51 protein-coding genes and 2 pseudogenes (2 of these 53 only partly in view) are annotated in these 57,671 nt (G+C 46.3%); 14 read left to right on the top strand and 39 right to left on the bottom strand.

Going from position 1 to position 57,671, the window contains the following annotated elements; all coding sequences use genetic code 11:
- From Q1A40_RS15185 to Q1A40_RS15150, 8 genes are all read right to left on the bottom strand, one after another.
- On the bottom strand, window positions 1–1,454 hold the 5' portion of the coding sequence (locus tag Q1A40_RS15185; protein ID WP_300001472.1) for a tripartite tricarboxylate transporter permease. Its footprint begins 61 nt before the window's first position; the window shows 1,454 of its 1,515 coding nt (coding positions 1–1,454); its start codon is at window positions 1,452–1,454; its stop codon lies off the left edge, out of view.
- Window positions 1,455–1,469: 15 nt separating this feature from the next.
- Window positions 1,470–1,907, bottom strand: coding sequence for a tripartite tricarboxylate transporter TctB family protein (locus Q1A40_RS15180; RefSeq protein ID WP_300001470.1), 438 nt, complete (start codon window positions 1,905–1,907; stop codon window positions 1,470–1,472).
- Between the two features lie 31 nt (window positions 1,908–1,938).
- Window positions 1,939–2,883: a tripartite tricarboxylate transporter substrate binding protein gene (locus Q1A40_RS15175; RefSeq protein ID WP_300001468.1), complete on the bottom strand. Its 945-nt coding sequence runs from the start codon at window positions 2,881–2,883 to the stop codon at window positions 1,939–1,941.
- The gene (locus Q1A40_RS15170) at window positions 2,883–4,127 is read right to left on the bottom strand and encodes a PfkB family carbohydrate kinase (RefSeq protein ID WP_300001466.1); all 1,245 of its coding nucleotides are present in this window, start codon (window positions 4,125–4,127) and stop codon (window positions 2,883–2,885) included. Before Q1A40_RS15170 ends, Q1A40_RS15175 begins: the two co-directional genes overlap by 1 nt.
- A gap of 386 nt (window positions 4,128–4,513) precedes the next feature.
- Window positions 4,514–5,287: an FCD domain-containing protein gene (locus Q1A40_RS15165; protein ID WP_300001465.1), complete on the bottom strand. Its 774-nt coding sequence runs from the start codon at window positions 5,285–5,287 to the stop codon at window positions 4,514–4,516.
- Between the two features lie 77 nt (window positions 5,288–5,364).
- Window positions 5,365–5,682 (bottom strand): PTS sugar transporter subunit IIB, encoded by a 318-nt coding sequence (locus tag Q1A40_RS15160; protein WP_300001463.1) that lies wholly within the window; start codon window positions 5,680–5,682, stop codon window positions 5,365–5,367.
- 10 nt (window positions 5,683–5,692) lie between these two features.
- Window positions 5,693–7,120 (bottom strand): glycoside hydrolase family 1 protein, encoded by a 1,428-nt coding sequence (locus Q1A40_RS15155; RefSeq protein WP_300001462.1) that lies wholly within the window; start codon window positions 7,118–7,120, stop codon window positions 5,693–5,695.
- A 9-nt stretch (window positions 7,121–7,129) separates the two neighbouring features.
- Window positions 7,130–8,464 (bottom strand): PTS transporter subunit EIIC, encoded by a 1,335-nt coding sequence (locus Q1A40_RS15150; RefSeq protein WP_300001461.1) that lies wholly within the window; start codon window positions 8,462–8,464, stop codon window positions 7,130–7,132.
- Window positions 8,465–8,712: 248 nt separating this feature from the next.
- On the opposite strand from Q1A40_RS15150, the gene Q1A40_RS15145 reads away from it, so the two are divergent.
- From Q1A40_RS15145 to uxuR, 4 genes and pseudogenes are all read left to right on the top strand, one after another.
- The gene (locus tag Q1A40_RS15145) at window positions 8,713–9,030 is read left to right on the top strand and encodes a PTS lactose/cellobiose transporter subunit IIA (RefSeq protein ID WP_300001460.1); all 318 of its coding nucleotides are present in this window, start codon (window positions 8,713–8,715) and stop codon (window positions 9,028–9,030) included.
- A 154-nt stretch (window positions 9,031–9,184) separates the two neighbouring features.
- Window positions 9,185–9,781, top strand: a pseudogene (locus Q1A40_RS15140) (mannonate dehydratase); the annotation flags it as partial.
- Between the two features lie 78 nt (window positions 9,782–9,859).
- Complete coding sequence (locus tag Q1A40_RS15135) at window positions 9,860–11,332, top strand: fructuronate reductase (RefSeq protein ID WP_300001458.1); 1,473 nt, start codon at window positions 9,860–9,862, stop codon at window positions 11,330–11,332.
- A 149-nt stretch (window positions 11,333–11,481) separates the two neighbouring features.
- Window positions 11,482–12,255, top strand: coding sequence for a Uxu operon transcriptional regulator (gene uxuR, locus Q1A40_RS15130; protein WP_300001456.1), 774 nt, complete (start codon window positions 11,482–11,484; stop codon window positions 12,253–12,255).
- A 156-nt stretch (window positions 12,256–12,411) separates the two neighbouring features.
- On the opposite strand, the gene Q1A40_RS15125 is transcribed toward uxuR, so the two are convergent.
- Window positions 12,412–13,305, bottom strand: a complete 894-nt coding sequence (locus tag Q1A40_RS15125) for an ABC transporter six-transmembrane domain-containing protein (protein ID WP_300001455.1) — start codon at window positions 13,303–13,305, stop codon at window positions 12,412–12,414.
- 91 nt (window positions 13,306–13,396) lie between these two features.
- Here Q1A40_RS15125 and Q1A40_RS15120 point away from each other — a divergent pair, with 91 nt between their 5' ends.
- Window positions 13,397–13,969 carry a TetR/AcrR family transcriptional regulator gene (locus Q1A40_RS15120; RefSeq protein ID WP_300001454.1) on the top strand — a complete coding sequence of 191 codons (573 nt, stop codon included), beginning with the start codon at window positions 13,397–13,399 and terminating at the stop codon, window positions 13,967–13,969.
- Between the two features lie 56 nt (window positions 13,970–14,025).
- Here the strand turns inward: Q1A40_RS15120 and Q1A40_RS15115 are convergent, their stop codons facing one another.
- The 3 genes from Q1A40_RS15115 to Q1A40_RS15105 all read right to left on the bottom strand — a co-directional run bounded on the left by Q1A40_RS15115 (window position 14,026) and on the right by Q1A40_RS15105 (window position 17,445).
- On the bottom strand, window positions 14,026–15,684 hold the full coding sequence (locus Q1A40_RS15115; RefSeq protein ID WP_300001452.1) for an iron ABC transporter permease: 1,659 nt from the start codon (window positions 15,682–15,684) through the stop codon (window positions 14,026–14,028).
- A gap of 100 nt (window positions 15,685–15,784) precedes the next feature.
- Window positions 15,785–16,768 carry an ABC transporter substrate-binding protein gene (locus Q1A40_RS15110; RefSeq protein ID WP_300001450.1) on the bottom strand — a complete coding sequence of 328 codons (984 nt, stop codon included), beginning with the start codon at window positions 16,766–16,768 and terminating at the stop codon, window positions 15,785–15,787.
- Between the two features lie 14 nt (window positions 16,769–16,782).
- Entirely contained in the window at window positions 16,783–17,445 is a 663-nt protein-coding gene (locus Q1A40_RS15105; protein WP_300001504.1) for an ABC transporter ATP-binding protein, read from the bottom strand.
- A 154-nt stretch (window positions 17,446–17,599) separates the two neighbouring features.
- Here Q1A40_RS15105 and Q1A40_RS15100 point away from each other — a divergent pair.
- Window positions 17,600–17,698 (top strand): annotated as a pseudogene (locus Q1A40_RS15100) (GntR family transcriptional regulator); the annotation flags it as partial.
- Window positions 17,699–17,837: 139 nt separating this feature from the next.
- On the opposite strand, the gene Q1A40_RS15095 reads toward Q1A40_RS15100, so the two are convergent.
- The 8 genes from Q1A40_RS15095 to Q1A40_RS15060 form a co-directional block, all read right to left on the bottom strand.
- Complete coding sequence (locus Q1A40_RS15095; RefSeq protein WP_300001448.1) at window positions 17,838–18,632, bottom strand: transporter substrate-binding domain-containing protein; 795 nt, start codon at window positions 18,630–18,632, stop codon at window positions 17,838–17,840.
- Between the two features lie 42 nt (window positions 18,633–18,674).
- On the bottom strand, window positions 18,675–19,400 hold the full coding sequence (locus tag Q1A40_RS15090) for an amino acid ABC transporter ATP-binding protein (protein WP_300001446.1): 726 nt from the start codon (window positions 19,398–19,400) through the stop codon (window positions 18,675–18,677).
- Window positions 19,401–19,418: 18 nt separating this feature from the next.
- On the bottom strand, window positions 19,419–20,108 hold the full coding sequence (locus Q1A40_RS15085; protein ID WP_300001444.1) for an amino acid ABC transporter permease: 690 nt from the start codon (window positions 20,106–20,108) through the stop codon (window positions 19,419–19,421).
- Between the two features lie 13 nt (window positions 20,109–20,121).
- The gene (locus Q1A40_RS15080; protein WP_300001443.1) at window positions 20,122–20,799 is read right to left on the bottom strand and encodes an amino acid ABC transporter permease; all 678 of its coding nucleotides are present in this window, start codon (window positions 20,797–20,799) and stop codon (window positions 20,122–20,124) included.
- 19 nt (window positions 20,800–20,818) lie between these two features.
- Complete coding sequence (locus Q1A40_RS15075; RefSeq protein WP_300001442.1) at window positions 20,819–21,721, bottom strand: NAD(P)-dependent oxidoreductase; 903 nt, start codon at window positions 21,719–21,721, stop codon at window positions 20,819–20,821.
- Window positions 21,722–21,748: 27 nt separating this feature from the next.
- Complete coding sequence (rpiB, locus tag Q1A40_RS15070) at window positions 21,749–22,195, bottom strand: ribose 5-phosphate isomerase B (protein ID WP_300001441.1); 447 nt, start codon at window positions 22,193–22,195, stop codon at window positions 21,749–21,751.
- Window positions 22,196–22,215: 20 nt separating this feature from the next.
- A complete protein-coding gene (locus Q1A40_RS15065) occupies window positions 22,216–22,959 on the bottom strand; it encodes a FadR/GntR family transcriptional regulator (protein ID WP_300001440.1) in 744 nt (247 codons plus the stop codon).
- 287 nt (window positions 22,960–23,246) lie between these two features.
- Window positions 23,247–23,768, bottom strand: a complete 522-nt coding sequence (locus tag Q1A40_RS15060; protein ID WP_300001439.1) for a phosphoribosyltransferase — start codon at window positions 23,766–23,768, stop codon at window positions 23,247–23,249.
- 324 nt (window positions 23,769–24,092) lie between these two features.
- Between Q1A40_RS15060 and Q1A40_RS15055 the strand changes: the two genes are divergently transcribed.
- Window positions 24,093–24,542 carry a hypothetical protein gene (locus Q1A40_RS15055; protein ID WP_300001436.1) on the top strand — a complete coding sequence of 150 codons (450 nt, stop codon included), beginning with the start codon at window positions 24,093–24,095 and terminating at the stop codon, window positions 24,540–24,542.
- A gap of 60 nt (window positions 24,543–24,602) precedes the next feature.
- Here Q1A40_RS15055 and bcsC read toward each other — a convergent pair whose 3' ends face one another.
- The 5 genes from bcsC to bcsR form a co-directional block, all read right to left on the bottom strand.
- Window positions 24,603–28,070, bottom strand: a complete 3,468-nt coding sequence (bcsC, locus tag Q1A40_RS15050; protein WP_300001434.1) for a cellulose synthase complex outer membrane protein BcsC — start codon at window positions 28,068–28,070, stop codon at window positions 24,603–24,605.
- 111 nt (window positions 28,071–28,181) lie between these two features.
- A complete protein-coding gene (bcsB, locus tag Q1A40_RS15045) occupies window positions 28,182–30,500 on the bottom strand; it encodes a cellulose biosynthesis cyclic di-GMP-binding regulatory protein BcsB (RefSeq protein ID WP_300001432.1) in 2,319 nt (772 codons plus the stop codon).
- A gap of 10 nt (window positions 30,501–30,510) precedes the next feature.
- The gene (gene bcsA, locus Q1A40_RS15040; RefSeq protein WP_300001430.1) at window positions 30,511–33,126 is read right to left on the bottom strand and encodes a UDP-forming cellulose synthase catalytic subunit; all 2,616 of its coding nucleotides are present in this window, start codon (window positions 33,124–33,126) and stop codon (window positions 30,511–30,513) included.
- The gene (gene bcsQ, locus Q1A40_RS15035) at window positions 33,123–33,857 is read right to left on the bottom strand and encodes a cellulose biosynthesis protein BcsQ (RefSeq protein ID WP_300001428.1); all 735 of its coding nucleotides are present in this window, start codon (window positions 33,855–33,857) and stop codon (window positions 33,123–33,125) included. Before bcsQ ends, bcsA begins: the two co-directional genes overlap by 4 nt.
- Before the next feature lie 3 nt (window positions 33,858–33,860).
- Window positions 33,861–34,055 (bottom strand): cellulose biosynthesis protein BcsR, encoded by a 195-nt coding sequence (bcsR, locus tag Q1A40_RS15030; RefSeq protein WP_300001426.1) that lies wholly within the window; start codon window positions 34,053–34,055, stop codon window positions 33,861–33,863.
- A gap of 468 nt (window positions 34,056–34,523) precedes the next feature.
- Here bcsR and bcsE point away from each other — a divergent pair, with 468 nt between their 5' ends.
- The 3 genes from bcsE to bcsG are packed head-to-tail and all read left to right on the top strand — an operon-like array spanning window position 34,524 to window position 37,958.
- Window positions 34,524–36,134, top strand: a complete 1,611-nt coding sequence (gene bcsE / locus Q1A40_RS15025) for a cellulose biosynthesis protein BcsE (protein WP_300001424.1) — start codon at window positions 34,524–34,526, stop codon at window positions 36,132–36,134.
- Window positions 36,131–36,328 (top strand): cellulose biosynthesis protein BcsF, encoded by a 198-nt coding sequence (gene bcsF, locus Q1A40_RS15020; protein WP_367275751.1) that lies wholly within the window; start codon window positions 36,131–36,133, stop codon window positions 36,326–36,328. Before bcsE ends, bcsF begins: the two co-directional genes overlap by 4 nt.
- Window positions 36,318–37,958: a cellulose biosynthesis protein BcsG gene (bcsG, locus tag Q1A40_RS15015; protein ID WP_300001422.1), complete on the top strand. Its 1,641-nt coding sequence runs from the start codon at window positions 36,318–36,320 to the stop codon at window positions 37,956–37,958. The genes bcsF and bcsG overlap by 11 nt, the downstream gene beginning before the upstream one ends.
- Window positions 37,959–38,154: 196 nt before the next feature.
- Here bcsG and Q1A40_RS15010 read toward each other — a convergent pair whose 3' ends face one another.
- The gene (locus tag Q1A40_RS15010; RefSeq protein WP_300001420.1) at window positions 38,155–39,801 is read right to left on the bottom strand and encodes an alkaline phosphatase; all 1,647 of its coding nucleotides are present in this window, start codon (window positions 39,799–39,801) and stop codon (window positions 38,155–38,157) included.
- 501 nt (window positions 39,802–40,302) lie between these two features.
- Here Q1A40_RS15010 and Q1A40_RS15005 point away from each other — a divergent pair.
- Window positions 40,303–41,811, top strand: coding sequence for a rhamnogalacturonan acetylesterase (locus Q1A40_RS15005; RefSeq protein ID WP_300001419.1), 1,509 nt, complete (start codon window positions 40,303–40,305; stop codon window positions 41,809–41,811).
- Between the two features lie 58 nt (window positions 41,812–41,869).
- Here the strand turns inward: Q1A40_RS15005 and Q1A40_RS15000 are convergent, their stop codons facing one another.
- The gene (locus Q1A40_RS15000; RefSeq protein WP_300001418.1) at window positions 41,870–42,346 is read right to left on the bottom strand and encodes a GNAT family N-acetyltransferase; all 477 of its coding nucleotides are present in this window, start codon (window positions 42,344–42,346) and stop codon (window positions 41,870–41,872) included.
- Window positions 42,347–42,439: 93 nt separating this feature from the next.
- Between Q1A40_RS15000 and Q1A40_RS14995 the strand changes: the two genes are divergently transcribed.
- From Q1A40_RS14995 to Q1A40_RS14985, 3 genes are all read left to right on the top strand, one after another.
- Window positions 42,440–43,363, top strand: a complete 924-nt coding sequence (locus tag Q1A40_RS14995) for a LysR substrate-binding domain-containing protein (RefSeq protein ID WP_300001416.1) — start codon at window positions 42,440–42,442, stop codon at window positions 43,361–43,363.
- A 196-nt stretch (window positions 43,364–43,559) separates the two neighbouring features.
- The gene (locus tag Q1A40_RS14990) at window positions 43,560–44,270 is read left to right on the top strand and encodes a DUF3592 domain-containing protein (RefSeq protein WP_300001414.1); all 711 of its coding nucleotides are present in this window, start codon (window positions 43,560–43,562) and stop codon (window positions 44,268–44,270) included.
- Window positions 44,271–44,823: 553 nt separating this feature from the next.
- Window positions 44,824–45,942 carry an NADH:flavin oxidoreductase/NADH oxidase gene (locus Q1A40_RS14985; RefSeq protein WP_300001412.1) on the top strand — a complete coding sequence of 373 codons (1,119 nt, stop codon included), beginning with the start codon at window positions 44,824–44,826 and terminating at the stop codon, window positions 45,940–45,942.
- Window positions 45,943–46,151: 209 nt separating this feature from the next.
- On the opposite strand, the gene Q1A40_RS14980 is transcribed toward Q1A40_RS14985, so the two are convergent.
- From Q1A40_RS14980 to Q1A40_RS14925, 12 genes are all read right to left on the bottom strand, one after another.
- Window positions 46,152–47,795, bottom strand: a complete 1,644-nt coding sequence (locus Q1A40_RS14980; protein WP_300001410.1) for a thiamine pyrophosphate-binding protein — start codon at window positions 47,793–47,795, stop codon at window positions 46,152–46,154.
- A 187-nt stretch (window positions 47,796–47,982) separates the two neighbouring features.
- On the bottom strand, window positions 47,983–49,452 hold the full coding sequence (locus tag Q1A40_RS14975) for an aldehyde dehydrogenase (RefSeq protein ID WP_300001408.1): 1,470 nt from the start codon (window positions 49,450–49,452) through the stop codon (window positions 47,983–47,985).
- A 12-nt stretch (window positions 49,453–49,464) separates the two neighbouring features.
- Complete coding sequence (locus Q1A40_RS14970) at window positions 49,465–50,256, bottom strand: aspartate dehydrogenase (protein WP_300001406.1); 792 nt, start codon at window positions 50,254–50,256, stop codon at window positions 49,465–49,467.
- Window positions 50,257–50,267: 11 nt separating this feature from the next.
- Window positions 50,268–51,062, bottom strand: coding sequence for an SDR family oxidoreductase (locus Q1A40_RS14965; RefSeq protein ID WP_300001404.1), 795 nt, complete (start codon window positions 51,060–51,062; stop codon window positions 50,268–50,270).
- Window positions 51,059–51,901, bottom strand: coding sequence for an alpha/beta hydrolase (locus Q1A40_RS14960; RefSeq protein WP_300001402.1), 843 nt, complete (start codon window positions 51,899–51,901; stop codon window positions 51,059–51,061). Before Q1A40_RS14960 ends, Q1A40_RS14965 begins: the two co-directional genes overlap by 4 nt.
- A 15-nt stretch (window positions 51,902–51,916) precedes the next feature.
- Window positions 51,917–52,429 (bottom strand): cupin domain-containing protein, encoded by a 513-nt coding sequence (locus tag Q1A40_RS14955; protein WP_300001400.1) that lies wholly within the window; start codon window positions 52,427–52,429, stop codon window positions 51,917–51,919.
- Window positions 52,430–52,454: 25 nt separating this feature from the next.
- Entirely contained in the window at window positions 52,455–53,735 is a 1,281-nt protein-coding gene (locus Q1A40_RS14950; RefSeq protein WP_300001398.1) for an MFS transporter, read from the bottom strand.
- An 18-nt stretch (window positions 53,736–53,753) separates the two neighbouring features.
- Window positions 53,754–54,968, bottom strand: coding sequence for an FAD-dependent oxidoreductase (locus tag Q1A40_RS14945; RefSeq protein ID WP_300001396.1), 1,215 nt, complete (start codon window positions 54,966–54,968; stop codon window positions 53,754–53,756).
- A gap of 4 nt (window positions 54,969–54,972) precedes the next feature.
- A complete protein-coding gene (locus Q1A40_RS14940; RefSeq protein ID WP_300001394.1) occupies window positions 54,973–55,899 on the bottom strand; it encodes a VOC family protein in 927 nt (308 codons plus the stop codon).
- Between the two features lie 109 nt (window positions 55,900–56,008).
- Window positions 56,009–56,785 (bottom strand): IclR family transcriptional regulator, encoded by a 777-nt coding sequence (locus tag Q1A40_RS14935; protein ID WP_300001392.1) that lies wholly within the window; start codon window positions 56,783–56,785, stop codon window positions 56,009–56,011.
- A 33-nt stretch (window positions 56,786–56,818) separates the two neighbouring features.
- Window positions 56,819–57,574 carry an SDR family oxidoreductase gene (locus Q1A40_RS14930; protein ID WP_300001390.1) on the bottom strand — a complete coding sequence of 252 codons (756 nt, stop codon included), beginning with the start codon at window positions 57,572–57,574 and terminating at the stop codon, window positions 56,819–56,821.
- Window positions 57,567–57,671 carry the final stretch of an aromatic ring-hydroxylating dioxygenase subunit alpha gene (locus Q1A40_RS14925; protein ID WP_300001500.1) on the bottom strand. It continues 936 nt past the right edge of the window, so only the last 105 of its 1,041 coding nucleotides appear in the window; its start codon lies off the right edge, out of view — the gene reads right to left on this strand; its stop codon occupies window positions 57,567–57,569. The genes Q1A40_RS14930 and Q1A40_RS14925 overlap by 8 nt, the downstream gene beginning before the upstream one ends.

Below are 57,671 nucleotides of genomic sequence, written 5' to 3'. Positions count from 1 at the left end.
ACAATAAACAGGAAGGCGGTTGCCAGTACCATGGAAACCGGGCGGTTGACAAAATTAAGATAGTCGCCATCAGATTTCATCAGTGATGATAATAAATTCTTTTCTAGCATAGGTCCTAAAATCAGGCCGAGTATTATCGGTGATATTGGGAATTTTCGTTCTTGTAAGAAATAACCAATCACACCCATGACCAGCATTACGACAACAGAAGAGATGGTGTTGGTAATCGCATAGGAGCCAACAATACTGAATAAAATAACCACTGGATAGATAACTGCATTATCGATAGCAACGATTTTTTTCAGTAAATTAACAACCAGGAAAGCTATGGGTAATAAAATAATGTTAGCAATAAAGAAGATGATAAAGACGGCATACAGTTTATCCGGATTGAATAAAAACAGCGTCGGCCCTGGCTGCATGTCTTTCATATACAGCACGCCAATAATAATGGCTGCGGCAGAATCACCCGGAATACCAAATACCAGAGTGGGGATCCAGCTTCCTGCCAGGCTGGCATTGTTACTGGTCGAGGCACTGACGATCCCTTCTTCCGATCCTTTGCCGTATTCTTGAGGTTTTTTCGAAAATTTCTTTGAAACAGCGTAGGAGATCCAGGCGGCAATATCAGCACCTGCACCGGGTAAAGTACCAATCAATGTCCCTATTGTTCCGCCTCGTAACATACTGAGTTTACGTTTACGTAGCACCCCTCCAACACCTTTAAACAGATTATAAGAACGCTCGTCACCTTCGATAATCTCCAGGGGCTGATCTTTCTCTTTACGCAGATCAACATAATATTTAATCGCACCAGAGATAGCGAACAGACCAATCATCGCTGGAATAAAATTGACCCCTTGCATCAAAGATACTTGATCAAAGGTAAAACGTGCCTGACCGGTGAACTCATCAAAACCGATGGTGGCTAAAGCAATACCAAACAACATGGCCAGAATGCTTTTGCTGATATTCGTACCAGAAACAATGGTGGCGCAGCTCAGACCAATTAATGACAGCCACATGTATTCATAAGAGCTGAAGTTTAAGGCAAAATCAGCCAGAACCGGGGCAGTGAATGCCAGAACAATGGTACCAATCACACCACCAATCACGGAGGTTGTCAGCGAAAGGCCCAGCACTCGGTTGGTTTTCCCCTGCTTTACCATGGCATGAGCATCATTGGTATAGGCCGCTGATGCAGGTGTTCCGGGAATATTCAGCAACGCTCCTGGAATATCACCGGCAAAAATAGACGATGCACCGAGCGATATCATCAGTGCCAGAGCCGGGATAGGGTCAAGAAAAAAGGTAAATGGCACCATTAAGGCAATGGCCATTGTTGATGTTAACCCTGGGATAGCACCAACAAACAGGCCGAATAAGCACGCTCCGATAATCACCAGAAATGTTGTGTAATCAAGGTAAGCGAGGGCACTTATTAATATGTCCATACTATTTTTCCTGCTCTATGAGAAAAACTGCGGTAACGGGACTAAAAGCACAGCGGTAAATAAGTAATACACACCTACTACAACCCCTAATGAAGTCATGAAGCTATATACTGGTCTGGCTCTGGCATATTTCATCATTAATGGCGCAGTGATAATCAGCCCTGTCAAAATAAACCCTAAGTAATCGACACAGAAGATATAGAAAATAATTAATCCACTAACGATTAAAACAAATTTAATTTCATGCCAGGTGACTAAAGGAACCTCATCTTCATTCTTATGCGACAGCATATCGGTGAGTGCAAAAATAATGATCCCGGCACCGACTACTGATGGCATAAAGGCGGCACCATACTCACTAAAATCGCCTAATGAGTAGGTACTGTAGCCAATAAGAAAGATGCCGAAAAAAAACATAACTAAAGAAACAATATGACGATTTAGCATAGGCATTAAACGGCCGGATTAACGGCCGTCTCCTTCATTATTTCTTCAGGATTTCACCGAACTTTTTATCTTCACTGGCCATAAAGTTATGAGCGTCGTCACCGTATAATTCAATGACCTCAAAACCTTGCTTATTCGCAAATGAAGCTAACTCACCTTTGGCATACACTTTTTTCATTGCATCTATTAGCTTCTCCTGGACATTTTTATCCAGTCCGGCTGGAGCAACCAGCATATTCCATGCCTGCAGTTCCCAGTCATTTGGCGTGGCTTCTTTAAATGTCGGGACATCAGCATAGAAAGGCGATCTCTCAGCTGACATGATAGCAAGGTTATTGACCAGGCCTGCTTTTACCATACTGTCAGCTTCGCCAGGTGATGAAGTGACAATATCAATCCCGCCTGATGCCAGTTCTTGTAAGGCTGCGCTGGCTCCCTGAGTGGGGATAAAGCGGATGGCGTCGTCACTTAAGCCAGCAGAACGCAGCATACCAATATTATTAAGATGCCAGATGGAGTTAAGGCCGCTTCCTGATGCTTTCAGTTTTCCTGGATTCGCTTTCGCAAACTCAATCACTTCCTGAGCATTTTTAAACTGTGAGGACTTACTTACTTGTAATCCACCGTAGATAACTGCCAGACGGGTAATCGGGGTATAATCTTCATAGGTGAGTTTCGTCATGCCCTGGTGATGCATTAAGGCAATTTCTACCGTTGCGATACCCAGCGTATAGCCATCGGCTTTGGCACTTTTGACTGCATCATGACCAACAACGCCGCTACCGCCCGTTTTATTGACGACGTTAACATTGACGCCCAGTTCTTCTTGCAAACCTTTTGCGGCCAGCCGGGCTACAGTATCGGTATTACCACCGGCAGCCCATGGAACGATAATAGTGATGGGTTTTTCAGGCCATTCAGCTAACGCTACGCCTGGAATTAATGTGCCACACAGGGTGAATGCGAGGAGGGCTTTTTTCATTATAGGTACCTTTTCTCATTACTGATGACTTGGGGTCTTGAGTGTTTTATATAGGAATCTAAACGTGCCTGTACTTGGGTTAAATCAGGCATAGCGGTAACGCCTTTCTTTTCAATAAAGGCAGATAAAAACGCATTGGCAAATTGAACGCTGTCATGCAAGTTACAGCCTGCAGCTATTTTAGAAACAAATGCACCGTTAAATGCATCGGCTGCTGCCATAGTATCAACGCGCATTGATGGCATCGGTGGCAGATGAAATGATGAGTGACCATCATGGTAAACCACACCGAGTAAATCTAAATAAATGATGACTTTTTTATTTTCATCACCGGAAATTATCCTCAATGCTTGTTGAGCATCGTTAATATCGTGAATGGTCATTTCTGCCCAGCTTGAAGCCTGGTGTAAGTTCAGCGTAATAATATCAACATAAGGGTAAAGCGATTTAAGTGACGGATGGTAAGGTGCAACATTTAAGATAACGGTCTTTTTAATTTCGTGGGCAAACTGTGCCGCGCGTAAATTAGCATCAATATTAATTTCACCTTGCAGCAGTAATACATCAGCTTCTGCAACATAGGGTAAAGAGATACCAATCTCTTGTTCACCAAAGGTATTATTGGCACCCAGATAGGTGGCGGTAATATTGTTATGTGTTTCGTTAGCTAAATAGCTGATGGAGCTTCCGGTCGGTTCCGCTTCAGTCTGGAAGACAGTAAATGATTCAATGCCGCTGGCTTGTAAGTATTTATAGGCATATTTACTGAAATGGTCCTCACCAACTTTGGTCAGTAAGTGAACTTTTGCGGAACAGCAGGCTGCGGCTGTTGCCTGATTGGTTCCTTTTCCACCGGGGCTAAAACTGTTGCTGGTGGAATAGATAAGTTCGCCGACTTGGGGAAATGATTCCACATTCGCAATGATATCGACGACAAAAGAACCCAGAACGCAAACCTTGCCCATCATGGTTTTTTTCTGTGGTTTTTGCATAACCAAAAAGTCATGTAATAAACATGAAATATCAAAGTTATCACTAAACTTACTGAGCTTTTTGATCTCTTGCTGGCCCAGAATGGCGCCGCCATGACAACGCTGAATCAGACCTTCACCTTCAAGATATTTTAAATCACTGCGGATAGTTTCCAGCGTAACACTAAATTTTTCAGACAGTTGCGCCACTTTTACTTTTTTCTGTTCCCGGATAACCGAGTAAATTGCTTGTCGACGCTCTTCTGAAAACATGGATAAGTTCCTCCGCAGTGATGTGGGCTAGAATAGAGAGTGTCGGGGGCTGAATCTGCGATTACATTCAAAACAAAAATCAAAAAACAAAAACAAAACCAAATCAGGGCTACTTAAATCACACTTTTTAACATGGACACAACATATTGATGTCGGAAGTGTGAAATGTCGGGCACAAATGGCGGATTTCAATGCCTTAATATTACTTAAGTCACTGAATTTATGAGGGGCTGATTGTTAGTGAAGTCAGGGGCGGTTTTTAGTTACACGGATAATTTCATAGCGCAGGACAAATTTATCTGCTGCGCCAGAATGAGTTAAAGCGGGGCTGGAGTGGAGATAAGACATTACCTGGTCATTGTCGCCATGATTCAATTGAATCATTGCTACATGAGTTTTCCTTTAAAAATAGTAACCGATTCAAAAAGATATCCATCAAAATTGGGATCGTTAGCATCAGACAGCTCAAGAAGCGTATTTTTAACATTTTCTAAATGATGCCATGTCGCTTGCCAGGCGCCAATGGTATCTCTACGGCGAAGCGCGGCAAGAATAGTTTGATGGTCACCCAGCCACTTAAGACGATAGGCCCGGGTTTCAAACTGGGCGCGTAACTGTTGCCATACCGGGCTGGCATCATGATGGTGCCAGATACTTGTTACGGTATTCAGTAGCATCTGATTATGTGTCGCGCGGGCCAGAAACAAATGGAACAACTTATCGTTGTCCTGGCTATTATCGTTGAGTGCAATAGCACGTTGTTCTTGTTCCAGAGTGAGACGTAAATTTTCAATATCCGCTTTTGTTGCCATTTTGGCAGCAAAGGCGGCGATATTACTTTCCAATAGCTGACGAGCTTGTAGCATTTCGAAAGGGCCGACATCACTGTGAAAATATGTCTCCTCTGCATCATCGCTTTTGGTCGGTATTTGTAATACATAAACACCTGAACTTTGGCGGATATCGACCGTTCCTTCCAGTTCCAGCATCAGTAAAGCTTCACGTACAATCGTTCGACTGACGCCCCAGGCTTCCGCCAGTTGACGCTCTGGAGGCAGGCGTGAACCAATGGGATAATGGCCGTCGATAATCTGTTGCCGTAGATTATGACCAATCTCCTGATACTGTTTTTTTTCTTGTGATATATCGGCCTTTTCCACACTCTAATCCTTTCATATCATGGCGCAAAGGTTTCAGCCTCTTGGTAGCAAGCTGAAACCTATCGGTAATCTGTTTACTAGTTTACCAAAGCCAGCGCCTGATCGAGTACCTTTCCGCCATTCAATGTTCCATATGCCAGGGTATCAATAACTGCAATGGGTAATTGATAGCTGTCGGTCAGTTTTTTATTTTCTTCCAATTTAAAGCGAACTTGCGGGCCGAGCAGCACTACAGCAATCTCGTTGCCATAATTCTGTAATTCTTCACGCAGATTTTGTTCTGGAATGGCGTAAATCTTATATTCCAGACCACGCGATGCCGCTTCCTTTTCCATTCGAGTCACGACCATCGAAGTCGACATCCCAGCTGCACAAGCGAGTACGATCCGTTTCATTTCAACCACCTTATTTCATTTCATCATCAATGTTGATTGTGAGTTGTTGACTGTCACGTAATTGACGAAACCAGTGCGCAGACTTCTTCATGCGGCGGTTACGTTGATTTTCAAGATCAATTTCAATTAGCCCATAGCGATTTTTAAATGCATTCATCGGGGAAACGTTATCGGTAAAAGCCCATAACATATAGCCCTGACAGTGACAGCCAGCTTGGCTGGCGAGCAGGGTCTGGTGGAGATGCTCGGCAATAAAAGCAATACGATAATCATCCTGAATCTCACCTTGGTCATTTTTAAAGCGAGCTTCGTTCTCAATACCCATGCCGCTTTCAGCGACAAACCATGGCAAATTGCCATATTCATTTTTCATTCGTTGAGCCATATCAAAGATGATACGGGGCTGAATTTCCCAGCCGCGTGAGGTATTCATGCGACGTCCCGGAAGATCGAAATGTTCATAATAATAAGCTGGATGAAATGGTGTATCGGGATGCCAGGCGCGGGTTGGTGCTTTTACCCGGTGTGGATAGTAAAGATTAAGTCCCACTTCATCGACAGTATTCGCGGCGATAATCTCCAGCTCTTCGGGGGTGACTGACCATTGAATCTGATGCTTATCGAGCAGCTGCAGCAGTTCTGCGGGATACTCACCTTTAATCGCCGGATCGAGAAATACGCGGTTATAAAAGAGATCGTAAATCCTGGCGGCATTAACGTCATATATCGCCGTGGATCGAGGATAAGTGACCTCTGGATTAAGAATAGTGCCGACGGTTCCCGAATAACCCTGTTGACGGAATAACTGAACAACTTTAGCGGTGGCAAGATTTTTATGGTGGTTCCACTGCATCCATTTATGGGTATTTTGCTCATACGGCCAGCGTAATGCATCCAAATAAACGCGGGTCTGCACGACAACCGGTTCATTGAAAACAAACCAACGTTTAACTTTGCCTGCATAACGCGCAAAGACCTGGGCTGCATAACGGGTAAACAGCTCTACCACATGCTTTGACTGCCATCCACCATACTGCTCCAGTAATTGAGCGGGCAACTCGTAATGTTCCAGGCACAGCATCAGTTCAATGCCGTTGCTGTGCAATTCATCAATTAACTCATCGTAATAGCGGGCATATTCTTCATCGACGGTTGCATTTTCATAGTCAGTCAGGAAACGTGACCAGTTAATCGAGGTACGATAATGCGTCAGACCTGCCGCTTTCATTAACGCGACATCTTCACGGAAACGATTGATAAAGTCTGTTGCAACGGCAGGGCCATAGCCGTTATGCCAGACATGGCGGTCGTTTTTGTACCAGAGATCGAGATAGGAATCCTGACCCTCTTTTTTCCCGCTCCATCCTTCGGTTTGCCAGGCTGAAGCCGCCGCACCAAGAATAAATCCTTCGGGTAATTGCAGGTGGTGAGTGCTCATAGCGGTTCCTTATTTTGCCGACAAATTCTGTTGAATATTTTTTTGATCCATTGCTTCTGCGCGGCGTGCCGCTATTTTGACAAATGGAAAGTAGATTAATACTGAGACACAAATACAGATAATTTGTGTGACCACGGCCCCCATAGAACCTGCCGTAGAAAGCCAGGCATTGATGATAGGCGGCGTAGTCCAGGGCACCATCACGACGGCTTTACCCGCAAAGCCCATCACGGTGGCGAAATAACCGATTGATCCAGTAATCAACGGGGTAATAATGAAGGGAATGGCCAGAATCGGATTAAGCATAATTGGCATGCCAAATATCACCGGTTCATTAATATTAAAGACCCCCGGTCCGAATGACAGCTTGGCTATTTCCCGCATTTCTTTACGCTTAGTGGCCAGCATTACTGCTATCAGAAGACCGATAGTCAGCCCCGATCCGCCGATACTCATATAGACATCCCAGAACGGCATCGTAATGATATTGGGTGCTTCCAGACCTTGCTCGAAAGCATTCATATTGACCAGAATCGCGCCCAATAAGAGTGGCTCACGAATCGGTTTGATCATCTGATTACCATGTATGCCAATTACCCAAAAAAGCTGAGCAACAAACATTAATAACAGAATGCCCCACAAACTCTGTACCACCGATTCTAATGGCTGCTGCACTACTTTATAGACCGCATCATAAAGGTACATTCCGGTAACTTTATGGAAAATAAAGCCGAAAGAAGCGATGAGTGTCACGGTGAGAATTGAGGGGATCAGTGCTGAAAATGATGCTGATACATTAGGTGGAACGGTATCAGGCATTTTTATTTTCAGTCTGTCGACATTCTCCAGTCGGCAGTATATTTCTACCGATAAAATGGCAATAAACATACCTAAAAACAGACTCTTAGTATCAGAGAACTGTTTTGCCAGTACATCGGTCACTACCTGCATCTGACCCTCTACCATTAACTGGAGGGTTGTCGGCGTCACAGAGATAAAACAGATAATTGCCAGCAGGCCTGGGAATAAGGTTTTTACACCGTTGATACGTCCTAATTCAATACCGATGAGAAAGACCGCACCTATATTAAGAAAGCTTAGTGTCGCGTAGCTAATGCTACTGGTAATGACTTTTAAATCTGTCAGGAACGCCAGAGACTCAAAACTGGCAAGACCATTTTTGGCATCGAATACCATATTCGAAATTAATACAGAAAAAGCCCCCACGATAATGACGGGCATTAGCGTAATAAAAGAGGCTTTGATCGCCATGATATAGCGGTAGCTATTAAAGCGAGTAGCAAAGCTACCTAAAGAATCGATAAGACGGTCCTGTAAAGACATAGGTCAACCCTCAGCGGTTTATACCCGTCATATTTCAAGTCGCCTGAGGCGGGCTGGATCTGACCTACAGGCAACGCGAATTATTTTGGGTTTGTATGGATCATCATTTTGTATTTCAGAGTACTTTATTTGGTATGCCAAAATGACGGTAATTAGAGTTTATTTCTGTGATCTTATTCTCAGAACTCTTTTTTGGTATTCCGGTAGCATGAAAAATGTGAATTTGGCATACCAATAGGGGGGGTTGTATGGATTTTGAACAAACAATCATGGAGCTATTAATCAATGCAGGTGAAGCAAGATCTCAGGCAATGATAGCGATTCAACAGGCACGTGCGGGGGAGTGGAGTCAGGCTGACGCTGCTTTAGCCGCATCAGACGAAGCCATTAAAGAGGCACATAAGATCCAGACTGCATTGATCGGTGCAGATGAAGGAGCTGGGAAGATCCCTGTGACACTGATCCTTGTTCATGCGCAGGACCATCTTATGACAGCCATGCTGTGCCGGGATTTAGCGGGAGAGCTGGTGTTATTGCGCAGAGAAATACGGGGTTCAGAAGAGTAATGACTCCGGGTAAAAGACAGTCTCTTTTGGTTAATTGATACAAGTCACAAAACACGTCAACCAATTTTCTTTTTTGGTTGACTAAGGGTGAGGGAAGTAGGAATTTATACCTTATACTATCAGGGCGACTATGCTGAGTTCAGGTCGCCCGGATGTGGAAAGTATTCCGACTCATGGAGCTATCAGGACGCAAAGTGGCGAGTACGATAAGTGAATAAGTCACTACCAGCAAAGCATACGTAATTTGGCCCGGTGTGGTATTAGGGTAGTCTGTTATAACTTTATACTGGTACTGGACTGGATGCATACTGACCTGGAATATCTTCTGCCAGATAGAGTAAAAGCCCTGTGTTTTTATCTGATTGAATTTACTGCATTTGATATTTATATCCTGCAGAGACTCGCCGCTGAGGCAGATTATATCGAAGAGGGAATTGAGCAGACGAAACAGTGTTTCATTGTTATGAGTGAAGCAGGTAAAATGCGCCTGACACGCAATATCATTGTTGGTTTGTCACGGATGGTTTCCACTGCGGAAGATATGCAGTGAACAGTCGATACCATCAGCAGCCGGCAAATGGTTTTACTCTGTGTACTGGTTCTTATGGAGTGCGTGCGGATCATGGTTACCCAATGCTTGATGACTTGAAAAAGAAAACTAACCCAGGTTTGTGCCATTGGTCGTCTGAAAGGACTGGCTGAAGTGCGTGCTGTTGAGCTGGCGGGACGACAGGTTTTCTTTAATCGCTAAAGCTGACTGATATGACATCGGTTATATGAGTTTTTTCTCTTTTCTGCCCGCGTGCTGCGGCTGACCCTGGAGTTTTTGATGACCACCACTATTGCCAACGGTACTCTCTCTGTCTCTCGTCCCGCATGGGATAATACGCGTCTGGAATCCCGTATTATTCATCTGGGATGTGGGGCTTTTCACCGCGCTCACCAGGCCGTCTATACCCATCATCTGCTGGAGGTGACTGAGGGGGACTGGGGGCTTTGTGAAGTGAACTTGATGTCGGGTAACGGGCAGAAGTTGATCGAAAATCTGAAAAAACAGCAGTTACTCTATACCGTGGTAGAAAAGGGCGCTGAGAGCGCAGAGTATAAAATTATTGGTGCAATCAATGAAGTTTTGCATCCAAAAACGGATGGTATTGATGCTGTCCTGCAAGCTATGGCGCGCCCACAAACTGCAATTGTCTCATTAACTGTGACCGAAAAAGGTTACTGCATTGACGCCGCCAGTGGGCAGTTTGATATTAATAACCCTCTGATACAAAATGATTTAGCGAATCCATACGCACCAAGTTCAGCAATTGGTTATATTGTTGAAGCTTTGCGATTACGTCGTGAACAAGGGCTGAAAGCGTTTACCGTAATGTCCTGCGATAACCTGCGTGACAATGGTCATTCGGCTAAAGCCGCGGTGCTGGGGCTGGCATTAGCACGTAGCCCGGAACTTGCTGCGTGGATTGAAGCTAACGCCAGTTTCCCTTGCACCATGGTTGACCGCATTGTCCCGGCTGCGACACCGGATACTTTGCAAGAGATTGCTGACAAACTGGGGGCTTTTGATCCCTGCGCTATCGCCTGCGAACCCTTCAGCCAATGGGTTATTGAAGATAATTTCGTTAATGGCCGTCCTGAATGGGACAAAGTTGGCGCTCAGTTTGTTGCCGACGTAGTGCCTTTTGAAATGATGAAGCTCCGTATGCTGAATGGTAGTCACTCTTTCCTGGCCTACCTGGGCTATCTGGGGGGATATGAAACTATCTCTGCAACTATGGAAGATCCTGCTTACCGCAAGGCGGCGTTTTCAATGATGATGCAGGAGCAAGCGCCGACTTTATCAATGCCAGAAGATATTGATTTGCATGCTTATGCGACGTCACTGATTGAGCGTTTCAGTAACCCGTCCTTATGTCACCGCACCTGGCAGATTGCGATGGATGGTAGCCAGAAATTACCACAACGTATGCTGGACTCTGTACGTTTCCATCTGAATAAAGGCAGTAACTGGCAGCATTTAGCGCTTGGTGTAGCAGGATGGATGCGTTACACCCTGGGAGTTGATGAGAAGGGACAAACGATTGAGGTTGTCGATCCATTATCTGCGGAATTCCAGCGTATTAATCGACAATATCATGGTGTAGAGCGTGTTGCCGGCTTACTGACCTTAACGGCTATTTTTGGTCAGGATCTGCCTCAAAATCCGGCATTTGTTTCAGCTGTTACCCAGGCTTATCAGCAGCTCACTGAACAAGGCGCTCGTGCTTGTGTAAACGCCTTAGCTACAGTCTGAGCTTAATCAATATACCGCGCTGGATAGCGCGGTATATTGCTGTCCTTTGGTTAACCCCTTCCCGGTTTCTCGGTATGATGGCATTTATTCTGCCGACAACTATGCTAATTTATGGCTATTAACTCACTGTATTCCATGGACGTAATCAAATGAAACCTGAATTCTCCCAGCAAAGACCCTATCAAGATGTGGGGATGATGATCCAAGATTTGATAGTCCAAACTCCTTATCTGCCAGGTTCGCGTTTGCCCCCCGAGCGTGAAATTGCCGAGATGCTCAATGTGACTCGCACTGTGGTGCGGGAAGCCCTGATTATGCTGGAAATTAAAGGCCTGGTTGAGGTGCGTCGTGGTGCCGGGATCTATGTTCTGGATACCGTAAGCGACCAAAGCAGTGAAGGAATACATAACCCGGCGTTTAATGATGCGGGTCCGTTTGAAATGCTACAGGCACGTCAGTTGCTGGAAAGTAATATTGCTGAATTTGCCGCACTTCAGGCAACAAGAGAAGATATCATCAAGATGCGTCAGGCACTGCAACTCGAAGAGCGAGAGCTGGCATCCAGCGATCCGGGTGGTACTGAAAGTGGTGATATGCAATTCCATCTGGCTATTGCTGAAGCGACCCATAACAGCATGCTGGTTGAGCTGTTCCGCCAGTCCTGGGAGTGGCGTGAAAATAATCCCATGTGGAGCCAGTTGCACCGCCATCTTCATGATACGGATTACCGTAAAGAGTGGTTGGTGGATCATAAACATATCCTCGCGGCTCTGATTAAGAAAGACGCGCGTGCTGCCAAGCTTGCGATGTGGCAGCATTTGGAAAATGTTAAGCAGCGCTTACTGGAGTTTTCAAATGTTGATGATATCGACTTTGATGGCTACCTGTTTGACTCCTGGCCGCTCAATACCTCTCTGTCCTGACAATGGTGGAGCAAGGTGGCTGTCATTATTCAATTTTGGATATATCCTAAGCTGTCATCCAAGTTAACGCGGAGTATTTTTACACCGCCAGGCAGAATTCCGGGCTGATATTTCCAGCGCAAAAAATTTTTAAACGTAACATCTACTTTGTTCTGACTAAATCATTCCAGTATTGACGCGACGGCCCACTTCTTTTAACTGCGAATACTTTTCCAGCAGTGAAGGGGTATCATCGAGGCTCATGGCAAACATCCACAGGTAGGTCATAACCGAATAGATATGCCCGGCGCTGATCCCTTCTCTGCCGGCCATCATAAATATGGTCATGCCAAAAAGTAGTGCCGCGGCAATACCTATCAGTAAAAAGCCGACTGCCTCACGGTCTGAAAGGCGGATACGAACCTGCGCCAGAAACTGATAATGGCGATAAAGTTTTTCTTCTCTGGCACTGCTGACAAATGCCACTTCTTTTTCCAGTCTGTCATTAAGCCTTTCAATTAACTGCTCATTTTTACGGGTATAGCCGGGAAGTAAGCAGAAGAAAAAAATCAAAATAGCCAGGCAGGCGATTCCTGCCACCGGCTCAATGGTTATCAGCATTACCACTGCACCACAGACGGAAGCGACAGAGGTGATAAGCATCGGCAGATGGGTTTCAAAAAAATCAACAAATTGCCGTGAGAGCGTTACGCGAGCTGCGATGGTTGAATGACTATTTTCCTCTCTGCGCTGGGCGAGGATCAGCGGTACAGCCAGTTTGGCGTAAATACGGGCAAAAGTGCGGGTATCGACACTGCGGCGAGCAGCACCTATAACCCACATGCCCAGCACTAACATGGCGTAGAACAATGCATGTAGCGTATTGCCTTGTAAGATGGTATTGATCGCAAAACCTGCCAGCAGGGGATAAAGCAGATACACGACGTTCTCCGCAATAACTAATAACAGGGTAAAAATCAGCCTTTTGTTATTGCGCTTTGCGAGAGCTTTGAGGGTATTGAGAGCATTGGGTGAGGCTACAGGTGTTATTTTTTCAGGTATGATTTGCATGAGATGATTCACAACGAAAGAATTTGAGCGGTTGCTCAAAAATCGTAAAAATTCTAATTGAGCAATTGCTCAAAGTCAACGAGAGTCAGGTATGAAAGAAACCCGTTCGGCGCTCAGAGAAAAGATCCTCGAAGCCGCTGTGGCGTTGTTTATCGAGAAAGGGCTGGAGAATGTTAAAACTCGGGAACTCACGACGTTCTTAGGGCTTTCCCGCAGCCATATTTACCATTACTTCCCTGACTGGGCGAACCTGTGTCTTGAAGCTTGTTACTATTTTGCCAGCAAAGATTTAGCCGCCTTCAAAGCGGAGATCTGCCATTTAGCGCCCCGGGAGCGGTTAAATGCCTTTGTCAGCAATTATCTGACCGTTGAGCCTGACGCTACCTGGCAGCTTTACAGTTCAATCTGGAGTAAAGCAACGGTTGAGCAGGCTTATGGTGAGCTGGCAGAGCTGGTGGGTCAGCAGTGGTTTGAGTGGAGTGTGAGTATCATCAGCGAGGGGATCCGCTGCGGCGACTTCCGCCAGACCGATAGCGAACAAGTTGCCCGCCAGCTTGGGGCTATGTTAAACGGTTATGCTGATAACTTAATTGTTTCTCAAAGTCAGGAAGAGCGTAGTCAATCGATTGTCGATATACAGGCTTTTCTTAAGCTGGTTTTGTGAATTCAGACGACAGAAATGTCAGATACACTCAATAGCTGAGTATATCTGACAGAGGTTTATTGGTGCTGGGTTTTCTGCTGTAATAGCTGTGCTGCGAGCATCAAACTCAGACTTATCAAAACAGCCAGACAGGCCATCGCCATACCACTGCCAATCGATCCCTGTTCAAACTGTCGCCAGACATAAATCGAGACGGTTTGCATACCCGCCGGGGCCAGTAGCAGAGAGGAGACCAGCTCTCTTGAGGCCACCGCGAACACCAGCATCATGGCAGCCAGTAAACTGGGCATCACCAACGGAAAGAGAATCAAACGTAACGAGGTAATCGCGCCAGCCCCGTGAACTCTTGCCGCATCGGCTAAACTCCCGCCTATTTGGGTCAGAGCTGCGCTGCAATAGCGCACTGGATAAGGCAATAACAAGCAGCTATAGGCCAGCAGCAAGATCCACCAGGTATGGTAAGGAGTCACGGGCCAGAAGGGTTGATTCCAGGCGAGGATCAGGCCGACAGCGATAACAATACCGGGTATCGCCACCGGTAATAGAGACAAGGCATCAATAATAACCGCGCCTCTGATACGCTGCGAAACCACCAGCCAGGCAGATAAAAAGCCCAGTATACCGGTCAGAATGGCGGTTGCTGTTGCCAGGGATACGCTGGTGAAAAGCGCATCCAGCGCTTCTGTCTGGGTATCCATCAGCCTGGCGAAGTGGCGTAAGGTTAAGTTATCGAATGACAATCCACCGGAAACGGTTGAGGTGAAGGCGGTCCCGAACATGGCCAGCAAGGGAATACCGACGGCGATAAAGGCGACCAGAGCAAATACCCCTGTCACTGGCCAGCGCCAATATCCAAGCGATCGGGTGACCAGGGCGGCAGCTTTACCTGTGGTGGTTGCTACATTACGTCCCGAGACTAATGAGCGTTGAAGCGTATAGGCAAATAGCGCGATACTTGCCAGCAGCAGTGAAAGGGATGCCGCTCCGGGCAAATCAATCGGCCAGTCCCCTAATCGTTGCTCAATGGCGGTAGTAAATACGCGGATACCATTGGGTGTGCCTAGAGCCGCCGGAATACCGTACTCCTCAATTGATAAGGTGAAGACTAATAAGACTCCGGCGGCAATTGACGGCAATGATAACGGAAAGGTAACCCTGAAGAAGGCTTGCCAGGCTGAAGCACCATGAACGCGAGCAACATCTGCCAGACGGTTACCATTGGCTGCCATACTGCGGGATACCGCGAAGTACAGTACCGGGAACAGATTAAGCGCCATAATACAGACTATGCCAGCGAGTGAAAAAATAGCCTCACCGGGACTTATTCTTAATAGTTGCCAGGAGTAACCATTGGGCTGGAGGGTGAGCATCCAGGAGAGCCCGGCAATATAAGGTGGAATAAGAAAGGGAATAAGAAATAGCAGATCCCAGAGGCGTGCGAACGGAAGATTAAATAATCCTCTTAATGCTCCCAAGGGAATGGCAATCAGAGCACTTAACATTGCAACACCGAGGCCAAGTAATAAAGTATTACCGAGCAGAGGTGGTAACTCGGAGTCACTCAATAAGCTTATTATTGGTGTAAATGGCTGGCTAAAACCTTCTGTGGCTAACGCCGGGAATAGTGATTGTAATATAATAAAAAATAACGGAATAAGAACGAGAATAGTTAATGCGGTAATAATAATAAATGGAAGAAAGCGAATTCTTATCATCAGAATCAATGCTCCTGCTGGGTATTTATATACCCAGCGGCGGTCTTATTAAAAGTCTGTCCTGTCAGGCTATTTTATTTGGGACAGGCGCTAAAAAGTATTAGCGGAAGATAGCATTAAAACGTGACAAGACGTCATTACGCTCAGCGCTGTCAGGGGTGACTTCAGGCAGAATCTTTAGCATAGAAAAATCAGGGCGTTTACCTTGAACATCTGTTCTGGCTGGCATTAACCAGGAAGCGGCAACGATTGCCTGACCTTCCGGAGACAAGACATAATCGATAAAGGCTTTTGCTTCAGCTTGTTGCTGACTGCTTTTTAAAATCATCATCGGGCGTGGAGCAATCGCGGTACCGCTTTCGGGGAAGATAACCTCGATAGATTCACCTCTGGCAATACCGCTATAGGCAACATAGTCCACTGCACCAAATACTGCGGCTTTAGCGCCTTGTAGTACTGGCGTCAGAGCCTGGGCATTAGGGCCGGAAATCACCATGCCATTTGCTTTTAAATCAGTAAACAGTTTCCAGGTTTCCGCTTTCCTGGCATTTTCCAGACCTAATACTAAATCAAGCGAAGCCCCTGATAATGCCGGGTCTGGCATAGTGACTTTATTCTGAAATGCAGGTTTTGTCAGGTCACTCCACTCTGCTGGTTTCGGTGTTCCGCTTTTAGTATTCCAGACAATACCTAAGGCTGAGATGCCCTGGGCAACATAATAAGGTGTTTTAAAACGCGCAGGCACCTGGGCGGCATTCGGGCTTTCATAAGCCAGTAACCAGTCTTTTTTCTGTAAATCGACCGCGGTATCCCAAGAGGCGGAAATCAATACATCAGCGCGAGGATTTGCCTGCTCTGCTTCAAGACGTGCCATGACTTTACCGGTAGTTGCCTGAAAGACATCTACTTTTACGCTAGTCTGCTGTTCATAACCTGCAGCCAGTTGTTTTGCCATAGCGCCTGGGCCTGCGGTATAAACAGTCAGGGCATGTGATGATGCTGAAAAAAGTGCACAGGAAAGACCCAAAGTCATCGATATACCTTTCAGTGAGGGGGGAGCAAACTTCTTAATTAAATTTGGCATCAGATTATCTCTCTTCATAATGTTGTCAGACTTTCAATTTTCCCGGACTGCATATGTGCAATCTGATGGGCGAGTGCAGAAGCTTCCGCAGGATCATGGGTGACATACACTGCGGTAATACCTAATGTTCTTAATAGCTGGGCCATTTCTTCACACAGCGACTGGCGTAGTGCGATATCCAGGTTTGAAAGCGGTTCGTCAAATAACAAAATTTCCGGTTCAGCAATAATGGCGCGCGCCAGCGCAACACGTTGTTGCTGACCACCTGATAAATCTGCTGGTTTTCGGTTTGAGAAATCCGCTAAGCCAACGCGTTCCAGCGCGGCATCAACCCGTTCCTGTATGGCATGGCGAGGTATACCGCGCATACGTAAAGGAAAGGCAACGTTCTGGGAAACGGTCATATGGGGCCAGAGAGCATAATCCTGAAATACCATGCCAAGATTACGTTGCTCCGGAGGAACCAAGTGATGCGAATTCGCCACTAACCGTTCGGCGAAATGAATCGTTCCGTCAGTCGGTTGTAACAGGCCGGCGAGCAATTTAAGTAGTGTGCTTTTACCGCAACCTGAAGGGCCAAGTAATGCGAGAACGGTGCCTTTGGATACCGTTAAATCGATACCATTAAGGACATATTGGTTTGAAAAAGCCTGAGACAAATTCTGTATTGAGATCATGGATGGGCTACCCGCAGCTGAAGCTGCCGGTAATACACCCAAGCTCCGGTTTAATGGAGAGAGAGCTTGTTGCATAAATTGTTATCCTCTTTGGGACTTAATCGCTGCCGAGGATACTACGAGACAAATAAGACAGATTTATTACGGTTTTGTGATGTGAAGTCAGCGGTTGCGTAATCTCTACTGGCTAAAGCTACATGAACATATTGATAATCGTTCGATCGAGAGCGGGTGTGACGAACACCATCAAATCTAAAAATAGGAGATTCATTTTTTTACCTTGATTAAAATGATTAAGCTATTTTTTTGAGGCTGAAAATATAGAAGATGTTTTTATTTGATGTGAGTCTTCCTCCACCTCTTTTTAGAGGTGGAGTTAATATTTTTACTTGTTATTTGCGATTGATAATTTCTTCTGGAATAGGTTCACCGTGGTATTTTTCATAAATAGCATTAAGTTTGCCATTTTTCAGGTTAGTTTCAATCCATTCATTGAGCTTCTCTTTCAGCTCTGGCTGATCTTTTTTCAATCCAATAGCCAAGTCAAATACCGTTAATGTCATTTTTGGCTCAAATGCCAGTTTAGGGTTCTGTTTATGGATCTGATCTACTAGAGTGGCTGATGTAGCAACGGCATAAGCCTGGCCGCTGACAGCAGCAGTGACGAGCGTGGCATCATCATCATAACGTTGCACTGAGAAACCATTCTTTGCAGCATCTTTACTGAGCATTGAGTCTTGCGTGGTACCGCGGGTAACCGTCACGGCACGTCCCTTAAGATCGTCCCAACCGTCTATTTTTGTTGCTGCGGGAGCGGCAATAACGGAGCGCAACCCTGCATAAGGGCGGGTAAAATCAATCACCTCAGCACGTTGCGGAGTGACGGACAGAGTCGAGATAACGATATCGGCCTTACCTGTCTGCAAGTTTGGAATACGTGTCGGGCCGGTAGTTTCAACGAATTTAAGTTTTAATCCCCAGTCTTTAGCAAGTAATTCTGCGGTTTCAACATCGGACCCTACCGGTTTCATTGAGGCATCCAGCATGCCTGAAGGTGGAATAGATAAATCTGTGGCCACACGAAGTTCGCCACGTTTTTGAATATCTTCTAACGTATTGGCTGAAACAGAAAATGAAAATACGGTTGAGAGTAATGTAGTTAAAATAATTTTTTTTGTAGGGTTCATCTTTATGCTCCTGAATACATATCTGGTTATAAGGTGACGGTATTAAAGATCGTTTGAAATAAACTCTTGAAGCTCCTCAGTCGCAGGGTGTTTTAAAATATCGACAGTGCCACTTTCATGGACTTTGCCGTGGTGCATAAAAATAACTTTATCGGCTATTCGACGGGCGAAGTTCATCTCATGAGTCACCATCACCATGGTCATACCGCTGCCAGCAAGCCGTTCAATAACGCGTAGCACTTCACCAGTAAGTTTGGGGTCAAGGGCGGAAGTCACCTCATCGAATAGCATCACTTTGGGTTTCATGGCCAGGGAACGCGCAATGGCGACGCGCTGCTGTTGACCCCCTGAAAGTTGTTCAGGATAGCTGTCAGCTTTATCCGCCAGACCGACTTGTTCGAGTACAGAAAGAGCCAGATGATGAGCCTCTTTTCTGGCCATTTTTTTAACCGATGTCGGTCCCAGGGTGATGTTCTGTTCAATGGTTAAATGGGGAAACAGGTTATAGCTTTGAAAGACAATACCGACATCCTGGCGCAGTTTTCGCAGATCGATATGCGGATCTTCCACGCGATGACCGCATACCTCAATAGTGCCGCCATTGATCGTTTCCAGTCTGTCGATACAGCGTAGAGCCGTACTTTTACCTGAGCCACTAGCACCTATCAGGGCAACGACTTGGCCCTTATTGACAGAGAAAGAAACATCCTTCAGGACCTGATTCTGGCCAAAGCTCTTTTGTACATTGTTCAATGTAATAATGGACATAGTGATGACCTTCAGCAGTTAATTAATTTGTGGAATGGCAGATGCCGACTGGCTGGCTTTTTTTTCTGATGCGCCGCGTTCAAGTCGACGACTCAGTGCTGAAACTGGGAAGCAGAGACAGAAATAAATAGCGGCAACAATGAGATAAATAATAAATGGCTCGAATATCGAGTTATTAATTAACTGGCCTGCACGGGTTAATTCAACGAAACCGACGACTGATGCCAGCGAGGTATTTTTAATTATTTGTACCGAGAAACCGACGGTAGGTGGGGTGGCAAGTTTCACTGCCTGGGGCAGTATGACTTTGAACATTCTCTGGGCGCGGGACAATGCCAGGCATTCAGCCGCTTCCCACTGAGAACGGGGTACTGACTGAATACAGCCGCGCCAGATTTCCCCGAGATACGCACTGGCATAAATGGTAAGAGAAACCCCCGCAGCCAGTAATGGCGAGATTGAAAAACCGAGTCCAGGCAGACCGAAATAGACCATAAACATAATGATCAGCAGCGGTGTTCCTTGAACTAGCTGAACCCAGCCTGTGACCAAAAAGCGTATTGGGCGTATCGGGGTGATACGCCCCAGCGCTATCAGAAATCCAACGAGTCCACCGCCACCAAATGCCATCAGTGATAACACAATAGTCCAGACGGTGCCTTCCAGTAAAAACTGGAGATGAGCGAAATTAAGGGGAAAGTGCATCATCTTATCTCCCTGGTTAGATGGTCGTTCCGAGACGACGGCGACGTGGAAAAATCGCTAACCCAAACAACCAGAAAATGAATCGCATCATAAGTGAGATAGCGATATAGATACCGGCGACGATGAAAAAGGTTTCAAATGGCCGATAAGTTTCTGATTGAATAAAGTTTGCGGTTGCTGTGAGTTCCTCGGTAGATATCTGTGATGTGACAGAAGAAGCCAGCATCAGCAGAATAAACTGACTCGTCAGTGACGGATAAACGCGCTCAATCGCCGGACGCAGTGCAACATGCCAGTATTGCTGCCACTTTGTTAATCCCAGGGTTTCAGCCGCTTCCCACTGTCCTTTATGAATAGAGTCAAAACCGGCACGCATAATTTCCGCAGTGTAGGCACCCACGTTAATCGTCAGAGCAATCACCGATACGGTAAACGCGCTAAACGAAAAGCCCAGACTTGAAAGGCCAAAATAGACCAGGAAAATCTGTACCAGAAACGGGGTATTACGAATCGACTCAACATAAATAGCGGCGATCCTTACACAGATTGCCGATTGAGAGCGCCGGGCAACGGCACTCAAGGTGCCGATAAGAAAGCCCGTCACGGTCGTGACTAGTGCCAGTTGGGCGGTCAGCTCCGCCCCATCCAGCAACAGCCGCCATTGTGAAAGAATTGCTGAAAAATCGAGAGTCATGGCTGGTTACCCCGGCGAGTTAGTTGCGGTTATTTTGCCCGGTAAGACGGTCATACACTTTAAATAGCGCCTGATTACCATTTGAACCTTCACCGTATGCCTGGGCATTCTGATATTGCGTTGCGACCAAGGCCGTGGCTGGGAGGGGGACCGGATGTTTCTGTGCTGCTTCGAGTACCAGACGAAGATCTTTCATCATCAGGTCAATGCGGAATCCGGCAGATACATCACCTTCGATCATCGCGGGTGCCAGTTTATCGAGCATCCAGGAGGCCGCGGATCCGCCCAGTAGCACTTCGCGCATTTGTACCAAGTCGATATCCCAGGCGCGGGCCAGTGCCAGTGCTTCACAAATAGCCTGAATATTGATCCCACAGATCAGTTGGTTGCAGAGCTTCACGGTTTGCCCAGCGCCGGAGGCTCCGACATGGTTGAGCGTAGTGCCCATCGCTTGTAAGAAAGGGGTGGCTTGAGCGAACCCACTGGCTTCACCGCCAACCATAATGGTGAGGGTGCCATTTTTAGCACCAACCGGGCCACCAGAGACTGGTGCATCCAGCATAGTGATGCCTGCAGCGGCTAATGCCTGACTAAATTTTCGGGTGGCATCCGGGGCGATAGTACTCATATCAACAAATAATTTTCCGCGTGGCGGATGAGCCAGTAATCCGTTTGTGCCTGAGACGATTTCTTCAACTTGCGGAGTGTCCGGCAGCATAGAGATGACAATATCTGCATCCGTCACAGCGGAAGGAATATCCGGCATGATTTCTATCCCGAATTGACGTAGGGCATCACCTGCGGTGGGGATAACATCAAATGCATGGACGGTAAAACCGGCTTCGGCAAGGTTCCGGGCCATTTCACGTCCCATGACGCCAAGGCCCAGAAAGCCGACAACACCGGAAGTTTTATTATTCATCGTTATTCTCCTTCGCTTGATTCACTATTAGTTTTGCTGTTCAAGTTGTGTAAGCTTCTCGACGCGACGGATAAAATCGATATCTTGAACAAACTCAGCTTTCAGAAAAGACTCAATCAGATCCCGGGCCAGCCACGGGCCGATAATCTGGGCGCCAATACACATCACATTGACATCATCATGTTCAACAGACTGATGGGCGGAATGCACGTCATGGCAGACAGCAGCGCGGATCCCTTTCACTTTGTTGGATGCAATCACAGCACCGACGCCAGTCCCACAGACCAGGATACCTCGCTGATGTGTCCCTTCTCGAACCTTGTTGCAAAGCGTGGCGGCGATGTCTGGAAAATCCACCGGTTCTGGGTCATGGCTACCAATATCCGTTACCTGATAACCCGATTGTTTTAGCCAGTTAACTAACTCTTGCTTCAGATGGAATCCAGCATGATCGCTACCAATCACTATTTGCATCTCTTGTTCCTCAGGGGTTTTTAGTTATTTAAAGGTGAACCGCTCACCATGCGAATGGTGGCGCGACGGCGAAAATCAGCGCCAATCTCAAAGTGGCGTCCCAGCAATTCATCAGCCAGGTCTTCATTGCGTTCGACAATGGCGGCAAAAATGGCGCGGTGATGGTCAATCAGAAACTCTTCAATACCTTCGACTTGCATGATCTGCTCACGTCTGTCGAGATGTGATCTATGAACTAACACACTGATTGACTGATAAATATTGATAAGGGTGGGTGAGCCAGAGGCATTGACAATGGTTTCATGGAAACGGAAATCAGCGAGATAACCTGACTGTGGGTCGTGAATGGTATCGATAATTTCTTTCAGACAGCCAGCAAGGCGGTCATAGTCACTCTGGGTGCCACGACGGCAGGCGAGACGTACAGCCTGGCGTTCTATCGCAATTCGCGCCTGCATTACGTCATCAACCACATTAGGCTGATGTGCGAGCACAAAAGTGAAAAATTCGCCCAGAACCGAAACATCTGGTTTTGTTACCACAGTGCCAATGCCATGACGTATCTCGACGGCACCAATCATGGCGAGAGCTCTTAATGCTTCTCGTAAAACAGGGCGACTTACACCTAACTTTGCTGAGAGTTCGCGCTCAGGTAGCAAACTGTCCCCCGCTTTTAATTCTCCTGTTAGCAGTTGATCCCGCAAAAAATTAACAACTCGGTCGTAACCGTTGCTGTTCTCTGTCTTTTCGCGCCTGATTTCCATAATCTTTTCCATTGGTCTTTAGTGGTAATACCAATGGTAGATGTGTTAATGAGATATTAATGTGATGTTGATCTATTTTTAACCAGAGTGATTTGTGAGCACTATCGCATTTATCGGTGGAGGATCTTTTTTTGTGAAACTGATCGAGCGAATACACTCAGTGAGTGATGTTTTTCAGAAGGGAGCTGCCGAAGGGGATTCTGGAGTCATGGGGGGTTAACCTTTAAGTTGCCTGAATATTATTTCTGCTGTTAAGCGTCGCAGGCAACTTGAAGGAGAGACTATAATTATTTAATGAGCTTACAGACTTCGGGCAAATTTCTGAACTTATTCTGCCACGGCATACCATAACCTATTAATAAATCATCATTAGTCGTCTCCCGCGCATAGAACTGACGGACGGGGATAGCAATGCGTCCAGGCTTCACAAACAGCGTGGCAATAGCGAGTGATTTGATGGAGTAGTGCTGGGTTAAGTGTTCTACCAGGCGTTTCATCGTGCCGCCAGACTCGATAGCGTCATCAATCAAAATGACATCCATACCATTAATGTTCACATTATTATGAAAAATAATCTCGGACTTATTCTCTCTCTGACCGGGGGTATGCGGGCAGGAGATATAGTCCATATGTATATCAAAATTAAGCTCCCGTACTAAATCTGCGGTATAGAGTATGCCGCCAGGAACCACAGTGATAATAGCGGCTTCCTGATAGATATTATTGAGCTGCTCAGCAACAGATTTTACGCCAGCCTGAATATCTGCTCTGGAAATAACAACTTCACCTGCATGTGATGTTTTTATCATAATCTTTTCTCATTGACGATTGCCCGGATTTGTTGATGCAGGATACAAATTTATGCTCGATTGTGCAATGTTTGTCGCGATCTGTTTATTTTTATTCTGTTTTGGTGTGTTTGTCGAGCATAAACGAGCACTGCCATAGGAGACGCTGTGCTGCAAAGCATGGTGAGTTACTGTGTTATCCGGGTAAGTCCGGTAAACTATTTTACCCGCTGTTGATACAACAGAGGAAAATGACTACAAAATCAATTAATATAAGACCAACATTACCGATAAAAGAACCGTATTGTTCTTGTGGGCAACAGTGAAAGTCTGGAGAATTGTGGTATGTTTCGATATATATTATTAATATTATCTTTTTCTTTTCATGCCAATTCAGCCAGGGCTGATGAACCTATAGAATATAATAAATGGTATTCAAAGAACGGTGTTCTCTATGATATTACCCAGACCCAGGATGGGAGCCCGGTAATGTTAAGTATTTATGCGGCGGGAACAAAAAATGCCAATATGGTGGTGTCATATTATAGCCAGGGAGCATGTGAGAAAAATATAAATACCCTGATAATGGATGCGACTGATTTCCCTGCGGAGTATAGGTGTGTGCCGGATAAAATGGGGAAAATCAATCACTATATGGTTACCGATGCCGGTTCTGTTAATTATCTGGTGGAGCGTTTAAAATCGGGTTTTACCGTGTTGCTTCAGGATAATATTAAAGTATGGGTCGAAAACTTTAATAATCCTAAATATGGTGTTGCGCCTAATTTTTGGTAATCAGCGACGATCACGCTCCCCGGTATGAATATTTTCATACCGGGACTCTATTTGAAGTAATTAGAAATTGGCGTAAGGGATCAATGGCTGAGGAGGAAGATCCAAATCACCCAGCCAGCCAGCCTGAGAGTAACGAAGATAAATCAGTGCATGACTGGGGGTATAATCTTTCGCATGCTGTAAATCAATACCCGCACCAATAGACCAATTTTCATTGAGTCTTCTTTCGATTAAAGCCTGAGCCGTATAGCCAAAACCATTACTGGAAGTACCGGCATTGATGTCAAATCCTTCCGGATAGCTAATATTGCCATTATTTAACAAAGAAGCGATGGGATATAATTTATGGGTCGATGTCTGAGAATAGGACCAGGAGGCTGAGGTACTCAGTTCCCATGACCAGTTTTCAGTACGCTTACGCCAAGTGACCGGCACGCTGAATGAAATATACTTCTGCGGACTGAAATAGCCGCCCTGACCAAGATAATAGTCACCTAAATCCTTGTTATAGTGCCAGAGCATATTGTTAGCCCCGACAGTCAGTCGCTGATTACTCTCATTAAGCAGCTTGTAGTAATAGCCGCCCATCCAGCTCAATTTCCAGTTATCTTCAACATTTTTGCCTTTCAGTGAGTCAGCATCAATACTGGCCCAGAAACCCTGTTCCTCTCCTTGATCATAACTGGCACTGACGCCGACTCCCGTCGCTCTCACGCCTCCCCAAGTGGTATTGGTGTTAGGATCCCGCTGACCGGCAAAAGCCAGTAACGAGTTAGAGATCGGACGGCGATGCAGATTGAGGGTATATCCTACATCACCTGTATCGCCGCTGTAGCTAATCCCGCCGACGATATCGACGACATCAAAGCCCAGTGGGGTCGTACCGATATCCATCTGCCAGGTTTGGTTTTTCCAGCCGGTTGCCAGGCTGACACCATTAGCCGTTTGCCTGGGTACTCCGAAACAGGCTTGTTCCCGGCAAGTCCCCCATGGCGCATTATTATCAGATAAGGAGCCCGCATTCATGCTGACTTTATCGGTTCTGAACCAGACGCGACCATCACTCAATGGCGCATCAATTTGCAGCATGGTGGTATGAGTTTTAAGATCGGAATAACCGGGCGTACCGCTGGAGCCGCCGTATTCATGGCTCAGGGTGACATTAACATCTTGCTGGCGATAAAGGTCACCGGCTTCACGACGAATACTGCTCTTGAGCCAGTCATCCTGTTCATTATTTCTGGTGAGTTGGGTATAGGCTGTATCATCCGTGGGGGCGGTTTTACTTATCTGAGCGGCGGGCATGGCATCCTTATAGGCTTGTTTTGCAAGCTGTGGCTGGCCATTAGCAATATAAAAACGCGCGGCATCTCGCAATATCAGCGCATTTTCCATTGAAGGAGGCTGATGCTTTGCCCATTGGGCCAGCCGGGCAAAAAGTTTATCGGCTTTATCTTGTTCGCCAATGGTCGACCAAAGACTGGCCAGCACTCTTTGCACCCTGGTATTGGACTCTTCTGGTACTGATGAGAGAATGATTTTTTGTAGCTGATGGCGAGCTGCGGGCAGATTATTTTGCGCAATTGATATTTTTGCAAGACCCAGTAAGGCATCGGTATTATTGGCGGAATAACCGAGAACTTTTTTATAATAACCTTCAGCAACCGCAAACTGGTTTGCTTCTGTTGCCCACTCGCCCAGCAGCAAATCTCTGTTTTCAGATGCAGGCTGATTGGCTAATAAATTAAACGCTGCTGTTAATTCGCCTTTTTCACGCATCTGACGCGCTTGTGCGATGACAATTTGTGTATTTAAACGGGCAGCCAGATCCGTAATGTTTTTATTCCATTTTTCATGCGGGAAGGTATTCAGATACTTCAGGGCTTCACTGTCGCGTGAATGTCCTGACAGATACAAAGCATAAGCATAAACCCGTTCTGCATCCGGATGACTTCTGCCCGCCATATCGCGCATAACGTTATCTGCATCCTGATGCTGACCTGCAGAATTAAGATTACTGGCCAGTTGATAGGCGAGCCAGGCATTATCAGGATCGTTTTCAAGACGCTGGCGCTGAATAACCGCGGCTTGTGCCCACTGGCCAAGCTGTTCGAGGATACGGACTTTTCTCTCTCTTCCCTCGTCTTCTAAACGACGCAGTAAGCCGTCGATACGCTTTTTCTGACCGGGGGAAAGGCTGGCAATAAACGCTTGTGCGCGTTCTTCAGACTGCTGCGAGTAAACACTTATCAGCGAACTCAGTACATTGCTGTTATTCTTGTCGATACGCAGTGCTTGCTGATAATAGCGCTCAGCTCCGGCATAATATTTTTGCGCCAAGGCAACATCACCCAGTCCCTTTACCGCATAACTATCACGCGAGCCCATCTGTAGCGCTCTTTGATATGACTGTTGTGCCGCAGCGAATTGCTTCGCTTCGAGCTGCTTATCACCTTGGGCTATCAGCAACCAGTAACGGTTGGTTTCCAGCAGGTTATTCCACTTGCTCCGATTGCTACTCTGCGGATCCATCTCAATGGCTTTTTGTAACTGTTTAATCGCCAGTTCCCGCTGATTTTGCTGTGAATAAGCCTGGCCCAGAGCGCCGACTAATTCACTGTCATCGCTATTATTACGCAACGCTATCTGAAGCTGAGGAATTGCCGCTGCGCCATTACCCCGGGAGAGATAATCCAGGCCTTTAGCTCTGGATCTGAAGGCGGGATCCTGGAGTTGTTTTTGTTGGGTATCCAGCGTACTCTTCGCCTGGTTAACCATCGCTTCATTATCAAACAGAACTAAAAAGTGTTGTAATGCTTCTGTACTGGCTTGACTGACTGGCATATCTTTTATTTGGGCATACCATGCTTTTGCTGCGTCATCACGTCCGGTTGGCGTCTGCGCTATTTCTTCCAGTAATTTAAAACCTTCCTGAAGTTTGCCCTGATTGAATTGCAGCCGGGCGATATTCATTTGCACCGCTATATTGCCGGGATCTTTGTTCTTTATTGCGTTGAGTTGATTAAATGCCAGTGTCATCTGAGAAGGTTGCTTCGCCACCGTCATCCAGTATTCAACGGCTAAATCACCTGCGGGTTCAGTGCCCGAAAATATTTTCTTATAGGCGTTAATCGCGGCTGGAATATTGCCTGAAGAGGTGAATAATCGCGCTTGTTGTAACTGTAAACGTAGCGCTGGATTGGCCAGCAGATAGGCCTGAAATGACTCACGATAAGCCCGGGAGTCGGGAGCCATGCCAAATAATATATCCAGTTGCTGTTTTGCTCCTTCGTTATCACCCTGTCGAAGCAATAAGCGTAATCGGGCAGCAATAACGTCGGGGTTATGGGTATCCGTCAGGACTAAGCGGGAGAGAGTCTGATCGATTAAATCCTGGCGATTAAGAGACTCACCCAGATACAAATTTTCCAGTAATTGCTGTGTGGGCGTCGCCGGCGCAGCCTGAGCCTCAACGGCAAAGATGATTGGCCAGGAAAGTGTAATGATATTTAACGAATATTTTCCCATTTTTCTTTTTTCCTGGTTGGGAATAACGCTCCCGCTTCCCGAAAACAGAGGCTGCATTTTTGCAGTAAACTCCGATAATCAGATTACCGGAGTTTACTTGTCTGGTCTTATCTATTTATCACCTGTCGTCAGGCGACGGCGACTAAGAATATGCAGAACACGCCACAATATCCAACCCAGCAGGATCATGGTTACGACCGCTAAGATGCTCAAAATAATCGGATGCTTTGCTAGCGCAAACCAGATTCGCTCATACCAAGGTAAATGGCCGACATAGTAGATATCCCCGACACGCAGAGCATTGACGCCAGAGTCACGAATAATGGTTACTGAACCGCCAATAAAGGCACGTTTTCCACTGTCACCCATTGCCTCGTTCAATAACTCATTACCACGTGGGCTATCGGCCAGCAATGCCAGAACACTTCTTTGGCTGTTATAAGGTGACTGGAAGCCCAGTATCGCAGCCATGGGGCCACTGGAGGAAATCGTTGTCTGTATTTCCGCTTTGCTATCTTCAGGGCTTGGTTGCCCATTTAATAACGGAGTCTGACGCAGAGGGGTTCTGACCCAGCTTTCTGTTGCATTGACCAGTAAGGCTATCTGCTTATCATCTTTCAGCTCAGGTGGAATAGAGCCGATAATCATAATATCGGCATCTTTATCCTGAATTGATTGTCCGTCATCGGTGATGGACAAATTCAAGGCGGGGAAACCTGTTTGGGCGCCTACCATTCCCAGCGTATCCAGCAGCGTTGTCACCTGACCTGGCGGTGGGTTTTGACTGACAACAATCAGCGTTTGTGACAGATCGGCCATACGACTGAAGGGGAAGCCTGAGTTAGCAAACACACGCAAATCGGGCATGGCAATAAAATGGTAATAGCTCGAGAAATTAAGGGTTGAGCTATCTTCAATCACGACGTGATTAGGCACTGGCTGATAGGTAATACAGTTCTCGAGTGTTCCCCCTGGCATCGGATTCATATAGGAGAAGTCAAAAACGAGCTGATTACGTGCACCCAATTGTAAGGCCGGGATAGTGATATCGGTTTTATCATCCAGCAGGCCCTGTATTACCGGCAAGCGTAATAACTGATTACCTGTCTCTTTCGGCGTCAAATTAATAGACTGAATAAATTGCTCATTCAGGCTAATGGCCAGGCGAGAGCTGTCTTCTGCAACGGGCGCGGTATAACGGTATTTGAGATCTAAATCGATACCGTCACTACGGGCTATAAACAGATCCGGAGGCAGATTCATGTTAATACTGAGAGGTCTGGGGACGATTCCCGTTGACTGAAGCTGCTGAGGATAGGTTTTTAACTCACCCAGAGTGACAGGTCTGTCTGTTGGCACCCAGTTTGGCGCATCATAGGGTTGACGAGGAACGATGGTTTTGACCTCATCAACCGTGACGCTGCTGCCACGGAACAACAGATTGCCTTGTGCAATTCCTTTTGCCGCCTGTACCAAGTCGTTATCGTCACGCCCGAATACTACCAATAACTTAATATACGGATCCTGTGGATGACCGATCATCTCGATGGTTGGCTTCGTCACCGTTGGATAGTTTCTGAGAAAATCTGGACGGTTTTCATTTGTGGCAAACACAATGGCGTTATTTTTTGGCAGACTGTTGTACAGAACAGGGAATTTCTGGCCACGCCATTGCGTTTTGGTGCCGAACCAGGAGGCGATGATACCTGCGGCTTCCTGTTGTTTCAGACTTGGCGTACGGGGAAAAACCATCGGCAGGTTAAGCGCTCTGTTGTCATGTGCATCAAAGAAAGGTTCCGGGAAATAGGACAGATCGTTTTTGAGCAACAGACTTTGATAGTTTAAATCCAGCGAGCTGTTACGTCCGATATCGAGCCACAGAGCATTGTTGGTTGGATTTTCACAAATATCCCGGTAGTGCCCGAGAAACTCAAGACGTATGGTATTGAAATCAGCAACATAACGAGGGTCAATTGGCATCCGGGCGACAGTTTTTTGACCTAACTGTTCTTTTGTTACCGGCAGGACACCCATCAATTCATCATTAAGAAAGACTTTTAGCTGAGACTGTACTGGCAGTAGGGCTGGCGATGGCGTGTACTCAAGATTAAGTACCGCTTTGGAGACGACCTCATCACGGCGCGTATCAAAGGTGACTTTTGCATCAGGAATAATGCCCTTCAGGGAGATACTACCAGGTGCTGGTGCTATCTGCGCAAAGCTTAATGTCACATTCCGCGATGGCGCTTGTTCCATGATAACTGGCTCATTACCTTGAACTGCCTGAGTTCCCGCCGATGAAGATAATGCTACAGGCGCGAGAGAAAGCGCTGCTTCATCATTAGCATTATCGAGCGTGTTTGCCGATGCGAATGGAGAGGCATAAATGCTGGCGGCAATTGCGCAAAGCCAAAATATTTTTCTTTTCATCACATTATCATCAAGGTTGGGCCAATGTGGATTCTGCTGGTGGTTGTTGAGCCGCCGGCTTGTGTGGAACAAATGAATAGAGCCAGCTGATTAACTGAGCGCTGAGCCGTAACAGATATTTTACTGAGTCGGGAGCAAAATCAGTTAACTGACGGTAACCTCTGAAGCCAAGTTTAAATATAAAAAACAAATTCTTCAGTGGCTTGTCTTCTGGATAATCTTTTTGCCATAGCGCCCAGGTGTCCGCGCGGGCAAAGGTGCATTGCATAAAATCGATATTCTGACGCGGGGTCATCTCTTCTAACTGTAATCCGACTTGATTGCCTCTGATCCGCATTATGCTCGCCGGGAAGGCATACTCTTTTGTCCCCCTTTTAAGCAGCAAGACTATCTGCTGGTGACTACGTAAGTTATGCGCAGCATGTAGTGTGATCCCAACACCGCTGTTGGCATAATCAGACAGAGTGCAAGGGAACAGATGTCCGCTGGAAAGTTTAATCGCAGCAGGCAGAGAGATTTCAACACGATGGGCGCGTCTGAGCTGTTTACTTTCTATCGAAACCGCGATTGCGCCTCCCAGAATAATCAGGTTATACATCACCCAAATCATACTGATGATGACCGTTGAAATTTCATCTTCCGGACCACAGACAAAGCGCCAAACACCAAACAGCAGGCCAGACAGATTCAGCAGCACTAAAATCATGTAGGGGCGAGTAATCAGCCAGTCAACGTATTCATTCTCGACCAGCCCCCCTTTTGCCGTAACGTTGAATTTTCCTTTATGTGGGTTAAATAAGGCCACCAGTGTCGGTTTGGCAATATACCAGGCCAGCACCGTTTCATAGATTTCACTCCAGAAAGAGTGACGATATTTACCCTGAACTCTGGAGTTGGTCAGGCTGGCGTGAATCATATGTGGCAGAACAAACAGGACTATCATCACAGCCGGAGCATAAATGATATACGCATGCATCAACAGGAAAGCGAGAGGGGCGACCAGGAAGATCATTCTTGGCAGACCAGACATAAAATGGAGCATTGCATTGGTATAACAAAGGCGCTGCATCAGCTTTAGTCCTTTGCCAAACATGGGGTTATCCAGTCTGAATATTTGCACCATGCCACGCGCCCAGCGAATACGCTGACCAATATGCGCAGACAGACTTTCGGTTGCCAGCCCGGCTGCCTGAGGAATACGCAAGTAAGCAGAGGTATAGCCCTGACGGTGAAGACGCAGGGACGTATGCGCATCTTCAGTCACGGTTTCTACGGCGATACCGCCAACTTCATCCAACGGGCCGCGACGAATGACCGCGCAGGATCCACAGAAGAAAGTGGCGTCCCACATATCGTTACCATTCTGTACCAGCCCGTAGAACAAAGTCCCTTCATTGGGGGTTTTGCGGAACTGCTTAAGGTTTCTTTCAAAGGGGTCCGGTGAGAAGAAGTGATGCGGAGTTTGCATCATCGCCAGCTGTTTTTCTTTAAGGAACCAACCCATAGTGAGTTGCAAAAATGAACGGGTAGGGATGTGGTCACAGTCAAAAATAGCGACAAACTCACCTTTGGCATATTTCAGGGCATTGTTGATATTACCCGCCTTTGCATGTTCATGGGTGGGTCGGGCGATATAGTGAATACCTAGCGATTCTGCAAATTCTCGGAATTCAGCTCTGCCGCCATCGTCCAGAATCCAGATATTGATCTTGTCTTGTGGCCAGTCGATACCCAGCGAAGCGTAGATAGTACCTTTAACAACATGCAGGTCTTCGTTATAAGTCGGTACAAAAATATCGACAGTTGGCCATTGGCTGAGATCGGCTGGCATCGGGACTGGCTGGCGGTTAAGTGGCCATATGACTTGAAGATAACCGAGAACCAGCACTATCCATGCATAAGTTTCTGCAAACAGTAACGTCAGACCACAAATCAGACTCAGCGGATCGTTCCAGTTCAGTGTTTCAGTATACCGCCACCACATATAGCGACAGGAAACGAGCAGAGAGAGAACAATCAACATCATAGAAGGGAATCGCCCGGGCAGGCGTTGAACCAGTAAAGCGACACCCCAGAGTATCAACCAAAAAACGAATTGGGCTGCGGGGCTGAATGGCTGAGTAATACAGATAACCGCGACCATCATAGCAATGCCGGATAGTGTTCCAATCGCTATCCGGCGTAGAGTGGAATGCGCCGTTTTCTGCTGTGAGTCAGTCTCATCTTTTAGCGTGACAGCCCGTGCGCTTAAACGCATAAACAATTTATCGTAGGCTGCAATAATCCGCTGGTGCAGTCGTATCGCATGGTGAATGAATGCGAAGTTCCAGTCCATTTTCGAGGGCGTTTTAGTTATCAACAGCCACAGGCTTTGAATGGCATAACGCAAAATATCCAACGGCCGCGGGCGGGAGGGATCAATATGCGGATAAAGATAATGGCGATGGCGACGAATGTTCTGCCAGGGTTGATTTTCCAGCGGCAGGAAACACCATGCCATCAATACCCAGAAACAGCCTGAGAGGGCGCTCAGTACCGAAACCTGGTGGTAGCGATAGATTTTATAATGGGCCGCAAGCTGAGGACCGACAGAAGAAGGCGAGAGTTCAGGACGAAAAGCTCTCATACGCGCTGGCCTGCCAGATTAATCAAACACCAGTTTGCAAGGGTTATCACTTCTTCTGCTATCAAGGCATGGGGACTGTATTCACCAACTGGCTTTTTCATCGCACAGGATTCGGCCATAGCTTCATCGGCATGAAAAGCCACAGGAATGAGTGTTGACTGGGTATGGCACCAGACTTGATAGATATCATTTTGTAATTTACTGGCAACTTGTAGACCATTCACTAACAGAAAACTCTGCGAGTCTACAGGTTGCTGACAGAGACGAATATGGCAGTTGGCATCAGGCCGGGCAACACGGATCCTGCTGTCAAGCTGCGCTAACCAGTCGGTTGCCATGCCGGTTGAAAGGAACGGGAGATCGACTAAAATCCATTTATAGCGCTGGCTGTCTTTAAGGAGCGTTAAGTACTGATTAAACTTATTGCACAGGGTTGGATCGGAAAAGAGTGACTCTGTTTCGCGTTCACTGAGCGAGCCAAAAGGTAATATATCGAGAGAAGGGGCGTATCTCCAGGCGCTTTCCTGCCAGTTCTGATTATCCAGCGTTGCACGAGCCCATCCTTCTGGACGATTAAGCGCAATATTAAAAAAAAGACGCAGCATATTGTCGGAAGAAGCATCAATAACCAACACTGACTCACCTAACTGGTGTAATGCCCAGGCAAGGGCTGCAGTAATGGATGTCGCACCTGTACCACCGCGTATTCCCTGTAATCCAATAATGGCCACTCGCTAGACTCCCTGGTCCTGCATGAGCTCAGACAAGAGAGGCCAGCGTTGTATTGCGGCTATGAATTGTTCTTGTTGACCGATATCAATATAATCAATGTGTTGCAGGGAGAATGCTAAGCTTAAAGTGTTCAGGTCACTCTCATTTGTGAATGAACCGTCGGTTTCTTGAGTACTAAGATGTTTGATATCGTTCATTCCGGAGCGGTCCGTTAGCAGGCATATTTATACCTGTCATAATTCAAGTTATCTCAAAATTGCGCGTTGAATCACATAATTTGTCTGTACTTATCAATTCGCTCTTCCGCTACTCGCATACAACCCGAATTATTCAGGAGATATACCCGTCATACTTCAAGTTGCCTGGGTGTTGCCTGCGTCCAGCCCGCCGAATCACAGAGTTTATCTATGCTCATCGACGGGCCTCACTTCGCGCCTACAAGCAACTCGAATTATTTTGAGTATAAATAATATATTTTGTGAGGCTGAATATAAATTAATGACGCCATTGGCCGGTAGACTCGCAGGTATACCGCTCTGCTGTGTTATTATACGTAAATTATCAGTAGTATGATGACAAAATTTTTAATAAAATGAAATATATTATCGACGGTAGAGCTGAAAAAGCTTTTTTCAATACAATATCTTATTAAAACTGAAAATCTTATGCGCCTTAATTTTAAGTCCGGCATACCGGTTGATAAAACTGCTAACCCAGTGTTTACATTAGGTATTGATGCTCTTCAGGAAGAGCTGAGCCATATGCCTGCTGGTGGGGTGTGGTGGCTTAATGTGGATAATAAAAATGACGCAATAAATATTATTAATCAATCAATTACCTCGCAACCTGCCTCGGCTAAAGTCGCTGTTGTCGCCCCTTCTGCAACCCTGTGTGACGAAATAAAATATCATAGAAAGGCCGGGCCTGAGCTTATTTATCTATTTTCCCTGCCCGATTCCGGTGAAAAATTAGGGATATTATCCAGAGACCTGATGTGTAGTATTAACCCGCGGCATACTTTTTTTATTGTGTTATTCCCGGAAAATGCATTTGATAAAACAGATGGTAACACCCTCAGGTCTGATTTAGAGGATCTTGCTGCATGGGCAACTGAACAGCAATGTTCACTGTTATTGATTAACACCGGGAAGCTTATTAATAAACAATATTCTTTGCTACTTAATGCCCATCACTCTATTTCCGGTTTAGCCCGCTTGATGAATAACCACCATTATGATGTGGCCTTTTGGTGTAATGAACGTGGGGTGAGTGCAGGACTTCGCCTGGTGCTTCAGTACTGTGATAATTGCTGGCAGGTTATTTATGATACTCACAGTACGCCACAAAATTATGGCGATGAAGATATTATTATCAGTCATATAGATGTTCTGGAAGGGACGCCTGAATTATCCGCAAACTGGCTGATTTATGAAAATAATGACAGGGTTTTTGAATCGGCCAGTTTAGCGAATGCGGCTACCATTATTTTCTTTTTTTCTAAACAAAATCAGATTGTTGAACTCAGCCATCAAATACACACCTTACGCATACAACGGGGTAATGCGCTAAAGATTATTGTTCGTGAAAGACACGGGCAGCTCAGAGCGGCGGACGTACAATTACTGCTGAACTGTGGGGCTACGCTGATTATTCCACAAGAAGTTTCGCTGCCCCGCTGTTTGAATATGGTGAACAGCGTGCAGGGAACGTTCTTCAGTCAGACGATTTCAAGCAATCTGGATAGCATCATTCAACAAATGAAGCCGCAGGCGTTAAAGGGTTATCAGTCGAAAGAAGTATTCAGCAGTACGATTAATGAATTGATTCAGAACTCTGCTCTGGCGGCCGATCATAAAGGTATTTTAGTGGCGCTACGGCCGCTTGTGGGACTGCGTCCGAACCAGGCGCTGACGGTATGCCGGATAAAACGCATGGGGGATATTATTACGCTCGGGGAAGATTGTCTGATGCTTTTCCTGGCAAACTGTCACCTCAATGATATGCATTCTGTGCTCCAGCGTATCTTCTCTCTCAGGCTTGGCGATATTTTTAGTCATTGCCTGGTGTGGTATACCGATGAACAGATTACCTCTCAGCTATACCGTTTTAAGATAAAGCAGCCAATCGTGTGGCAGAATGATATGAGCCTGATGCCGGAGTTAGTCGTAGAGGCCCCGGAATTAACGGATAGCGCTTCTGCCGTTGACACTACATCTGCACATTCTCCGGTACCTTTTACCTTGCTGAATGATATTCAGGTTAAGAAACCATCATGATGAATTCGGTCGACATTATTCAGTTGATTATTTTATGTGCCATTATTTTTATTCCGGCAGGTTATATATTGAAATCAAGGTTGCCCGCATTACGCGCCGTAATACGTTTACGATTTCTGAAACCTCGCTTTATTAAGCCGTACGGAATATTGCACCAGTCCTCCGCGAAGACAGATAAAAAAAATGACGCATAACACATCTACCGAAAAATCATTATCATCAGGCCCGCGCTGGCGTGGCCTGGGTTGCTGGAACTATTATTTTTTAGCTAAATTTGCGTTGTTATGGACTGGCTATCTCAATTTCAATCCGCTGGAAAACCTGGTTTTTATGGCCTTTTTACTGATGCCGCTATCCGTAAGTTGGCTTGGTAAATTGCGTGACTGGATAGCTTTTCCGGTAGGCTTTGCCCTGTTCTGGCATGATACCTGGCTACCGGGTTTAGACAGTATCATCAGCCAGGGAAGTCAGGTTACTGAGTTTAGCTTTAGCTACCTACTCGAGCTGTCGGCGCGTTTTGTTAACTGGAAAATGGTCGGCTATGCTTTCATTTTGCTGGTGATTTATCGTCTGATAAATCCCTGGATAAGAGTCAGCGCTTTTGTCATTGCCATTATGCTCTGGCTCAATATCTCTCCCATTATTGGTCCGTTGTTGTTCTCAGCTCCGTCAGTTCCACAAGCGCAGCAAGCTGCGGCGAATCCAGTTGTTGCCGGTAATGATGCTCTGCAAGCCGCGGCACCGACGAATGAAAACCTGACTGCGTATTTAGATAAGTTTTATGCCACTGAAGCGCAGCGCAAGACACAATTCCCGGCAGCATTACCGGCAGATGCTGAACCTTTCGATTTATTAATTATCAATATCTGCTCGCTGTCATGGTCCGATATTGAATATGTTGGTCTGAGTTCACACCCACTATGGAAGCATTTTGATATTCTGTTTAAAGAGTTTAATTCAGCGACTTCCTACAGTGGTCCGGCCGCGATTCGCTTACTGAGAGCGAGTTGTGGGCAGACTTCGCATAAAAATCTCTACGAACCTGTAGATGGCCAGTGTTATTTATTTGATGAACTGGCACGCCTGGGTTTCAGTCAACAGCTGATGCTGGATCACAATGGGCAGTTTGGTGGTTTCCTCGATGAAGTGCGTCAGAATGGCAATATAAAGATACCGTTGATGGATCAGAGTAATCTGCCGGTGAACCTGAAAGCTTTTGATGGGTCACCAATTTATAACGATGGTGCGGTGTTAAATCGCTGGTTTGATAACCTGAAAAGCGGCCTTGAGCCCGCCAGAAGCGCGACTTTCTTCAACTTGGTTCCTTTGCACGATGGTAACCAGTACCCGAATGACAGCAAACCGGCAGATTATAAAGTGCGTGCCCAGAAGTTATTTGATGAGCTTGATGCTTTCCTGACTAAGCTTGAGCAGTCAAATCGTAAGGTTATGGTGGTTATTGTTCCTGAACATGGCGCAGCTCTTGAAGGGGATAGAATGCAAGTCTCTGGTTTGCGTGATATTCCGAGCCCTAGAGTGACGCATGTTCCTGCAGGCATTAAATTTATTGGTATGAAGGATCCCCGTGAAGGAATGCCCATAGAGATTAATCAACCGAGCAGTTATCTGGCGATTTCAGAGCTGGTAACGCGTGCGCTGGACGGGAAAATTTTTGTGGCAAACCCGGTAGACTGGAAAGCCCTGGTACAGGGATTACCTGAAACTGAGAGTGTGGCGGAAAATGCCACTTCCGTTACGATAAAGTATCAGGGTAAATCCTATATCCGGATAGGTAATCGTGACTGGGTCGCTTACCCGGATTAATGACTTGTCGCTGTCAGTAAAAATCAGTTAGCTGATGATGCTCTGTCAATACTCACTTCTTGCTTAGGCAGGCAACACCCGGGCAACTTGAAGTATGACGGGTATAAAGAGCGTTCTTCAGAAGCGGTATTTGACGGGGCAGAAAAGAAGATGAGTAAAGCTCTGCACGCGCGAGCTTTACTCAATGAGAGTGGAATTATTTAATTTGGTCTACGAGTGACTGAGAAACAAACCAGCGAGAACCGTTATAGACATTGACGCCTTCTGAAACGACTTCTTTATCGTTCAGCCAGGCAATGCTTTTATTACGGGGGATCTTCAGTGTCTGATCGCCTTTTTTCACGACCAGTACCGGGTTCTCTGCATCAGTAACATCTTCAGTGACGGTTGCGCCTTTAGCTTTAAACTCAGTATCTGCGTCGAGGAACAGGCGGTTAGTGGTTTGTTCTAAGTCGACATCGAGCGCTGCTGCCATAAATTGCGCCACTTCGGTGTTATCCATTAAGCCACCCAGCAGGCGACCGCGTGGATCGTAGCTGTACAGCACCACATCTTCACCGGTATGTCCGTTAGTGGTGAAGCCGATTTTTGCTCGCTCAGCAAGAATAGGGCCGACGACATAGTTCAGTGAGTCCGCTTTGGCACCCATAATATTCTTCACTTCAGCATCGGTTAAATCATCAATACCCAGCCACTCCTGGGCTAAGGCACGAATTTTTACCGGATCTTGTTTCGCTGACTGAGTTTCAAGTATTGCTTCAAAGCCTTCGCCAGTGACTTTCGCTTTTTTCAGTGGATCGACAAAACTTGTCCAGTGAGTTTTATCATAATTGGTTGAGGTCGAACGGTCGCCGATCGAAATACCTGAGTTACCGTGGTCGGTCATGGCAACAATTAAGGTATTACCGTCTTTTTTCGCGAACTCAACCGCTTTGGCTACGGCGTTATCAAATGCCAGGACATCGCTGACAATACCGACCGGATCATTAGCATGGGCTGCCCAGTCAACTTTTGATCCTTCCACCATTAAGAAAAAGCCATCCGGATTTTGCGACAAGACGTCAATTGCTTTTTGTGTCATGTCGCCCAGTGAGGGCTCCAGCGCCGGATCACGGTCTAAGTCATAAGAGAGTGCGGTGTGTTTATCTGTCTTACCAAAAACACCAACCAGTTTTTTGCCATCAAATGCATTGAGCTGATCGGGGGTATTAATAATGGTATAGCCACGGGAAGTGAGGATTTTAGCCATATCTTCTTTATCAGCGCGGTTCTCAGCTTTCAAATATTTAGCGCCGCCACCTAAAATCACATCCAAGCCATTATAGACAATTTGCTCTGTCAGATTATCGTAGCTTTTACGGGAAGGGTCATGAGCACTGAAATCAGCAGGTGTGGCGTGCATAAATTCGCTGGTACTGATAATACCGGCAGAGCGACCACTGAGTTTTGCTGCTTCCAGCAGGGTAGCGACAGGACGCAGTTCTTCTCCCTGACGGGGCGTTTTGACTCCCGGTAAATCATATTTTTTCCCAGTACTGGCGATATTACCGCTCTGGGATTTCCAGCCTGAGGAAAGAGCAGAACCAGCAGGAGCCGAATCGGCAATAGTACCATCCCCATTCCAGGTGCTCATTAAGCCACTTGCTAGCGGGTCAAGCGCAAGAGATTCCCCTTTATAAAGCCGAGCAAGCGTTGTACCTGTCACACTCATTCCATCTGGGATCATCACGATCACATTTTTAATGGTTTGTGGTTTTTCGCTCGTAGTGGCAGCAGCTGATAATTGTGGGAATGCCAGTGAGACTGACACAGCGGTATAAACAAGTGATTTTAAAAAGCGCATAAATAATTTATTCCTGATAGAAATAATAAAATTTGTGAGCCAGGATAGTAAGCAACCAATATTTCAATTTTATTAAAGATGTAAAAAACATATCTATTGCTATTTTGTCAAAAATCAGTATTCAGAAATATTCTGCTGCAGGCTGGATTGTAATGTGGCATTAGTTCGAAAAAACCGTATATCCGGTTTCGTCTTTGTCATCCATCACCGTCAAGCCTGTATAGCAGGCAATAACCCCCTCATTTTCTTCACTTCAGTAATCAGATTCTTTCCTGAATTTGTGATCTGCGTTATTAAAACAATGTTTCATTTTTGATAGATTTTGCAGGCTGATATTGATTATAAATAATTTAGCAGTTGGTTTTTTGATATCCAAATAGACTTGGGTAATTCAGCATTATTTATCTTACCCATCTTGATTTTTTCTTTTCCAGCACTGCTACAACTTGAAGTATGACGGGTATAACAGATATATATTCTGATTGTAGCGCAGGGGTTCTTATGCAATTAAAACCATACGCCATAACATTAAGCTTGTTGCTCTCTACTTCCGTCATGGCGCAGACGACATCTATCCAGGGCGTTGCTGCTGTAGGAGGCCCTCTTGCCAATGCCAGTATTACCGTTTGCGATGCGCAAGGAGTTCGCAACGTATTACAGACAAATACAGAGGGTAATTTTGGATTATCTGCCAGTGATATGACAGCCCCAATTTTATTGAGTGTGCAACAAGGGGATATACAACTGGCCGCGGTTCTGGCCACTTTGCAGGAAAATGTCGTTAATATTGCGAATATTAATCCGCTGACGGATAAAATAGCCTCAGTGGTAGCCAAAACCGATCTTGGACTACAAGGCTCGTTGCAACTGATAGCCGCCTGTGCTCCTGCGGGAGCGAAAATTACCACAATTGAGGCGGCCAATAATAAACTTCGTGCCGATCTGTTTGATGCACTTAAGGCTGCCGGTGTCAGTGACGCGGAACATTTTGATCCTGTTACCACTTTAATGAAAGCTGACCATACGGGAGTCGATGCTGTTCTGACCCAGCTATATTTTAATCGCGACGGTTTTAGCAATGCGAAAATAACCGAAAGAGGCGCTACTGCGCTCTATGATCGTAATTTGATGGAGATCCGTAGCAGTAATCCTCTCGATCCACATTTAAAACCCTGGAGCGATTATAAAACCCGAGTCTTTATTGCCGGTGACTCAACTGCCAGTAATTATCCGGCAGAAGTTCTGCCGCGCATGGGATGGGGACAAGCATTTAACCGTCAGTTTAAAACGGATGCGGATGTTAAAGTCATCAACGTTGCACAATCAGGCCGTAGCTCGCGCAGTTTTATTACTGAGGGTTGGTTTGACTTGATAGCTGGGAATATTCAGGCGGGCGACTATCTGTTGATCCAGTTTGGTCACAATGATGAAAAATGTAATGTCACAGGCGATACCGACTGGACCTTCCGTTGTACCTATGCCAATGCTGAAGACGGGACACCCCGTTTCCCGGCTAACAGACCAGACTACTCGTTCCAAAAATCACTGGAAAAATATCTACAACTGGCCAGTGATAAAGGGGCTATCCCGGTACTTATCACTCCAGTAACACGTATTATCCAGGATAAGAAGGTTACCAAGGAAGTTGCCGGACTCTTTCCGATTACCACCAGTACTCATATCACCACCAAAGGTGATTATCCGGGGAGTTACTCGCAAACCATTATCGATACGGCAACCGAAAATCATGTTGCGGTGATTGATTTGGATACCCGCAGCCGAGAGTTTGCTAATAGCCTGGGGGAGCCTGAGTGGAAAAACTACTGGCTGGGGGTTACTGATGTGACTCGCTATCCTTACTACGCTGACGCAACAACAACGGGCAATATTATGAATCCTGACCGGACGCATTTTCAGGAAAAAGGCGCTGAGGCGATAGCCGCTATTGTGGCCGAGGAGATTAAAAGTCATCCAGAACGCCTGCAAGGTCTGGCAACCTTGTTGAAGTAAGCACATCGCTGACGGATTAAGCGGGCTGTCGTCAGGATAGCCCGCTAGCCGCCGCAGATTATTTGGCGAAGTTGATTAACGCATCGCCAGACAGGCGATAGCGGACCCACTCACCTTGTTCGATAGCCCCGATACTGAGATAAAAATCGATAGCCGGTTGATTCCAGTCCAGTACGCTCCACTCCAGACGACCACATTTTCTTTCCACGGCATACTGCGCGATGGTTTTCAGTAATGCCTTTCCGGCACCTTGTCCCCGGGCAGCAGGCGAAACATACAGGTCTTCCATATAAATGCCATTGCGGCCAAGCCAGGTCGAGTAGCTGGTAAAAAAGACGGCGTAACCGACGGTTTTGCCTGCCACCTCGCAGATTAATGCTTCTGTTTTGCTGCCTTCACCAAACAAAGAATCTCTGATTTCATCGGCGGTAGTGACAACTTCTTCCGGTGCTTTTTCATACACCGCCAGCTCATAAATCATATCGTAAATAGCTTGCGCATCTTCTGGGGTGGCCTGGCGGATGATTGTACTCATGGTATTCCTGTTTTTATCTGTCGGGTTTACATTGCTGGCTGCAAGCTTAATCGCTATTGTTAAAAGAATTAAGTGCAATGAAATCACATATTGATGAATATTATGCATCCGGCACTGCGCCGTATTGATCTTAACCTGTTACTGATGTTCGACGCTATCTATCGCCATCGCTCTGTTCGGCTGGCCGCAGAAGAGCTAATCATCAGTACTTCAGCACTCAGTCATGCGCTAACACGCCTACGCAGTGCGCTGAACGATCCGCTATTTTATCGCGAAGGACACCGCATGTGCCCGAGTGTCTACGCCACTCAACTGGCACCTTCGGTCAGTTCTGCGCTGACGTTTTTAAACCAGCAACTCACACCTCAGCCAGATTTTTCCCCTTCAGTCAGTACCGATTGTTTACAGATAGCGATTACTGATTTCACCGCTTTTTGTATTTTTCCGCCATTAATGGCCCGACTACAGGCTATCGTGCCTTATCTCAGTTTTGAGTTTCGCTACTTGCCGCACAGCCCGGCACTGACCGAGCTCTTAGCCGGAGAGGTTGATTTAGCGCTGGGATTCAATGCGCTTAATGAACATGAACATCCCGACCTGGAAGTCATTCGCTGGCAGAAAGATGAGTATGTTGTTATCAGCAATATCAATCGATTACAGTTAACATTGAGTGACTATCTTGCAGCCAGACATGTGGTTGTCACTCCATGGAATGAGACTCAGGGAGTGCTTGATATTGAACTTGAACGTCTGGGTCATACCCGAAAAATTGCTATTAAAACCCCCTCGATGTTGAGTGCCCCCTTTATTATAGAGAACTCAGATCTCCTGATGGCCATACCTAAGAGTGCTGCTGAGAAATTTATCCGCACGGCTCGGCTTAAAATTTTTGCGCTACCTTTTGCCGTAGCGCCTTTTGAAGTAAAGATTTATTCACATATTCGTAGTGGAAAGAGCGGGGCGACACACTGGTTGCAGCAGGAGCTACAAAAAATTTCTGATGAATTATCCAATTAGTCAGCATAAGAAAAATCTTTAATTCTGTTTATTTTTAAATTTTCCGATTTTTCCTCTGTAAACGGCCATGCTACTGGTAGCACACTCTTCAACGTGCACTCACTGGCCTGCATTCAGTGAGTATCCTGGTATCCCATTCTCTACTTTTGCGGAATAAGCGGGGTTGACGCACTGTAAAATCGAAATCGAGGATCAAATGAAGACAATTTTTGGAGCTATGCGGGTAATCGGATTACTACTGTTGTGCCTTGCGAGTTATTTTGCCTATACGAATTATGCTTTTCAGCAGGAAGCCTTACATGCTGAAGGAAAAATTACCGATCTGCGTTACAGCCGGAGCGATAGTTCATCTTCACCGGTCTGGTATCCTGAGGTAACTTTTATTGATGATGCTGGAAAAACCGTGATTTTTAAGTCATCAGTAGGGAGTTCATCCTACCGTAAAAGCCTTGGGGAAAACGTTGATGTTATCTATCGTAAAAATGCATCAGTAACTACTGCTCAGATAAATAGTGTCACCAGCTTTTATTTTGACACTATTTTTAGTGCCATATTTGGTGCTGTATTTTTATTTATTGGTGCAATTGGATATGCATTATCAAATAAAGCTGGAAGATACCGTAAACTGCTGCGCGAGGGGAAACCCTTAGAAACTAAAATTGTGAATGTTGAGTTAAATACAGCGATTAGCGTTAATGGGCGTTCTCCGTGGCGAATTGTTTCTCAGTGGCTAGATCCACAGACCCATCAGATATATGTATTTTCTAGCGAGAATTTCAATTACGATCCATCGCCTTACATTCAAAATGATAAAATTACTGTTTACGTAGCACATAATAACTATAAAAAGTATTTTGTTGACACCTCTCACTTTCCTGAAAAAATTCCAGATGAAAAACTGATATAAGTTTATTGTTGAGGTGATGTTTTTGACAGAAAATAGAATTTATTTCATTTTTTCCGGTTAAAAAATAACAATATATTATGAGCATTATTAATTAGTTTATATGGCTGTGGCTAGATATGCCAAGTTTAACCTGGTATGAATGTTACGGATAAAACAGCCGCTTCTCCCTATATTCTTAAGGAGAGACCTGCAGCGAATTACTCTGATTCACTATGGGAATATTGGGTTCAGCATGCTCCAGATTCGGCTATCCAGTCTGTTATTGAGAAAATGTCGTTCAGTGGTCAGATTATCAAGATGAAAAAGGGCGCAATGAGGTACTGGAGCGGGCTGAACTGGGTGCCTACAAGCAACTCGAATTATTTTGGCGATATACCTTTATCTTAAGGGGAACGATGCTGAAACGGGTAATCAACGAATTGAGGATGTTTGCGGTTTAGAAAAATAGCTGTAGAAACATAAACAAATAGGTTTTACCTTAACTGAATCCAGCGCTATTCTGCTTTTACTGGAAACGGAATGTAGCCACAGTTAACCATTTTAAGAGGTAACTATGAGTCAATTATTTAGCTCAGCACGTATTGGTGAACTGACGCTGGAGAACCGCATTGTGATCGCGCCGATGTGTCAGTACTCGGCAGTGCAGGGGAAGGCCACGAACTGGCATCGTATCCATCTGGGCGGTTTGGCTCTTTCTGGAGCGGGTTTATTGATTCTGGAGGCGACGGCCGTTGAACCTGTCGGGCGAATCTCACCGGATGACTTAGGTCTGTGGGACGACGAGACTGAATCTGCATTGCAGCAAGTGGTGGACGATATTCGCACTTGGTCACCGATACGCCTCGGTATTCAGTTAGGGCATGCGGGGCGAAAAGCTTCCAGCCGAGCCCCCTGGAAAGGTGGCGGTCAGTTGCCTGAAACTCAGGGAGGCTGGCAAACGGTGGCACCCTCTGCTATTGCTTTTGCAGAACAGGATATCTTACCCGTTGCGTTAGAAGATACCGATTTAGCGCGTATTAAGCAGGCATTTGTTGACAGTGCGCTGCGCGCCGTCCGCGTGGGTATTGAACTGATAGAGATACATGCCGCACACGGTTATCTGTTACATCAATTTTTATCGCCACTGAGCAATCAGCGACAGGATCAGTACGGCGGATCGCTGGAAAATCGGATGCGTTTTCCATTGGAAGTGTTTGCTGCTGTGCGCAAGGCGGTTCCCTCTACCGTACCGGTGGGTGTGCGTTTATCGGCAATCGACTGGGTAGACGGTGGCTGGGATGTTTTACAGTCGGTGGTATTCAGTCAGCAGCTCGAATTGCTCGGATGCGATTATTTGCATGTTTCCAGCGGAGGATTATCAACGGCACAGACTATCACCGTGGAGCCGGGCTATCAGTTGCCTTTTGCCCGTGAAATCCGTGAGAAGGTGAGGATCCCTGTTATTGGCGTCGGTTTAATTACTGAAGCTGAACAGGCTGAAGCTGTGATTGTCCGGAAAGATGCTGACTTTGTTGCTCTTGGTCGGGTGATGCTCTACAACCCGCACTGGCCATGGCAGGCAGCAGCGGCGCTTAATGCCCAGGTTCAGGCACCACCGCAATACTTACGTTCTGAGCCACATGGTTTAAAAGGGACGCTGGTATATAAAGCGAAAGACTCGCTGCCTCGGTAATATTTAAAAAATAGAGAGGGATGTACCCCTCTCAGATTGCTGACAAAGAAGGAAAAAATGTGGTTTTTCCTTCTTTGTGTTATCAGCCGAAAATCAACAAATTGATTTTCCTGTTTATTTTCGTAAATAAGCGCTGAGAATCAGATATCACTTTAGCTTTGTCATCAGTCTCGGAGGGATGTATTCCTCTCTATTTTTCATTCGACAAATCAGAAAAGTTTTTTCTGAGGTGGACCTGAAAAATTCATCTTGCCGATATTATTCATTAACACTTCAACCACGACAGGTTTTTTTAAATCAACAGCCTGCTGGATAGTCGATTTAAAATCGCTCGCTTTATCTATCGTGAACGCAGTAATTCCCATTGATTGTGCTAGCGTCGTAAATGACGGCGTCAGTAATTCATTATAATACTGGCGACCAGCGAAATATTTTTCCTGAATGCCGCGCATGACGCCATAGCCATTATCATTCATGATAATTAATACAACGGGTAGTTGCTCTTGTGCCATAGTTGCCAGTTCGCCAATACCGAGCATTAAACCGCCATCACCGACTAAGCCAATCACTGGGGTTCCTGGATTTGCTTTTGCAGTACCAATCGCCATGGCCAGCCCTAAACCAATAGCACCTGCAAGAGAATGAATATTCTTCATGGGTTGAGCGGCTTTTAATAACCGGCTTCCCCACAAGCTCCCGGATACTGTAATATCGCGTACGAATATCCCACCCGAAGAGAGCGCGTGCTCAACGGCATCGCTCAGTCCGCTGTACGCACCGCATTGTTCACGTAGCTGTTGTTCTGCTTGCTGAACAGCCTGTTGTATTTGCTTTTTCCATGACTCAGATACCGGCTGATTAGCTCCCTCCATTTTATCGGCAAGTGCTTCCAGCAAACTTCTGCAGTCTCCGGTAACGGTTAAGTCAGCAATATAGTTTCTATTCCCAGCAAGGGGGTCAATATCCAGTTGAATAACGGGATGTGGCAAAGGTAATGACCATGTTTTGGTTTCATTGCTGCGTAAACGAGAGCCTGCAACCAGCGTTAAGTCGCAAGCCCGCATTAAGGCTTCAATAGAATCTGCGTTATGAAATGCACGTAAACTAAAGGGGTGATCGTCAGACAAAATGCCTCTGCCGTGAGTACTGCTGATAACGGCGACACCCTTATCGGCAAGGCGTTTTACCGCATCCCCTGCTTGTAGCGCTCCCGCGCCAATCCACAATAATGGTCGTTTTGCCTGCTGCAACTTTTCCCAAATAGCGTTGACCTGGTCCGCCTGGCAAGCGGGTAATCCGCATGGCTCAATAGGGGCGCTAAGGAGAGAAAGTGGGATCTGTGTACTTTGAATATCAATAGGAATTTCAATGGAAACCGGGCCGCAAGGCACAGTTTGAGCGACCTGAATAGCTTTATGTAATACCGCTACTGCTTGCTCCGCGCTATGAACCCGAAAAGCTTGCTTTGAAGCAGAACGTAAAAAGCCCAGTTGGTCAGGTGTTTCATGAATAAAGCCGGCATCCATATCCAGGTAAGCCTTTTCCACCTGGCCTGTGATATGAATCATTGGCGAGCAGGCATTCATCGCCTCAATCATAGAGCCCACGGCATTACCTGCCCCCGCTCCTGTACTGGTTAATGCGACCCCTAACCCACAAAAACGGCTATGAGCATCAGCCATGGTTACGGCTCCGGCTTCACCTCTGCTGGGCGTAAAATGAATGATTTCCCGACGGCCGATAGCGTCAGCAATCGGTAAATTATGAATGGAAATAACCCCGTAAACTGTGGTGACCTGGTATTGCTCTAATGTTCTGGCGATAGCTTCGCCAACCGTAATGAGGTGAGACATTATTTTCTCCTTAGAGCCTATCCCGTTAGGCTGTTTTATTTGCGCTTTTTCCCCAGACAGTGCTCCGAGTCTTCACGTACTGCATGTACGCTGAGCTCTTTCGCGCTGTCCGTGGCCAGCATCGCTGCAATAATGGCGCCTGTTGGGATAGGCTTTTAATATATAAATAATTTTTTTGACCGATGAGCTATTCACACCAACGGTTTGGCTGTGGGTTGATTGCCAGAAAAAGGCTTTTTTGTTGCATATAAGCTTTAAGGCTTTCGAGGCCTTTTTCTCGACCAAGGCCACTTTCCTTAAAACCACCAAAGGGGGTCGAGATAGAAAAGACTTTGTAGGTATTTATCCAGACAGTTCCTGCTTCAAGGGCATCGGCGAGTTGAAAAGCACGGCTGTAATCACGGGTCCAAATACCGGCTGCCAGGCCATATACCGAATTATTGGCTTCCTGGATGAGTTCACTTTCGTTATCAAAAGGAATAACCACTAAAACAGGGCCGAATATCTCCTCCTGACATGCACGGGCATGATTACTCAACCCTTCAATAATGGTGGGGCAAAAATAGTTACCTTCTTGTAGGGCAGGGTCTGCAGGCACCTTGCCGCCAAGACGAATTGCTCCACCTTCCTGAATGGCAAGGTCGACATAGCTTTGTACGCTCTGACGGTGTGCAGGTGAAATTAACGGACCAATATGAACATGTTCTTGTCGGGGATCGCCGATAATGAGTTTCTCGGTCAGACAGGTGAGTTTTTCCATAAATGCATCATAGATATCTCTGGCGACAAATACGCGAGAACCTGCAATACAAGCTTGACCCATTGAACTAAAGATACCGTAACAAACACCATGTGCCGCGAGATCAAGATCGGCATCCGCCAGAACGATAGTGGGTGATTTCCCCCCTAATTCTAAAGAAGTGGTGATAAGCTTATCTGCTGCAATATGGGCAAGTTGGCGGCCGGTATTCGTACCGCCAGTAAATGAAATTTTGCGCACCAGTGGATGACGTACCAGAGCATCACCCACCACAGAACCTTTCCCCGGCAGAACACTCAGTAAGCCACTCGGCAAGCCAGCTTGTTCAAAGATTTCAGCCAGTTTTAAGGCCATCAGCGGTGTGGCTTCTGCCGGTTTTAAAATAACGGCATTACCCGCGGCAAGTGCTGGAGCAATTTTTTGCATATCACTGGCAATAGGGGAATTCCAGGGCGTAATGGCAGCAATCACGCCAATTGGCTGATAAGTGCTAATCGTCATCAAGTCAGGATGGCGACGAGGAGGCAGTTCTCCGCCTGAAACTTCACATACCGCAGCAAAATAGCGTGCTGTAGAAGCGGCACTCATGACCAGACCTCGGGCTTCTGCCCAGGGCTTGCCGTTGTCGAGTGTTTGGAGTCGTGCCAGCTCTTCACATTTTTCATCAATTAACGTACTGGCTTTATATAAAATAGCGGCGCGTTGATGAGGAGGCAGGTTACGCCATGACGGTTTTCGCCAGGCGACATCAGCGGCAATCACGGCATCTTCAACATCTTCAAGACTGGCGCTATTCAGTGTGGCAACCAAGTGATTGTCCCCGGGGAAACGTGACTCTATTTCTTTTCCACGACCCGGCTGCCATTTTCCACCGACAAAAATATTCATTTTGTTCATTATTCTCTCCTGTCAGATGAAATCTTGTTCAGTAATACGACGGCAAATTTCAACCGCACTTAAGGCCGATAACATAGAGGTTTTCGGGTTAGAGGGCAGAGGATTGCCGTTGAGCTCAATGCAGAACTGTCCAAAATCCCCTTTTACTTCAATGCGATGACTGTTCTTCGTAGTGTGAGGATCGACAATCAGTTGCACTTGTGTTTTTTTCATTCCGATACCGTAAAGCGCCACGGTGGCGGCAACATTGGCATTTGCCGGAAAGCTGAGAGCTGCCTCTTGTGCACTACCTGTAAAAAAGGTCGTGGCTTCCGTCACTTCTGCTAAATCGACGTGTTGTTCTGCGGGGCTGCCACGCCAGCTGGCAGGACTTTTTCGCGATTGATAAATAACCTGAGTAATTTCAGCTTCTTTGGCTGCACGTAGGCCATCAAGTCCTGCAACGGCACCGGTTAGCGGGATCAGCTGCCCATGGTGTAGCCTGGCCTGTTCGGTTAAATATTGTGCTGTTTCGGCATCAGCCAGAACACCTGTTGAGATAATGGCAAGTGTCCAGCCACGTTGTAAGACTGCTGGCGCATACTGTTTAACGGCCTGATGGCTGGCGCATTCCAGTACCAGGTCCGGTTTTTCAAGGACATGACTGATATTGTCGACAGGCGTCACTGCTCCACTAAAACGTTCAATAATTGCCTCGTGGTGATGGGAACGCGCGACAATCCAGCGAAGTGATATCCCGCCAGGTAAGCGAGTCATAACTTCTTCAGCCATTGCACCATAGCCAATAAGCATTAACGTTTTCATATTAAAATCCCTTAAATGTGATGAGCAAAACCGCCAGAAACATCTAAAGCCGCACCTGAGGTAAAAGAGGCCATAGGGGAAGCCAGAAAAACCAATGCACGCGCAGGCTCTTCAGGCTTACCTAACCGTTGCATGGGAATACCTCGGTTTTTGGCAATATTGCTTATCCATTGCTCCCAGCTTAAATCTTTGTCGCTACGGTTTTCGAAGCGGCGATACCACTGCTCAGACTCAACCATGCCGAGCAGAATGGAATTGACACGAATTTTCTTGGGTAACAATGTCTTGGAAAGGTTTAATGTCATATTTAATAGTGCGGCTCTCGCAGCGGAGGTTGCCACCATGTGCGGCTCGGGTTGCAGTGCGAGTAAAGAGTTAACGCAGGTGATTGAAGCAATATCTGATTGTTCTAAAAGCGGCAGAAAGGCATTCACCGGATGAATAACCCCAAACAATTTCAGACGGGTTTCATTAAGCCAGGCTTCTTCTGGCGTATCGGCAAAATTCGCGACGTAGCCTTGTCCGGCGTTGTTAATCAGTAAATCAACTTGCCCGTATTGCTGGCGAACCTGTTCTGCAAAACCTTCTGTTTGCGTTTTATCTAATACGTCACAGGATGCGGTTATAAATCGTCCTTGTGGATAGAGAGCGGTTAATTCATCTTTGGCAGCCTGTAATTTATCAATATTCCGGCCACAAAAAGCGACTTTGCACCCTTCATCAAGTAACAATTTGACTGTCGCAAAACCAATACCTGAGCTTCCTCCCGTCACGACGGCAACCCGGTTCATTAGCTGTAAATTCATGAGGATTTCCTTTGCGAAGCTATCGATAAAAAACGTGTTAACTGGCGATTAAATGCTTCAGGTTGATCAAGATAGCTGGCGTGGCCTGCTCCTGAGATAACTGACACCGGGCACTGTTTCTGTTGCGCTAACAGACTGACTTGTGACGGTGACGTAATGGTGTCTTCTGCGCCGACGAGCATTTCAAGTGGCCCGGTATAGGCATTTAAATACAAACTGATATCGTCATGGGCCAGCATCCATGCTGCGGACAGAAAACCTTGCGGATTAAGCTTGCCCATAATATTTTTGACCCATTCGATTTTTTCAGGCGTTGCGTCGGGTGATAGCAGCGCGGCAGCGCGGTGCTGTGCCCAGGCTGCGATACCTGACTTAAAGACAATGTCGTGCCTTTGGCTGTACACACGGTTACGTTCTTCGAGGTTTTTCGTCGCGTAGCCTTGTGCCGGGTCGGCAAGAAACAGGCCGTTAACCCGGTGTGGATGCAAAGAGGCAAATGCACAGGCCATCAGTGCGCCCAGGGAGTGGCCGATTAATACGACTTGCTGCACTCCCAATCCATCCAGAAAAGCCTCCAGGGCATCGGCGTAATCGAGAGCAACGGGTGTTGTGGTGTCCAGTTCTGTACTGTTCATATAACCGGGGGCATCCCAGCAATAGAGATGATAGCTGTCGGTCAGTGATGAGGCTGTCAGTTGTGAAATCCATGATGCGGAGCTTGAACTGATACCGTGAAGTAATACCACCGCATCACCTTGTCCCGCTTCCCTCCAGCTAAGACGGTATTGACTAAAATCGCCCAGTTGCAGTTCCGGTAGATGTTTAATGGACAGACTCATCTCTGGCTTCTCCTGTTATCCGCGTTTAATTTTTGATAAAGGATGATCTTCCGGATAGGTTGGAATAGCCGGTTTTTGTGTCCCAATCATCACGCACATCAGGGCTTCTTCTTCGCCATGGTTAAATAAACCGCGATAGATCCCGGCCGGAACAGAAATTAAGTCACGTTCTTTCAGGACCGTTTCATACTCTTCGTCACCGTCTTTGATAAAAAGCGTTATTGTCCCTTTGAGCATAAAGAAAACTTCTTCGACATCAGGGTGTAAGTGCAGGGGACCTTCACATTTTGATGGCAGCACCATGGTCGAAAAGGTGAAGTTTTCCGCAGCAACGGTATTGACGTCATTGGCCACACCCGTGGCGCCCGTTCCGATATAGCGCATTTGCGCGCGACGATATTTAGCGTCGTAATCAGCCTGGAATTTCAACGCGTTCCAATCATATTTACGGCCTTCAAGACGGGCGACTCTGGACTCAATCCATTCCGCCATTGAAATACCCTGTGGTTTGATTTGAGGTTGTGACATAGCGTTATCTCCTGAAAGACAGTGTTTAGTATTTTTTAAGTAATGGCAGTAGCAGCAAACTACCCACCAGACCAATGATGACGATAAATAACAGCCCGCTATCCATGGTATGAGTGAGGGTGATCAGGATGCCCATAAGCAGAGGCGCTGCGGCTCCGGCAAGATTTCCTAATCCGTTAAAGATGCCACCGGCATGGGCGCTGACCTGTTTTGGTGTAGCTTTAGCCAGTAGGGCAAAGATATTGGGCGCGCCAGCCCCCCACATACACATGCTGAATGACATCATCAGGATAATGCTGTAAGTACTTGTTAAGAAAAGAACCCCTGCCAGTCCCAGTACGGCACCGAGTAAAGAAATAAAGCAGACTAACGCTCTACGATCGTAGCGATCTGACAACCACGCGCCGATTGCTTCACCAAACAACATGGCAATAAAAGGCAGAGAGGAAAGAATACCTGCATGTTCCAGATGAATAGATTTCCCAATTATCAAATAGCTGGGTAGCCAACCATTCATCCCCCAGAGATAGACCAAAAATGCGATATTAAATATGCAGATAATCCAAAAGTCGCGGCTCTGGTATAAGCGCTTTTTATCCGTCTTCAGGGCTGCCTGCTGCTCTGCAGGGGGGGCTTCTCCTGAAGGGGTTTTTAGCTGCGCGTTACGATTGACTAAATTGGGATGACGAATACCAATAATGACGAGCCACCAAACCGGGACGGTGAAAGCCGCCATAACGAAAAAAGTACTTTGCCATCCAAAATTATTTAATAAATACAATGAAATAGGGAATCCGAGCGCAGCGCCTAATGGCGTGCCCAGTAACCAAAGCATGGTTGCGCGAGCTTGCATTTTCGGCGGAAAGGTTCGACGAATAATGGCATAGGCAATAGCCAGCAGGGGGCCTTCTGCGATACCAAGTAAGACGCGAAGAAAAATCATGGTGCCGTAATGATGGGTAAATCCCATAAATATCATTAAAATGCACCAACTACTGATCATGAATAGCAGCATTTTTGTCGGATGAAAACGGTCGCCAATGCCGCTCAGTAGCATGGATGAAACGCCATAAGCGAATAAAAATGCGCTCATCAGCAGACCTAAACGAGTGGGATCAAAATCGATTCCTAATGCTCGCTGAAATTTTTCGTCGGAAAAGAGTGCCGCGATACTGATTTTGTCGAAAAATGCGAGTAAAACGCAGGAAAATAACCCGATTGGAATTAACCAATTTACTTTTTCAGGGACTTCCTGCGCATCAGCGATATTTTCATCGGCTGATTTAATGATGCTTTGATTCGCCATGATTTTTCCTCGCTGGCACTATTTAAGTGACATCAGTGAAAATGTGGGGTCGGCAAGTTCTGAGGGAATTAATTTGCGTTGATTCTGCAGCCAGCGTTTACCGAGCTTAATTGCTCGCGCATCATTAAAGGCCACCATTTGAACCAGCTGATTGGCCTCATTGAGCGCAAAGTGGACCTCTGAGTCTGTGGTACGACGCTGGATATGCTGTATAGCTTGTGGACTGGGAATTCCCAGAATTTGTATATTGTCCTGGTATTGATCCGACCATAGCCAGGCGGGCTCATTGAATCCTGGCGATTGTGGATTGAGCATCGCTTTTGCCGTGGTGATGGCCTGGTTTTGTGCATAAGCCCATGACTGCAAACACAGCGAGAGTGTCGGATGACAGGCGACATCTCCGGCAGCATAAATATCGGGATGGGAGGTTTGTCCATGCTCATTGATAACAATTCCATGGGTCACCTCAAGACCGGCTTCTTTGGCCAGTTCAAGATTTAGCTCAACGCCAATACCCATTACGGCAAGATCAAAGCGTTGCATGGTGCGCTGCTGGCAGGCAATCTGGAGCGATAACGGGTCTTCGCCGATCTGGATATCACCCGCATCGGTGATTAGCTCTACGCCTGCATTTTGGTGGCGCAGCGCCAATGCCTCAGAGACATTTTGCGGTACGCTGCGTTCACATAACCGGCTTTGGCGTTCGAAAACAGTGACTTCAATACCCATTTTGCGAGCAGAAGCCGCGACTTCAAGACCAATCCAGCCACCGCCGATGATGGCGATTTTTTTTGCAGATAACAGGCCAGATCGCAATGATTGCGCATCGTCCCAGGAACGCAGGGAGAAGACCCGGGGATGTTGCCGCCATGCATCTGAAAGATAGCGAGGGCGACCACCGGTAGCAATCAGCAACTTTTCAAAAGCGAGCGTTCGCCCATCGCTGAGAGTAATAGACTTGTTCGTGGTATCAATTTTACGGGCGCGTACGGGCCTGAACCAATTTAATTGCAATGAATGTGTATCATCTTCACTGAAGATGCGTGATAGCGTGGCATTGTCTTGTGTGAGTATCGCTTTAGAGAGCGGGGGCCGCTCATAAAAGTCATAGTTTTCATCACTAATAACAGAAATAGTGCCCTGGTAGTTCTCTTCTCTGAGTGTTTTTGCAGCCCAGCCACCCGCCTGACCACCACCAATAATCACAATGCCGCCTTGAATTAAGGAACTCATCGCATTACCCCTTAGCCGGTTTGACTTGACGACGCGTTTCATAATCTAAACCGCCTTCAACTGCCCATTCGGTAAATGAAACAAGTGAATGCTCGAGTTCGCGTGGCTGCCAGTTTTCAGTGAGGTAGTCATCGTTGGTGTAATATTCGAATGCACCGCCGGTTGGACTGTTCACATACCAAAAGTAAGCGGAGGAAATAGGATGACGGCCGGGGCCAATAAATGTGCTCCAGTGGTGACGGTTCATTGCTAAACCACCGCCAATCACTTCATGGATATCACGAACGGTGAATGCGACATGGTTTAAGCCACTGCCGCGATGTGGCAGCTTCAGTAAAAAGAGATTGTGGTGAAAGCCATTGATTTGCGTACGCAGAAATACAGCACGATCAATGTAGCGATCGGACACCTGGAAACCGAGTTTCTGGCAGTAAAAGGCTTCTGTAGCGCTAAGGTCATCGACAAAAAATACAACGTGTCCGATATTGATAGGCGTTGCTTTTTCGTAAACCGGGCTAGGTTTATCAACCCGACGAATATCGCCCCACTGATTAATGCCAGTGATATCGACTTTAACCTCTTTTTGTTCTGAGAGACAAAATGCGACCATCATACCGTTTGGGTCGCGGCACTGGGCTCCCGTCTCTGTCAGCTGAAAATCATCACAGGTCTGAAGATGATTAATGATTTTATCCAAATCGGCAGTATTCTTAACTCCCCAGGTAATACGTCTTAAAGTAGATCCGGTTTCAAAGGCGCTGGGGAGGGCGCTATCATTGATGGGCGATAAAGAAATTTTTGCGCCCGATAAAGTGGTAAATAGTGAAGGATCTTTCGCTGAAACCTGTAAGCCAAAGTCATGTAAAAATTTTTGACAGGCGCCGAGATCTTCAACGCCGAATTCTAATTTTTCAATTCCTGTCACTGACATAACTTAGTCCTCTGTAGAGGGTTATATTGCCTGAGCTGTTTTTCGGGCGATAAGCTGCCCGGGTTTATGGCAATAAACCTGAAAAATGGGTGTCGATTTTTAGTGAATGCTAAATAACTTTTGCCGGACTTATTCCACCAATAAACTCAGTCAGCTTTTCGGCTGCGCAGCGCACTTCATTTTGTAAGTATTGGCGCTCCTGAGCAGGAATACTGTCCGCCGGTACCATAATACTAATTGCTGCTTCAACACCGTTGCTTTGGTTATAAACCGGATAAACAATTGAAGAGATACCGTGTCGATAAAATGACTCACCAATGACAAAACCACGCACTTTGTCAGCCTGGATCATGTCCCAGAATATTTGTTTACTGCCTGCATTATCCGGAAGCTCCTCATCCGGATAGAGGAGATCAAATTCTGGACGGGTTAAACCGCTTAATAACATTCGACCTAAAGATGTACGATGAGCTAATAAGCGTGTTCCGACACTGACATGATTAATTTTTGATTCAGCACCGCTTACTCGTGCGATATAAATAATGTCTCTGCCATCACGAATAACTAAATGGCTATTGCATTGACTACGGTCGCGTAAATGCTCAATTATCGGTTGGCCTAATTGTGTTAAATCCAGCGATGCAATATAGCCAAGACCAAGACTCAGTACTTTACGACCCAGTGAAAATGCCCCTGTCCGTGGGTGCTGGACCAAAAAATCTAAATGCACTAATGTCTGAATCGCGCGATAAGCCGTGGCTTTTGGCATATCGACCAGACGCAGGATCTCGGCAAAGGTTAATTCCCGATGCTGCTGTGCAAGCAGCAACAGTAGCTGTAATCCTTTTTCTAAACCGGGGATCAGATACTTACATTTTGAATCCAATGTCTTAACCTCCCCGCCCGTGCGGTTTGTGGATTAGTTAAAAACAAAACCGCCATTGACCGGAATAATTTGCCCGGTAACAAAGTTAGCCATTGAGGAAAGTAAATACAGAGCAGTGCCCGTGACATCTTCAGGCATTTGCTCTCCGCGCAGTGCCCGCCCATTTTCATATAGCTGATGACGTTCCTGTGGAACATATTCTGTCGCTTCAACTTTCGTCAGGCCCGGTGCTATAGCATTGACACAAATGCGATATTCCCCTAATTCACGTGCCATTGAACGAGTCATACTGATGATGGCGCCTTTACTGGCGACATAAGCCATTAATCTGGGCGCACCCCATAAAGCGGTATCTGAGGCGATATTGATGATTTTTCCATTAGCGCTTTGTTTTAAAAGCGGTAATGCCGCTTTAGTGACGAGCCATGTGCCTTTTACATTAACGGCCATAACCCTGTCCCAAAGTTCAGCGTCATATTCGTCTAACGTTTTACCGCCAACACCGGTTGCCAGAGCGGCATTATTGATAAGCCCGTCAATAACGCCATTTCGGGCGATATTTTCAAAGGTTTGATTGATTGAAACTGGGTCAGCAAGATCAATCACATAGCTTTCTGGTTCATATCCTTGCAGGCGTAATGTCTTGGTACTTTCCTGTAAACGCTCAGCAAGAATGTCACATAAAATAACCTTAGCGCCTTGTTCCGCACAGGCTTGAGCAAAACTAAAACCCAGGCCTCTTGCGGCCCCGGTGATCACAATGCGCTTTCCTTCCAGTAGCTTATGCATGCTCAGTTTCCTTGCCATAAATCAGCGAAAACTGTTTTTTTGCTTCCCGCTGCATGATGCGACGGAGCCGGGATAAACCAACATCGTGTTGATAGAG

This window comes from uncultured Cedecea sp. (assembly GCF_947498825.1).
In the GTDB taxonomy this organism is placed as follows: domain Bacteria; phylum Pseudomonadota; class Gammaproteobacteria; order Enterobacterales; family Enterobacteriaceae; genus JGM124.
The sequence above is the reverse complement of the archived record's forward strand: the minus strand, read 5'-3'. Positions and strand labels throughout refer to the sequence as shown.

Coding starts and splice junctions, on each gene's coding strand:
- Q1A40_RS15005 (WP_300001419.1), top strand. CDS start 40,303: ATGCAATTAAAACCATACGCCATAACATTAAGCTTGTTGCTCTCTACT.
- Q1A40_RS15060 (WP_300001439.1), bottom strand. CDS start 23,768: ATGATAAAAACATCACATGCAGGTGAAGTTGTTATTTCCAGAGCAGAT.
- Q1A40_RS14945 (WP_300001396.1), bottom strand. CDS start 54,968: ATGAGTTCCTTAATTCAAGGCGGCATTGTGATTATTGGTGGTGGTCAG.
- Q1A40_RS15125 (WP_300001455.1), bottom strand. CDS start 13,305: ATGCAAATCATACCTGAAAAAATAACACCTGTAGCCTCACCCAATGCT.
- Q1A40_RS15150 (WP_300001461.1), bottom strand. CDS start 8,464: ATGTCTTTACAGGACCGTCTTATCGATTCTTTAGGTAGCTTTGCTACT.
- Q1A40_RS14995 (WP_300001416.1), top strand. CDS start 42,440: ATGAATATTATGCATCCGGCACTGCGCCGTATTGATCTTAACCTGTTA.
- Q1A40_RS15155 (WP_300001462.1), bottom strand. CDS start 7,120: ATGAGCACTCACCACCTGCAATTACCCGAAGGATTTATTCTTGGTGCG.
- Q1A40_RS15175 (WP_300001468.1), bottom strand. CDS start 2,883: ATGAAAAAAGCCCTCCTCGCATTCACCCTGTGTGGCACATTAATTCCA.
- Q1A40_RS14990 (WP_300001414.1), top strand. CDS start 43,560: ATGAAGACAATTTTTGGAGCTATGCGGGTAATCGGATTACTACTGTTG.
- Q1A40_RS15055 (WP_300001436.1), top strand. CDS start 24,093: ATGTTTCGATATATATTATTAATATTATCTTTTTCTTTTCATGCCAAT.
- Q1A40_RS15000 (WP_300001418.1), bottom strand. CDS start 42,346: ATGAGTACAATCATCCGCCAGGCCACCCCAGAAGATGCGCAAGCTATT.
- Q1A40_RS15010 (WP_300001420.1), bottom strand. CDS start 39,801: ATGCGCTTTTTAAAATCACTTGTTTATACCGCTGTGTCAGTCTCACTG.
- bcsE (WP_300001424.1), top strand. CDS start 34,524: ATGCGCCTTAATTTTAAGTCCGGCATACCGGTTGATAAAACTGCTAAC.
- bcsC (WP_300001434.1), bottom strand. CDS start 28,070: ATGGGAAAATATTCGTTAAATATCATTACACTTTCCTGGCCAATCATC.
- Q1A40_RS15135 (WP_300001458.1), top strand. CDS start 9,860: ATGACCACCACTATTGCCAACGGTACTCTCTCTGTCTCTCGTCCCGCA.
- Q1A40_RS14955 (WP_300001400.1), bottom strand. CDS start 52,429: ATGTCACAACCTCAAATCAAACCACAGGGTATTTCAATGGCGGAATGG.
- bcsB (WP_300001432.1), bottom strand. CDS start 30,500: ATGAAAAGAAAAATATTTTGGCTTTGCGCAATTGCCGCCAGCATTTAT.
- uxuR (WP_300001456.1), top strand. CDS start 11,482: ATGAAACCTGAATTCTCCCAGCAAAGACCCTATCAAGATGTGGGGATG.
- Q1A40_RS15170 (WP_300001466.1), bottom strand. CDS start 4,127: ATGTTTTCAGAAGAGCGTCGACAAGCAATTTACTCGGTTATCCGGGAA.
- Q1A40_RS15120 (WP_300001454.1), top strand. CDS start 13,397: ATGAAAGAAACCCGTTCGGCGCTCAGAGAAAAGATCCTCGAAGCCGCT.
- Q1A40_RS15085 (WP_300001444.1), bottom strand. CDS start 20,108: ATGATGCACTTTCCCCTTAATTTCGCTCATCTCCAGTTTTTACTGGAA.
- Q1A40_RS15105 (WP_300001504.1), bottom strand. CDS start 17,445: ATGATCTCAATACAGAATTTGTCTCAGGCTTTTTCAAACCAATATGTC.
- Q1A40_RS15110 (WP_300001450.1), bottom strand. CDS start 16,768: ATGCCAAATTTAATTAAGAAGTTTGCTCCCCCCTCACTGAAAGGTATA.
- bcsF (WP_367275751.1), top strand. CDS start 36,131: ATGATGAATTCGGTCGACATTATTCAGTTGATTATTTTATGTGCCATT.
- Q1A40_RS15145 (WP_300001460.1), top strand. CDS start 8,713: ATGGATTTTGAACAAACAATCATGGAGCTATTAATCAATGCAGGTGAA.
- Q1A40_RS14930 (WP_300001390.1), bottom strand. CDS start 57,574: ATGCATAAGCTACTGGAAGGAAAGCGCATTGTGATCACCGGGGCCGCA.
- Q1A40_RS15115 (WP_300001452.1), bottom strand. CDS start 15,684: ATGATAAGAATTCGCTTTCTTCCATTTATTATTATTACCGCATTAACT.
- Q1A40_RS14965 (WP_300001404.1), bottom strand. CDS start 51,062: ATGAATTTACAGCTAATGAACCGGGTTGCCGTCGTGACGGGAGGAAGC.
- Q1A40_RS14985 (WP_300001412.1), top strand. CDS start 44,824: ATGAGTCAATTATTTAGCTCAGCACGTATTGGTGAACTGACGCTGGAG.
- Q1A40_RS14970 (WP_300001406.1), bottom strand. CDS start 50,256: ATGAAAACGTTAATGCTTATTGGCTATGGTGCAATGGCTGAAGAAGTT.
- Q1A40_RS14950 (WP_300001398.1), bottom strand. CDS start 53,735: ATGGCGAATCAAAGCATCATTAAATCAGCCGATGAAAATATCGCTGAT.
- Q1A40_RS15090 (WP_300001446.1), bottom strand. CDS start 19,400: ATGTCCATTATTACATTGAACAATGTACAAAAGAGCTTTGGCCAGAAT.
- Q1A40_RS15180 (WP_300001470.1), bottom strand. CDS start 1,907: ATGCCTATGCTAAATCGTCATATTGTTTCTTTAGTTATGTTTTTTTTC.
- bcsR (WP_300001426.1), bottom strand. CDS start 34,055: ATGAACGATATCAAACATCTTAGTACTCAAGAAACCGACGGTTCATTC.
- bcsA (WP_300001430.1), bottom strand. CDS start 33,126: ATGAGAGCTTTTCGTCCTGAACTCTCGCCTTCTTCTGTCGGTCCTCAG.
- bcsG (WP_300001422.1), top strand. CDS start 36,318: ATGACGCATAACACATCTACCGAAAAATCATTATCATCAGGCCCGCGC.
- Q1A40_RS14975 (WP_300001408.1), bottom strand. CDS start 49,452: ATGAACAAAATGAATATTTTTGTCGGTGGAAAATGGCAGCCGGGTCGT.
- Q1A40_RS15075 (WP_300001442.1), bottom strand. CDS start 21,721: ATGAATAATAAAACTTCCGGTGTTGTCGGCTTTCTGGGCCTTGGCGTC.
- Q1A40_RS15160 (WP_300001463.1), bottom strand. CDS start 5,682: ATGAAACGGATCGTACTCGCTTGTGCAGCTGGGATGTCGACTTCGATG.
- Q1A40_RS15065 (WP_300001440.1), bottom strand. CDS start 22,959: ATGGAAATCAGGCGCGAAAAGACAGAGAACAGCAACGGTTACGACCGA.
- Q1A40_RS15080 (WP_300001443.1), bottom strand. CDS start 20,799: ATGACTCTCGATTTTTCAGCAATTCTTTCACAATGGCGGCTGTTGCTG.
- Q1A40_RS14980 (WP_300001410.1), bottom strand. CDS start 47,795: ATGTCTCACCTCATTACGGTTGGCGAAGCTATCGCCAGAACATTAGAG.
- Q1A40_RS14960 (WP_300001402.1), bottom strand. CDS start 51,901: ATGAGTCTGTCCATTAAACATCTACCGGAACTGCAACTGGGCGATTTT.
- Q1A40_RS15095 (WP_300001448.1), bottom strand. CDS start 18,632: ATGAACCCTACAAAAAAAATTATTTTAACTACATTACTCTCAACCGTA.
- rpiB (WP_300001441.1), bottom strand. CDS start 22,195: ATGCAAATAGTGATTGGTAGCGATCATGCTGGATTCCATCTGAAGCAA.
- Q1A40_RS14940 (WP_300001394.1), bottom strand. CDS start 55,899: ATGTCAGTGACAGGAATTGAAAAATTAGAATTCGGCGTTGAAGATCTC.